At 72.8% G+C, this 57671-nt stretch carries 49 protein-coding genes (2 of these 49 cut by a window edge); 17 read left to right on the top strand and 32 right to left on the bottom strand.

All coding sequences use genetic code 11. From position 1 onward, the window contains the following. Together SJY07_RS14765 and SJY07_RS14760 are read left to right on the top strand one after the other, a co-directional pair. Positions 1-238, top strand: partial view of a sugar ABC transporter substrate-binding protein gene (locus SJY07_RS14765; RefSeq protein ID WP_380160117.1) — the final stretch only. 914 nt of this gene lie to the left of the window's left edge; 238 of the gene's 1152 nt are visible here — the last part of the coding sequence; its start codon lies off the left edge, out of view; its stop codon occupies positions 236-238. After that, complete coding sequence (locus SJY07_RS14760; protein ID WP_380160115.1) at positions 235-1545, top strand: NtaA/DmoA family FMN-dependent monooxygenase; 1311 nt, start codon at positions 235-237, stop codon at positions 1543-1545. Before SJY07_RS14765 ends, SJY07_RS14760 begins: the two co-directional genes overlap by 4 nt. A 49-nt stretch (positions 1546-1594) precedes the next feature. Here SJY07_RS14760 and SJY07_RS14755 read toward each other — a convergent pair whose 3' ends face one another. Together SJY07_RS14755 and SJY07_RS14750 are read right to left on the bottom strand one after the other, a co-directional pair. After that, positions 1595-2857, bottom strand: a complete 1263-nt coding sequence (locus SJY07_RS14755) for an LLM class flavin-dependent oxidoreductase (protein WP_380160113.1) — start codon at positions 2855-2857, stop codon at positions 1595-1597. An 8-nt stretch (positions 2858-2865) separates the two neighbouring features. Next, on the bottom strand, positions 2866-3807 hold the full coding sequence (locus tag SJY07_RS14750; RefSeq protein WP_380160111.1) for an LLM class flavin-dependent oxidoreductase: 942 nt from the start codon (positions 3805-3807) through the stop codon (positions 2866-2868). 274 nt (positions 3808-4081) lie between these two features. Here SJY07_RS14750 and SJY07_RS14745 point away from each other — a divergent pair, with 274 nt between their 5' ends. Together SJY07_RS14745 and SJY07_RS14740 are read left to right on the top strand one after the other, a co-directional pair. Continuing rightward, complete coding sequence (locus tag SJY07_RS14745) at positions 4082-4846, top strand: GntR family transcriptional regulator (RefSeq protein ID WP_380160109.1); 765 nt, start codon at positions 4082-4084, stop codon at positions 4844-4846. A gap of 369 nt (positions 4847-5215) precedes the next feature. Continuing rightward, positions 5216-5404, top strand: a complete 189-nt coding sequence (locus tag SJY07_RS14740; protein ID WP_380160107.1) for a hypothetical protein — start codon at positions 5216-5218, stop codon at positions 5402-5404. 158 nt (positions 5405-5562) lie between these two features. On the opposite strand, the gene SJY07_RS14735 is transcribed toward SJY07_RS14740, so the two are convergent. After that, entirely contained in the window at positions 5563-5814 is a 252-nt protein-coding gene (locus SJY07_RS14735) for a hypothetical protein (protein ID WP_380160105.1), read from the bottom strand. Between the two features lie 56 nt (positions 5815-5870). On the opposite strand from SJY07_RS14735, the gene SJY07_RS14730 reads away from it, so the two are divergent. Continuing rightward, entirely contained in the window at positions 5871-8390 is a 2520-nt protein-coding gene (locus tag SJY07_RS14730; RefSeq protein WP_328293493.1) for an ATP-dependent Clp protease ATP-binding subunit, read from the top strand. A gap of 51 nt (positions 8391-8441) precedes the next feature. Here the strand turns inward: SJY07_RS14730 and SJY07_RS14725 are convergent, their stop codons facing one another. From SJY07_RS14725 to SJY07_RS14695, 7 genes are all read right to left on the bottom strand, one after another. Further along, positions 8442-8990, bottom strand: a complete 549-nt coding sequence (locus SJY07_RS14725; RefSeq protein ID WP_380160102.1) for a DUF1062 domain-containing protein — start codon at positions 8988-8990, stop codon at positions 8442-8444. A 264-nt stretch (positions 8991-9254) separates the two neighbouring features. After that, complete coding sequence (gene rplI, locus SJY07_RS14720) at positions 9255-9707, bottom strand: 50S ribosomal protein L9 (RefSeq protein WP_328293495.1); 453 nt, start codon at positions 9705-9707, stop codon at positions 9255-9257. Between the two features lie 14 nt (positions 9708-9721). Next, positions 9722-9958: a 30S ribosomal protein S18 gene (rpsR, locus tag SJY07_RS14715; protein WP_012085900.1), complete on the bottom strand. Its 237-nt coding sequence runs from the start codon at positions 9956-9958 to the stop codon at positions 9722-9724. A gap of 167 nt (positions 9959-10125) precedes the next feature. Then, complete coding sequence (locus tag SJY07_RS14710; RefSeq protein ID WP_328293496.1) at positions 10126-10743, bottom strand: single-stranded DNA-binding protein; 618 nt, start codon at positions 10741-10743, stop codon at positions 10126-10128. After that, positions 10743-11039, bottom strand: coding sequence for a 30S ribosomal protein S6 (rpsF, locus tag SJY07_RS14705; RefSeq protein WP_328293497.1), 297 nt, complete (start codon positions 11037-11039; stop codon positions 10743-10745). Before rpsF ends, SJY07_RS14710 begins: the two co-directional genes overlap by 1 nt. A 235-nt stretch (positions 11040-11274) precedes the next feature. Then, positions 11275-12711 carry a glycosyltransferase 87 family protein gene (locus tag SJY07_RS14700; protein ID WP_328293498.1) on the bottom strand — a complete coding sequence of 479 codons (1437 nt, stop codon included), beginning with the start codon at positions 12709-12711 and terminating at the stop codon, positions 11275-11277. A 14-nt stretch (positions 12712-12725) separates the two neighbouring features. Then, complete coding sequence (locus tag SJY07_RS14695) at positions 12726-14999, bottom strand: transglycosylase domain-containing protein (protein WP_380160098.1); 2274 nt, start codon at positions 14997-14999, stop codon at positions 12726-12728. 260 nt (positions 15000-15259) lie between these two features. On the opposite strand from SJY07_RS14695, the gene SJY07_RS14690 reads away from it, so the two are divergent. Continuing rightward, complete coding sequence (locus SJY07_RS14690) at positions 15260-16564, top strand: MFS transporter (RefSeq protein WP_380160096.1); 1305 nt, start codon at positions 15260-15262, stop codon at positions 16562-16564. Between the two features lie 19 nt (positions 16565-16583). On the opposite strand, the gene SJY07_RS14685 is transcribed toward SJY07_RS14690, so the two are convergent. From SJY07_RS14685 to SJY07_RS14675, 3 genes are all read right to left on the bottom strand, one after another. Further along, positions 16584-18179 carry a hypothetical protein gene (locus SJY07_RS14685; protein ID WP_380160094.1) on the bottom strand — a complete coding sequence of 532 codons (1596 nt, stop codon included), beginning with the start codon at positions 18177-18179 and terminating at the stop codon, positions 16584-16586. A 287-nt stretch (positions 18180-18466) separates the two neighbouring features. Then, positions 18467-19132 (bottom strand): GNAT family N-acetyltransferase, encoded by a 666-nt coding sequence (locus SJY07_RS14680; RefSeq protein WP_380160093.1) that lies wholly within the window; start codon positions 19130-19132, stop codon positions 18467-18469. 49 nt (positions 19133-19181) lie between these two features. Further along, positions 19182-21461, bottom strand: a complete 2280-nt coding sequence (locus tag SJY07_RS14675) for a molybdopterin-dependent oxidoreductase (protein ID WP_380160091.1) — start codon at positions 21459-21461, stop codon at positions 19182-19184. 157 nt (positions 21462-21618) lie between these two features. Here SJY07_RS14675 and SJY07_RS14670 point away from each other — a divergent pair, with 157 nt between their 5' ends. Continuing rightward, complete coding sequence (locus SJY07_RS14670) at positions 21619-23493, top strand: diguanylate cyclase domain-containing protein (protein WP_380160089.1); 1875 nt, start codon at positions 21619-21621, stop codon at positions 23491-23493. 3 nt (positions 23494-23496) lie between these two features. Here SJY07_RS14670 and SJY07_RS14665 read toward each other — a convergent pair whose 3' ends face one another. Further along, positions 23497-24399 (bottom strand): P1 family peptidase, encoded by a 903-nt coding sequence (locus SJY07_RS14665; protein WP_380160087.1) that lies wholly within the window; start codon positions 24397-24399, stop codon positions 23497-23499. Between the two features lie 56 nt (positions 24400-24455). Here SJY07_RS14665 and SJY07_RS14660 point away from each other — a divergent pair, with 56 nt between their 5' ends. Then, a complete protein-coding gene (locus SJY07_RS14660; RefSeq protein ID WP_380160085.1) occupies positions 24456-24896 on the top strand; it encodes a VOC family protein in 441 nt (146 codons plus the stop codon). Position 24897: 1 nt separating this feature from the next. Here the strand turns inward: SJY07_RS14660 and SJY07_RS14655 are convergent, their stop codons facing one another. Then, complete coding sequence (locus SJY07_RS14655; protein ID WP_380160083.1) at positions 24898-26619, bottom strand: GAF domain-containing SpoIIE family protein phosphatase; 1722 nt, start codon at positions 26617-26619, stop codon at positions 24898-24900. 125 nt (positions 26620-26744) lie between these two features. Between SJY07_RS14655 and SJY07_RS14650 the strand changes: the two genes are divergently transcribed. Then, on the top strand, positions 26745-27113 hold the full coding sequence (locus SJY07_RS14650; RefSeq protein ID WP_328293508.1) for an ATP-binding protein: 369 nt from the start codon (positions 26745-26747) through the stop codon (positions 27111-27113). A gap of 13 nt (positions 27114-27126) precedes the next feature. Here the strand turns inward: SJY07_RS14650 and SJY07_RS14645 are convergent, their stop codons facing one another. The 4 genes from SJY07_RS14645 to SJY07_RS14630 all read right to left on the bottom strand — a co-directional run bounded on the left by SJY07_RS14645 (position 27127) and on the right by SJY07_RS14630 (position 32243). After that, positions 27127-27951: an aldo/keto reductase gene (locus SJY07_RS14645; RefSeq protein ID WP_328293509.1), complete on the bottom strand. Its 825-nt coding sequence runs from the start codon at positions 27949-27951 to the stop codon at positions 27127-27129. A gap of 9 nt (positions 27952-27960) precedes the next feature. Continuing rightward, a complete protein-coding gene (locus SJY07_RS14640; protein ID WP_380160080.1) occupies positions 27961-30270 on the bottom strand; it encodes a putative bifunctional diguanylate cyclase/phosphodiesterase in 2310 nt (769 codons plus the stop codon). A gap of 159 nt (positions 30271-30429) precedes the next feature. Continuing rightward, entirely contained in the window at positions 30430-31536 is a 1107-nt protein-coding gene (locus SJY07_RS14635; protein WP_380160078.1) for an alpha/beta hydrolase, read from the bottom strand. Next, the gene (locus SJY07_RS14630; protein ID WP_380160076.1) at positions 31536-32243 is read right to left on the bottom strand and encodes a GntR family transcriptional regulator; all 708 of its coding nucleotides are present in this window, start codon (positions 32241-32243) and stop codon (positions 31536-31538) included. Before SJY07_RS14630 ends, SJY07_RS14635 begins: the two co-directional genes overlap by 1 nt. Positions 32244-32461: 218 nt before the next feature. Here SJY07_RS14630 and add point away from each other — a divergent pair, with 218 nt between their 5' ends. Continuing rightward, on the top strand, positions 32462-33496 hold the full coding sequence (gene add / locus SJY07_RS14625) for an adenosine deaminase (RefSeq protein WP_328293513.1): 1035 nt from the start codon (positions 32462-32464) through the stop codon (positions 33494-33496). Positions 33497-33509: 13 nt separating this feature from the next. On the opposite strand, the gene SJY07_RS14620 is transcribed toward add, so the two are convergent. From SJY07_RS14620 to SJY07_RS14610, 3 genes are all read right to left on the bottom strand, one after another. After that, entirely contained in the window at positions 33510-34712 is a 1203-nt protein-coding gene (locus tag SJY07_RS14620) for a fumarylacetoacetate hydrolase family protein (RefSeq protein ID WP_380160074.1), read from the bottom strand. Positions 34713-34827: 115 nt separating this feature from the next. Beyond that, positions 34828-35514: an SDR family oxidoreductase gene (locus tag SJY07_RS14615; RefSeq protein WP_380160072.1), complete on the bottom strand. Its 687-nt coding sequence runs from the start codon at positions 35512-35514 to the stop codon at positions 34828-34830. Then, a complete protein-coding gene (locus SJY07_RS14610; RefSeq protein ID WP_380160070.1) occupies positions 35511-36911 on the bottom strand; it encodes an MFS transporter in 1401 nt (466 codons plus the stop codon). The genes SJY07_RS14615 and SJY07_RS14610 overlap by 4 nt, the downstream gene beginning before the upstream one ends. 77 nt (positions 36912-36988) lie before the next feature. Here SJY07_RS14610 and SJY07_RS14605 point away from each other — a divergent pair, with 77 nt between their 5' ends. The 4 genes from SJY07_RS14605 to SJY07_RS14590 are packed head-to-tail and all read left to right on the top strand — an operon-like array spanning position 36989 to position 41036. Further along, on the top strand, positions 36989-37600 hold the full coding sequence (locus SJY07_RS14605) for a TetR/AcrR family transcriptional regulator (RefSeq protein ID WP_380160068.1): 612 nt from the start codon (positions 36989-36991) through the stop codon (positions 37598-37600). Next, positions 37597-38772, top strand: coding sequence for a M20 family metallopeptidase (locus SJY07_RS14600; protein ID WP_380160066.1), 1176 nt, complete (start codon positions 37597-37599; stop codon positions 38770-38772). Before SJY07_RS14605 ends, SJY07_RS14600 begins: the two co-directional genes overlap by 4 nt. A 42-nt stretch (positions 38773-38814) precedes the next feature. After that, the gene (locus SJY07_RS14595; RefSeq protein WP_380160065.1) at positions 38815-40104 is read left to right on the top strand and encodes a glycoside hydrolase family 32 protein; all 1290 of its coding nucleotides are present in this window, start codon (positions 38815-38817) and stop codon (positions 40102-40104) included. Then, positions 40101-41036 (top strand): alpha/beta hydrolase, encoded by a 936-nt coding sequence (locus SJY07_RS14590; RefSeq protein WP_380160063.1) that lies wholly within the window; start codon positions 40101-40103, stop codon positions 41034-41036. Before SJY07_RS14595 ends, SJY07_RS14590 begins: the two co-directional genes overlap by 4 nt. Here the strand turns inward: SJY07_RS14590 and SJY07_RS14585 are convergent. Then, entirely contained in the window at positions 41008-41538 is a 531-nt protein-coding gene (locus SJY07_RS14585; protein WP_328293521.1) for a GNAT family N-acetyltransferase, read from the bottom strand. The genes SJY07_RS14590 and SJY07_RS14585 overlap by 29 nt on opposite strands. Before the next feature lie 178 nt (positions 41539-41716). Between SJY07_RS14585 and thrS the strand changes: the two genes are divergently transcribed. Next, complete coding sequence (gene thrS, locus SJY07_RS14580; protein ID WP_380160060.1) at positions 41717-42919, top strand: threonine--tRNA ligase; 1203 nt, start codon at positions 41717-41719, stop codon at positions 42917-42919. Here the strand turns inward: thrS and SJY07_RS14575 are convergent. Together SJY07_RS14575 and SJY07_RS14570 are read right to left on the bottom strand one after the other, a co-directional pair. Then, positions 42916-45207, bottom strand: a complete 2292-nt coding sequence (locus SJY07_RS14575; RefSeq protein WP_380160058.1) for a putative bifunctional diguanylate cyclase/phosphodiesterase — start codon at positions 45205-45207, stop codon at positions 42916-42918. The genes thrS and SJY07_RS14575 overlap by 4 nt on opposite strands. A gap of 93 nt (positions 45208-45300) precedes the next feature. Beyond that, complete coding sequence (locus tag SJY07_RS14570) at positions 45301-46599, bottom strand: MFS transporter (protein WP_380160057.1); 1299 nt, start codon at positions 46597-46599, stop codon at positions 45301-45303. Between the two features lie 142 nt (positions 46600-46741). Between SJY07_RS14570 and SJY07_RS14565 the strand changes: the two genes are divergently transcribed. After that, the gene (locus tag SJY07_RS14565; protein ID WP_328293525.1) at positions 46742-47635 is read left to right on the top strand and encodes a LysR family transcriptional regulator; all 894 of its coding nucleotides are present in this window, start codon (positions 46742-46744) and stop codon (positions 47633-47635) included. Between the two features lie 66 nt (positions 47636-47701). Further along, a complete protein-coding gene (locus tag SJY07_RS14560) occupies positions 47702-49795 on the top strand; it encodes a SpoIIE family protein phosphatase (protein ID WP_380160056.1) in 2094 nt (697 codons plus the stop codon). A gap of 16 nt (positions 49796-49811) precedes the next feature. Here the strand turns inward: SJY07_RS14560 and SJY07_RS14555 are convergent, their stop codons facing one another. From SJY07_RS14555 to SJY07_RS14525, 7 genes are all read right to left on the bottom strand, one after another. Continuing rightward, positions 49812-51032, bottom strand: a complete 1221-nt coding sequence (locus tag SJY07_RS14555) for a hypothetical protein (RefSeq protein WP_380160055.1) — start codon at positions 51030-51032, stop codon at positions 49812-49814. Positions 51033-51076: 44 nt separating this feature from the next. After that, positions 51077-52057, bottom strand: a complete 981-nt coding sequence (locus SJY07_RS14550; protein WP_380160054.1) for a hypothetical protein — start codon at positions 52055-52057, stop codon at positions 51077-51079. Between the two features lie 74 nt (positions 52058-52131). Beyond that, a complete protein-coding gene (locus SJY07_RS14545) occupies positions 52132-53574 on the bottom strand; it encodes an ABC transporter substrate-binding protein (RefSeq protein WP_328293529.1) in 1443 nt (480 codons plus the stop codon). Positions 53575-53614: 40 nt separating this feature from the next. Then, the gene (locus SJY07_RS14540; protein WP_328293530.1) at positions 53615-54481 is read right to left on the bottom strand and encodes a carbohydrate ABC transporter permease; all 867 of its coding nucleotides are present in this window, start codon (positions 54479-54481) and stop codon (positions 53615-53617) included. Further along, on the bottom strand, positions 54478-55434 hold the full coding sequence (locus SJY07_RS14535; RefSeq protein WP_380160051.1) for a carbohydrate ABC transporter permease: 957 nt from the start codon (positions 55432-55434) through the stop codon (positions 54478-54480). Before SJY07_RS14535 ends, SJY07_RS14540 begins: the two co-directional genes overlap by 4 nt. 32 nt (positions 55435-55466) lie before the next feature. Beyond that, complete coding sequence (locus SJY07_RS14530; protein WP_328293532.1) at positions 55467-56303, bottom strand: aldo/keto reductase; 837 nt, start codon at positions 56301-56303, stop codon at positions 55467-55469. Next, positions 56300-57671: the 3' portion of a glycoside hydrolase gene (locus tag SJY07_RS14525; protein ID WP_380160049.1), read on the bottom strand. It continues 353 nt past the right edge of the window; only the last 1372 of its 1725 coding nucleotides appear in the window; the start codon falls outside the window, past its right edge; it ends in the stop codon at positions 56300-56302. Before SJY07_RS14525 ends, SJY07_RS14530 begins: the two co-directional genes overlap by 4 nt.

Genomic DNA, 57671 nt, shown 5'->3' with positions numbered 1-57671 from the left:
GCAGATGGTCGCCGAGGGCGACCAGCAGCTCACCGTGGCCACCCCACCGCCGGGCTGGATCGGCTGGGCGGCGGCCGACGACGTCTTCCGCGCCATGCTGGGTGCGAAACCCAGCGGACTGACCATCCCGACCCGCCTGGTCGACCAGGAGAACGTCGGCAGCGGTAGCGATGCGGACGTCTCCCCGAACTACGCCGACTACCAGTCGGCCTTCACGAAGCTGTGGGGTGTCGCGTGAGTTCCGCCGACCCCTTCCGTCTCGGCTGGTTCGGCAACATCGCCAGTCCGGAGTGGAAGAACGCCTTCCCCGGCAACGACGCACGGCAGTGGACCGACGGTCGGTTCTACGTCGACATGGTCCGCAACATGGAGCGTGCCGGTTTCGACTTCATGATGCTCGAGGACTCCCTCATGGTCCCCGACGTCTACGCCGGGACCGCGGAGCTGGAGCTCAAGCACGCGCGCTACGCACCGAAGCTCGACCCGGTGCCGATCGTGTCCATGCTGGCCTACGCGACGGAGCACATCGGCATCGTCGCGACCGCTTCGACCACCTTCTACCACCCGTTCCACCTGGCCCGGCAGTTCTCCACCCTCGACCACGTCACCCGTGGCCGGGTGGGCTGGAACGTCGTCACCTCCTCCGAGGACCGTGCCGCGCAGAACTACGGTCTCGACGCGCTCCCCGAGCACGACCTCCGCTACGAGATGGCGGAGGAGTTCATGGAGGTGACCGATGCCCTGTGGAACTCCTGGGACGCCGACGCCGTCCTCGCCGACCGCGAGACGGGCTACTACGCCGACTTCCGCAAGGTCCACACCGTCGACCACGTCGGCAAGTTCTACCGGTCGCGGGGTCCGCTGAACACGCCCCGCTCACCGCAGGGCAGACCGGTGATCTGCCAGGCCGGTGGATCACCTCGCGGTCGTGACTTCGCGGCGAAGAACGCCGACATGCTGCTGAACATCCCGAACGGCATCGACGGCATGAAGGCCTACCGCGACGACATCCGCCGCCGGGCCGCAAGCTTCGGGCGCGACCCGGACGAGGTCAAGACGTTCTTCGTCATCTACCCGATCATCGCCGCGACCGACGAGGAGGCCCGCGCCAAGAACGAGGCGTGGTACGCCCGCGAGCAGCACAACTTCGAGGTCCAGCTCGCCCACTTCGCGGCGACCATGGAGATCGACTTCTCGAAGTTCGACCTCGACGCCCCCATCCCGGAGGACCTCTCGACCAACGGGCACCAGTCGCAGCTGGAGAACTGGCGCAAGCAGCTCGGCGGGAAGACGATCCGCGAGGGCATGTCCCGGATGCGGGTCCAGTCCCTCGAGCTCGTCGGCAGCCCCGACACCGTCGCGGCCCAGCTCGACGAGGCGATGCAGGAGGTCGGGGGTGACGGGTTCCTGGTCTACGGCCAGCCCATCAGCCGTGAGTACGTGGCCGAGATGACCGACGGGCTGTGCCCGGCGCTGCAGCGCAGAGGTCTGCTGCGCACGGAGTTCTCGCACCCGACGTTCCGGGAGAACCTGCGCTCATTCTGACCCGCCTCCCGCGGTGGTCGAGCCCCGTCGCTCGATCACCGCGGGGTCGTCAGCCGGGGACGGATGCCGCGAGCTTCTCCCGCAACGTCCCGGGGGCGTACTCGGTCTGGGCCAGTCCACGCCGCTGGAGCTCGGGCACGATCCCGTCCAGGACGTCGGTGAGGTAACGCCGGCTCAGCAGCCCGCCACCGCCGTGGAAGAACAGGAACCCGTCCCCGCCGACGACGTCCATGGCCTCCTCCATCTGGTCCACGACGGACTCGGGGGTCCCGACGAGGGGCAACGACTCCGCCAGGCCGTCCTCGGAGAACGCCTGGCGCAGTGAGGAACCACGGGTCTTCTCCTTCAACTGGTCGAGGAGGCTCTGTGCGCCGTTCGTCGTGGCGTCGGGCGGGACGGGCGAGTCGAGGTCGAAGGCGGCGAAGTCGATCTCGGCGGTGTTCGAGGCGAAGACCACCTTGCGCAGCAGGTTCCGGTCGGTGGGTGCCCACATCCGCGCGCGCCGCTCCCTGGCTTCGGCGTCGGTCTCACCGACGACGGGGGTGACCATGAAGAGGATCCGGCAGGAGTCGGGGTCACGACCGAACCGTTCCATGCGCTCACGCACGGCCCGCCGGTAGGCCGTCATGGCCTCGAGGCCGTGCGGCACGGCGACCACGACCTCTGCGTTGTCGGCGGCGAAGTCCAGTCCCCGGGGCGAGCCACCGGCCTGGCACAACACCGGTGAACCCTGCGGCGGGGCGGGTGCGTCGAACCGGCCGGAGGCGGAGAAGTAGCGTCCGGCGTGCTCGACGGGTGCACCGCTGCCGGCCGCACGCCACAGCTGCCGGACGAGGTCCATGAACTCCGCAGCACGGTCGTAGCGTTCGTCGTGCTCCCAGAGGGACTCCAGGCCGACGTTCTGCGCCGCCTGTTCCTCGAACGACGTGACCACGTTCCAGCCCGCCCGGCCCTGGGACAGGACGTCGAGCGTCGCCTGCAGGCGGGCCAGGTGCGCCGGCGGGTACAGGCTGGTGGACATCGTCGTGACGATGCCGAGGTCGCTCGTCGCTGCGGCGATCGCCCCCGCCAACGGGAGCGGATCGTTCTTGGGGGCCTTCGTCGTCACCATGAACTCCGTGCGGGCGCTCCCCCCGTGGTTCTCCGGGACGACCGAGGAGTCCTCGAGCATGATGAAGTCGAGGCGGGCCCGTTCCAGCGCCCGGGCCATCTCGACGTAGAACTCGCCGTCGGCCCAGCGGGCCACGTCCGGACCCGCCCAGGGGGTGTTCCACGCAGGCGGCATGAAGTTCACGAACCACCCGAGGGTCATCCGCCCGTTCACCGCGGACCGCCCACGACGGCCGGCAGTCGTCGCCGCAGGTGACCGGGTGGGCCGACGACCTCGCCCCACTCGGCCGAGAGGGCGCTCGCGGTTCCCACCACCGTGCGCAGGTCGAGCCTGCCCTGCAGGACGATCCCGTCAGCACCGGTCGCCTCGACCAGACGGGAGATCCCCCGCGCGACCTCGGCGGCACTGCCGTCGAGGCGCACCGACGCACCACCCTCCGCGGGTGGGGTTCCCGTGAGCGCGGCGGTCACCGCCACGAGCACCGGAGCCGGGCGTTCCGCGCGCAGCCGGGTCACGAGTTCCGTCGCCGCCAGGATGTCGGGGGCCCGCGCGAGCACGACGTCGACGGCGGCGGGGGGCGCGGTGGCGGCGGTCGCCGACCCCAGGAGGAGCGGACGACCCTGCGGCGGCGCCGGGTTGTTCAACGGCCCCCGGGAGGAGAAGAACCGTCCCCGCGCTCCGACGGTGTGGACCTTGGTGTGGTCGACGAACACGCCGGTGCGGCGGTCGATCACGACCGCGTCCGGTTCCCAGGAGTTCCACAACGCGCACGCCGTGTCGACGTGCTCGGTCACCGCTGCCGCCCACTCCTCCTCGGGCGCGGTGGCGGCGCACTGCCACCGGGGGGTGTCGTCACGGAGGTCCAGACCCGGTCGGGAGGTGTCCACCAGCCAGCCGGCCCGTCCGTCGGAGACCAGGTCGAGGGTTCCCAGTGCCCGGGCCAGCAGGTACGGCGGCTGGTCGGCGACGGGGAGTCCGGCGACGAGACCGAGGCGGTCGGTGACGCGGGCGATCGCGGTGAGCACGGGAACCGGATCCAGGCGTGCAGTGCCGGGAACCTGGTCGAGGATCAGCAGGTCCACGCCGCAGCGGTCGAGTTCGCGCGCCGCGTCCAGCGGGCCGGCACCGGCGACGGCCGCGTCGCTGGTCACGTTCCAGGCCACGATCCGGGGCCGGGGTGAGGTCGTCGCCACTGCGGTTGCCGCCTTCCACCACGAGCTCGGGACACGTGCAGACCGGCCGTCCGCACCGCCCCATGACGCCAGAGTCGTGTTTCCACGAGGAAACGTCCGCATGTCGTTCGTGTTGCGCGACAGGGGGAACGGAACCCGCGGGCTGTCGACATCGCGGCCCGGGACAGCGGAGGAGCATGATGTCCGCGGATCGTGCGACGGCCGCGTCGACGAGACCGAGGAGGAGGCCACCGTGCCCGAGTTCATCCGCAGTCAGCACCCGCGCTCGGCCGGCGGGACGGCCGGTCTGCGCCAGACCTCCGCCCGCCGCGTCAAGGACCTGCTCCGCTCCGAGGTCCGCTCCGGTCTCGCCGGGCGGGACGCGCAGTTCGTCGAGGACTACCTCGTCTCGGCGTTGGCCGCCTCGCGCACCGCGGTGCGCGAGGCGCTGCAGATGCTGGCCCAGGAGGGCCTGGTCTCCCGTGAGCGCCGCAACGGCACGACGGTGACCCGTGGGGTCGCGCAGTTCCCGCTGGACGACATCCTGGAGTCCGGCGGGGAACGGGTCGGCGTCGAACGCCTCGACCAGCGTTCCGTCCCCTCCACCCCGTTGCTGCGCGGCAAGCTGCAGACGACGGACGAAGAGTTGGGTGTCGTCGAGCACCTGTTCTCCACCCCGGACGGCCCGATCGGGGTTCGCGTGGCCTACTACAGACTCGCGTACAGCCAACCCGAGAGTTGGGCGGAGTGCCCCGACCTGCAGTGGGCGTTCGCCTCGGTCTTCGGCAGTCCGCTGGGCCGCATCGACTCCGTCATCGAGGCGGGTGCGAGCGAACCGAAGACGAGCCGACTGCTGGGCATCCCGGAAGGTTCGCCCGTCCTGGTCCGCGAGCAGCTGCTCGTCGACGCGGACGGGGTTCCGCAGGAGTTCACGTTCGCGCACTACCGCGCCGACCGTGTCTCGTTCTCCAGCAGTTCCGCACTGGCGGTGACCCAGGTCCGTCCGCAGCTCCCGTAGCGGAGGCGGTGACTCGGCACACCTCGATCCGCAGCTCGCCACCTGTTCCGGGCCCCGAGTCACCCCGGGAGCCCTGCTCGACGCCGTCCCGGGCACGTCGTCGCACTGAGCGACGCCGGCGCGATCGTCACCCGTGACCGTCCCGGGGGTCCGGGGCGGCGCAGGCGAGCATCGGGTGCACCGTCCAGGTCCTCGGCATCCGCGATGTCCACGACCTTCCCGTCCCGAGGTGGAGGGCTGACTCGCGCCGCTGCCCGTGCCGGACGACGACACCCTCGAGCAGCACCGCGGTGTGCCCCCTCGGTTCCTGGACCTCACCCGCGGGCAGGTCCTGTTCCACGACCCCGTCGCCGACGCCTTCGTCCCGCGGTGAGGGTCTTCGTGGCCTGGCGGCCGCACGCCGGGGCCGGCGTCCACGCCTCCCTCGTGGTGTTCCTCGTCGCGCTGCCGCTGTGCGGCGGCGTCGCCTCCGGGGTGCCCGTCGAGCTTCGGCCTCGTCAGCAGGACCGTCGGCGGGGACTGCGGGCGCCGGCGCCGTGGTCCTGCTCGCCGGTCTGATCCAGATCGCGCTGAGCCCGGCTCGGCTGCTGGTCGAGGGCCGTCTCGACCGCCGTCGTGCAGGGGGATGCTCGCCGAAACCGTGCTCACGCTGGCGCTGGGTCGGCTGCACCTGACCGCCCGTGACCGCCGTCATCGTCCGCAGCCTGTGGGCGAGGTCACGCAGCGAGGTGGCGATCGCGGTCGTCACCGTCGTCGCGGTGCTGAGCCTGCACCTGCACCTGCACCTGCAGGAACCGGAGCGACTCGACCGGGCGCGCCAGGAGGCAGTAGGCACCCTTGTGGCGCAGCGTCACGCCGGTGGCGGACGGGTCGAGGTGCGACTCCGACCCGACCGGCGACCCCGACGTGACGACGCCCTCAGCGAACGGGGCCCTCTCGGGCTTGCCACCCCCGCCAACGGCACGCATGCTCGGGACTGTGTCCTCGGGCTGAAGGCAGGGGACGGTGAGCCGAGGAGATCGTCGTGTTCGAGAGGTTCACCGACCGCGCCCGCCGGGTCGTCGTCCTGGCCCAAGAAGAAGCGCGGATGCTCAACCACAACTACATCGGGACCGAGCACGTGCTGCTCGGCCTGATCCACGAAGGCGAAGGCGTCGCCGCCAAGGCCCTCGAGTCGCTCGGGGTGTCGCAGGACGCCGTCCGGGCCCAGGTGCAGGAGATCATCGGTCAGGGCCAGCAGGCCCCGTCCGGTCACATCCCCTTCACCCCCCGCGCCAAGAAGGTCCTGGAGCTGTCGCTGCGCGAAGCGCTGCAGCTGGGCCACAACTACATCGGGACCGAGCACATCCTGCTCGGCCTCATCCGCGAGGGTGAGGGCGTCGCCGCCCAGGTGCTTGTGAAGCTCGGCGCTGACCTCAACCGGGTCCGCCAGCAGGTCATCCAGCTGCTGTCGGGCTCCGAGGGCAAGGAGCCCATGAGTGCCGGCGGCGGCGATCAGCAGCGCGAAGGGGTCCCCGCGGGCTCGCTCGTGCTCGACCAGTTCGGGCGCAACCTGACCCAGGCCGCCCGTGAGGGCAAGCTCGACCCGGTCATCGGTCGCGACCAGCAGACGGAACGCGTCATGCAGGTCCTGTCCCGACGGACCAAGAACAACCCGATGCTCATCGGCGAGGCCGGGGTCGGCAAGACCGCCGTCGTCGAAGGGCTCGCCCAGGAGATCGCCCGCGGACAGGTCCCCGAGACCCTGCGCGACAAGCAGATCTACACCCTCGACCTCGGGGCGCTCGTCGCCGGCTCGCGCTACCGCGGTGACTTCGAGGAGCGCCTCAAGAAGGTGCTCAAGGAGATCGGGACCCGCGGCGACATCATCCTGTTCATCGACGAGATCCACACCCTCGTCGGAGCCGGTGCCGCCGAGGGCGCGATCGACGCCGCCTCCATCCTCAAGCCGATGCTGGCTCGTGGTGAGCTCCAGACCGTCGGTGCCACCACGATGGACGAGTTCAAGAAGTACATCGAGAAGGACCCGGCCCTGGAACGTCGCTTCCAGCCGATCCAGGTCCCGGAGCCCACGCTGGCCCACGCCATCGAGATCCTCAAGGGGCTGCGTGACCGCTACGAGGCCCACCACCGGGTGACCATCACCGACGCGGCGCTCGTCGCCGCGGCCACCCTCTCCGACCGTTACGTCAACGACCGCTACCTGCCCGACAAGGCGATCGACCTGATCGACGAGGCCGGCGCCCGGTTGCGGATCCGCCGCATGACCGCACCGCCGGACCTGCGTGAGTTCGACGAGCGCATCGCCGACGTCCGCCGCGAGAAGGAGAGCGCGATCGACGCGCAGGACTTCGAGAAGGCGGCCTCGCTGCGGGACCGGGAGAAGACGGTCATCGCGCAGCGCAAGGAGCGCGAGAAGCAGTGGAAGGCCGGTGACATGGACGTCGTCGCCGAGGTCGACGAGGAACTGATCGCCGAGGTCCTCGCCACCGCGACCGGCATCCCCGTCGTGCGGCTCACGGAGGAGGAGTCGACCCGCCTGCTGAACATGGAGGCGGAGCTCCACCAGCGCGTCATCGGCCAGGACGACGCCATCAAGGCGCTGTCCCAGGCCATCCGACGCACCCGTGCGGGGTTGAAGGACCCCAAGCGTCCCGGTGGTTCCTTCATCTTCGCCGGTCCGACCGGGGTCGGGAAGACGGAGCTGGCGAAGGCGTTGGCGGAGTTCCTCTTCGGTGAGGAGGACGCCCTCATCCAGCTGGACATGTCGGAGTTCTCCGAGAAGCACACCGTCTCCCGCCTCTTCGGCTCCCCTCCCGGTTACGTCGGCTACGAGGAGGGCGGTCAGCTGACGGAGAAGGTGCGGCGCAAGCCGTTCTCGGTGGTCCTCTTCGACGAGGTCGAGAAGGCGCACCCGGACATCTTCAACTCGCTGCTGCAGATCCTGGAGGACGGTCGCCTGACCGACTCCCAGGGCCGCATGGTCGACTTCAAGAACACCGTGATCATCATGACGACGAACCTGGGGACGCGGGACATCTCCAAGGCCTCCGGGCTGGGGTTCGCCGCCGGGTCGCAGACGACGCAGACGAACTACGACCGGATGAAGTCGAAGGTCAACGAGGAGCTCAAGCAGCACTTCCGCCCCGAGTTCCTCAACCGCGTCGACGACATCGTCGTGTTCCCGCAGCTGACGCAGGAACAGATCGTCCAGATCGTGGACCTCATGCTGGCCGGCGTCGAGGACCGCCTGAAGGACCGCGACATGGGTCTCGAGCTCACGCCGTCGGCGAAGGTCCTGCTGGCGACGAAGGGCTACGACCCGGTCCTGGGTGCTCGTCCGTTGCGCCGCACCATCCAGCGCGACATCGAGGACGTCCTGTCCGAGAAGATCCTCTTCGGGGAGTTCCGGGCCGGGCACGTCGTCGCCGTCGACACCGAGGGTGAGGGCAAGGAACAGACCTTCACCTACGCCGCCCACGACCGCACGGTGGTCGAGGACCTGCCGGTGACGGTCCCGTTCGGTGAGGTTCCCGAGGACTGAGTCCCGGGACGACGGCCCGGTCCCCCGCGGGGGGCCGGGCCCGTCGTGCGTTCAGCGCTTGAGCAGGAAGGCGAAGTCGCCGGACACCCTGCCGCGCAGGTCCACCGACGCGACGATCGTCCCGCTCTCGCCCCACCGCTCGACCTGGGCCCGCGACAGTCCGAGGCCGGCGGCGAGGAGACGGACCGGTCGGACGGGGATCCGCGCCTCCACCCGCACCAACACCTCGAGCACCGCGTTCGGGTCCGACGGGACCGACGCTCCGCCGGTGTCCAGCCGCCAGGCGCCTGTCCAGTCCAGGACGACGTGGCGGAGGGCCGGCGCCCCGTGGAGCAGATCCGCGACGAGGTCGACGTCGTTGCGGTGGAGGCGGTTCAGCAGATCCGCCGGCACCCGGCGGACGTGCACCCGTCCCAGCACGGGGACCTTGAGGGTCTCGCCGCAGGTCGTGCAGAGCGCCAGGAGCCAGGCGTCGAGCAGCTTGCCGCTGGCGTTGACGCGGAACCTCCCGCTGGGCGCGAAGCGGTCGTGACCGCACCGGGGGCAACGACGGACGATGAGGGGCAGGCAGGTGGGCGTGACCGCCCAGGTCGTGGGCATGGAGGGGCACCGTTCGGTGAGTTTCCGCAAGCAGGAGGAGCACGCGGCACGGAGCCGGCGCGCGACACATCAGCTCTCGGGAGTTCTCACAGAACGGACAACGGCTCGCCCTCGGTCGACCGGCAGGAAGCGACGACGGTATCGACGCCGCGCGATCGGGGACCACCGCTTTTCGGGGACGGCGGACGGATCGGGCCCGCCGTGGGAACGACGAAGGCCGGCCGCGCAGCGCGCGACCGGCCTTCGTTCAGTGCTGAACCGCTCTCAGGCGGTGGCCTCGACGACGTCGATGGTCACCGTCGCGGAGACGTCCGCGTGCAGACGGACGAGAGCCTTGTGCTGACCGGTCGTCTTGATCGGCTGCAGGATCTCGACCTTGCGCTTGTCGATCGACGGCCCACCGGCGGCGCTCACAGCGTTCGCGACGTCGGACGGGGTCACCGCACCGAACAGGCGGCCACCGCGACCGGTACGAGCGGCGAACGCCACCGTACGAGCCTCGAGCGACTGCTTGACGGACTTGGCCTCGTCGAGGCTGGCGATCGCGCGGGCCTTGCGGGCCTTGCTGATCGTCTCGACCTGCTTCTCGCCACCCTTGGTCCACGGAGTGGCCAGGTTGCGGGGAAGCAGGAAGTTGCGGCCGTAGCCGTCCTTGACCTCGACGATGTCGCCGGGGGTCCCGAGGCCGGAGACCTCGTGGGTGAGGATGAGCTTCATCTCGTTCCCCCTTCTCAGCGCGCGGAGCTGCTGTAGGGCAGCAGCGCCATCTCACGAGCGTTCTTGATCGCCTTGGCGATCTGACGCTGCTCCTGGACGGACACACCGGTCACCCGACGAGCGCGGATCTTGCCGCGGTCGGAGATGAACTTGCGCAGCAGCGCAGTGTCCTTGTAGTCGACCGCCTCGATCTTGGCGGCCTTGAGCGGGTTCTGCTTCTTCTTGGGCTTGCGCACGGGCACCTTGGCCATCGTGGTGCTCCCCTCTCGTGAGAGCCCAGGGGTTCAGACCTGGGATGACGTCTTGTGTGCGACCTGGCGGACGGCGACGGGGTCGCTGTCGTGAGGTCGATGAGACGCGGGTCGCGGAGGACTGGCCTCCGGGTCACCGGTCTCTCTGAATGCCGCAGTCCAGTCGCTCAGAACGGCGGGTCGTCGTTGGACGCGCCGCCCCAGCCACCGCCGCCACCGGAAGCGTTTCCGCCGCCGGACGGGCCGGTCGCCCAGGGGTCGTCCTGCTGCTGCGGGGCGCTGCCGCCGGAACCGCCACCCCAGCCGCCGCCACCGCCGCCGGAGTTGCCCCCGCCGGAGTTGGCGCCGCCGGAGCCGGAGCCGCCGGAGAACCCTCCGCCACCGCCGCCACCGAAACCGCCGCCACCACCACTACCGCCGCGGGAGGTCTTGTTGACCTTCGCGGTGGCGTAGCGCAGCGAGGGGCCGACCTCGTCGACCTGCATCTCGATGACGGTCCGCTTCTCGCCTTCCTTCGTGTCGAAGGTCCGCGACTGCAACCGACCGGTCACCACGACCCGCGTGCCGCGCGTGAGCGACTCGGCGACGTTCTCCGCCGCTTCGCGCCAGATCGCGCAACGCATGAACAGCGTCTCGCCGTCCTTCCACTCGTTCGACTGACGGTCGAACGTGCGGGGCGTCGAGGCGACCGTGAAGTTGGCCACCGCGGCACCCGACGGGGTGAAGCGCAGTTCGGGGTCGTTCGTGAGGTTCCCGATCAGCGTGATGACGGTTTCACCCGCCATCAGGCAGCCTCGGCTCGCAGAAGCTTGGTGCGCAGCACACCCTCGTTGAGGTTCAGCTGGCGGTCGAGCTCCTGCGCGACGGCGGGCTCGGTGGTGAGCTCGACGACGGCGTAGATGCCCTCGGACTTCTTCTTGATGTCGTAAGCGAGCCGACGGCGGCCCCAGATGTCGACCTTGCCGACCTCGCCACCGCCCTGACGAACGACGTTGAGGAAGCGGTCGAGGGACGGGGCGACCGTCCGTTCTTCCAGTTCCGCGTCGAGGATCACCATGAGCTCGTACTGACGCGCGCTCATTCCCCACCTCCTTCGGTCTCATGCGGCCACGGTCTCTCCGTGGCAGGAGGGTCTCGGTGCGTGTCTTCCCCCACCCGCTCACAGGTGCGAACGGTCGGGGAACCACACGAGTCTACCGGCCCCAGGACGCCCACCCTGCCGCAGCGGCCGGACGGGCCCCTGCGGTCCTCCACAGGCGGGGGCCGCGGTCGGGCCTGTGCACGCACGGACGACGCGGACGGCGGCGGACGGCGCCTCAGGCGACGCGCACGACCAGCGCGTCGGGCGCCCCGTCGAAGTCGCCACCGGTCGGGTCGTCCAGTCCGCGGGTCGCGCGGACGGCGTCGGTCGACGGCGTCCGCACCTCGCGCACGACGCAGACCACCAGCCAGGCGATCGCGGCCAGCCGCACGAGGAGGACCATCGCGTACAACTCGGGCGGCAACGCCCGGTTGGTGTTGGTCTGCCCCGCGATGTAGAGCCAGACGGCCCCGAAGTAGGCCCCTTCGGCCACCCACCAGAGCACCTGGTCGCGCCAGCGGGGGACCGCCAGGGCGGCCAGCGGCAGCAGCCACAACGCGGCCTGCGGGGGGAAGGACACCCCGAGCGCGCAGTAGCCGGCGACCAGCAGGAACGCGACCTGCACCAGCCGGGGACGTCGCGGCGCCCACAGCACGAACACCCCGACGAGGACGGTCCAGACGACCCACGCACCGATGGTCAGGACCACGACGGCGGGGCCCGGCAGACCGGAGGTGTTCGTGGCGTCGACGGCCTGCTGGGCCAGTTGCGGCAGGACCCAGAGCGATCCGTACCCGGCGCGCTGGTCGAAGAACGCCCGCAGGTAGGCGCTCCAGGCGTCGACGTTCGTCACGGCGAACGGCAGGTCGACGGCGAGCCACGCCGCGAGCGCGGCGCCCACCGTCGTCGCCGCCCCGCGGAACCGGCCGGTGCGCACCGCGAGCAGCACGATCGCGAGCAGGATCAGCACCGGGTAGGTGCGGGTCGCGACGGCGAGACCCAGCAGGATCCCCGCCGGCACCGGACGGCGTCGGGCCCAGCAGGCCATCCCGGCGGTGGCCAGCGCGACGCCGGCGAGGTCGAAGGACAGCAGGGCCGAGAGCGCCAGCACGGGACTGACGGCCACGAGCAGCGCGTCCCAGCCGCGACGGCGACCGGCCATCGTCCAGACCGCGATCGTCACGACCAGGGCCGCCACGAGCAGCAGGACCGTCGAGAGGTCGAAGTAGACCCGCTGCGCGGTGACCGTCACCTCGTGCGGCGCGAACCGGGCGACGAGCCAGGCCAGCGCGGAGGTCACCGGCGGCTGGTTCAACGAGACACCGTCGGCGTAGGGGCCGAGGCCGTTCGCCAGTCCCGAGGACGTGTAGACGACCGGCAGGTCGGTGTAGCAGGCGTGGACGAACTGGTCCGGGGTGTTCCAGCCGAGGGTGCGGCAGTGGTGCTTGCCGACGGCGCCCAGCGCGACGGCGACCGCCGTCAGCGACACCGCGACGGGGAGCGCTCGCGCCCACCACGGGCCGTCACCGGCGAGGCGACGGCCGGCCGGACCGCCGAGGACCTCGCTGCCCGCACGGGCCAGGGCGTCCACCGCGGTCGGCGGGACCGAGGGGACCTGCGGAGGCTTCGCCGGGGTGGCAGGGCCGGTGTGACCGGGGGACTCGGTGCTCACCCCCTCAGCTTCCCCTACCCGGCGCTCGCGGCGCTCGCGGCACCGGTGGCGGCCGCGGCGTCCTGGGTCGCGGCGGCAGCGCCCTGGCCACCGGGGTTCCCGCCGTCACCGCTGCCCCCGGACGAGGACGAACTGCTGCTCGACGAGGACGAGGACGACGAGGAGGAAGAGCTCGAGGAGCTGCTGGGGGAACCGGACGGCGTCCCGGTCGGGCTGCCGGTGGGGTCACCCGTCGGGGAGTCCGTCGGGGTCTGCGTCGCGGTGTCCGTCGGGGAGTCCGTCGGGCTGTCCGTCGGGGACTGCGAGGTGGTCGAGGACGACGACCTCGAGGAGGACGAGCCGCTGGACGTCGACCCCTTCGAGACGCCGACGTTCGCGCGCGCCGGGAAGTCCTCCTCGTCGACGCCCTGGAGGGCGGCCTTCATGAAGGCCGTCCAGATGCGCACCGGGTAGGAACCACCGGTGACCTCACCGCCACCGAGGTCGAGGGAGACGTTCTTCGTGCCGTCGGGGCTGGTCTGGAACAACGCGACGGAGGCGGCGAGGTTCGGCGTGAACCCCGCGAACCAGGCCGCCAGGTTGTCGTTCGTGGTGCCCGTCTTCCCCGCGGCGGGACGGTTCAGCCGTTTGGCGTAGGAACCCGTCCCGGACTGCACGACCTGCTCCATGGCGTAGGTGGCGTCGGCGGCCACGTCGGCGGGGAACGCCTGCGTCGTCGTGGGCGACGCGGTGTAGGTCCGGGTGCCGGAGGTGTCGTCGATGCTGGCGATGGTGTGCCACTGGGTGCGGGTGCCCTGGGCCGCGAACGTCGCGTAGGACTGGGTCACGTCGATCGGGTGCGGCGACGCGGTGCCGAGGACGTTGGCGATGTACTGGTCCCCGGCCGTCCCCGTGGCGGAGTCCTCCGGGTACCCGGCTGCGACGGCGACGTCCCGGGTCTTCGCGGGAGTGACCTCTTCGTTGAGCTGGGCGTAGACGGTGTTGACCGAGTGCTCGGTGGCCGTGACGAGATCGATGGTGCCGAACTGCTCGCGACCGAAGTTCTTGAACGGGTTCCCGTCCACCGTCTGCGGGCTGGACCCGTTGAAGGTGGTCTTCAGCGAGTATCCCTGTTCCAACCCGGCCACGAGGGCGAACGGCTTGAACGTCGAACCGGCCTGCGCGCGGGCCTGCGTCACGTCGTTGAACTGCGTGGTGAGGTAGTCCGCACCGCCGTACATGGCCCTGACCCCACCGGTCTTGGGGTCGATCGCGGACAGCGCGACGTGGAAACCCTCCGGCCGCTTCGCCGGCAACTGGTCCGCGACGGCGGCCTCGGCCGCCTTCTGGGAGTTCACGTCGAACGTCGTGACGATCTTCAGCCCGCCGCGTTCGATGTCCTCCTCGGACAGCCCCACGGTCCCGGAGAGTTCGTTCTCGACGGTCTTCAGCAGGTACCCGTTCGTGCCGGACCACTGCGTGTTCGGCTGCTGCTCGATGGTGTCGGGCAGACCGGCGGTCGCGCGGTCGGCCGCCGACAACCAGCCCTCGGTGACCATCCCGTCGAGGACGTACTCGACGCGCGCCTTCGCGGCCGCGGCCTGCGTCTCGCCCTTGCGCGGGTCGTAGTTGCCGGGGCCCTTCAGGAGGGCGGCGAGCAGCGCGCCCTGCGACACGTTCAACTGCGCGGCGTCGACCCCGAAGTAGGCCTGCGACGCGGCCTGGATCCCCCACGCCCCACGACCGAAGTAGACGGTGTTCAGGTAGTTCTCGAGGGTCTCGTCCTTCGTCTGCTGCTGGTCGATCTTCAGCGAGATGAAGAACTCCTCGAACTTCCGCTTGTAGGACTGCTCGGCGGAGAGGTAGTAGTTCTTGACGTACTGCTGGGTGAGCGTCGAGCCGCCCTGGCTCGTCCCGTCGCTCACGTTGGTCCAGACCGCCCGCGCGATGCCCGTCGGCGACACGCCGCGGTTGTCGTAGAAGCTGCGGTCCTCGGCGGCGAGGACGGCCTTCTGGACGCTGTCCGGCACCTGGTCCAGCGACACGTTCTCGCGGTTGCGGGCCGCGAACGTGCCGATCACGGTGGTGCCGTCGGAGTAGTAGACGGTGCTGGTCTGGGCGTCGGCGAGCTTGTTCGGGTCGGGGACCTTCACCAGCGCGTAGGCGGCGGCGAACCCGCCGACGGCGAGCGCGATGCCGGTGAGGAAGAGCCCGAGGAGCCAGCCGAGGATCGTGCGACGGCGCGGACGACGCTTCGGAGCGCCCCGACGCGGGGTCGGCGAGCTGGGTGCGGGTCGTCGTGCGGCCACGTGTGTCTGGTCCTCCGGCGGTCGTGCGCGTCGGCGCGGGGACTCTCTCCCGCGCCGGTCGCGTCCTGGGTGCTGCCGATCCATCGGCTGCGCGCGGCGCGGCCTTCGGCACCACGCCCTGGGTGCTTGACCTTCCCAGTATGCGTCGAGCCGCGGGTGCCGCCCGCCGCCGGTGCTGGGCCGACCGGGTGTGCACCACACCTCCACAGCCCTCTCGGCAACCCTCCCGAGGTCGCCCGGTGATCGCTACGGTGTGGCGCGTGCCGACCGCGGAGACCACGTCGCAGAGCGGGGTGCTGCACGAGCTGGGCGGGCTGCTGCGCACCGGCCGCTACCGCCACCTCATGGGGGTGCGCCTCACGGGGCAGGCCTGTGACGGGATCTTCCAGGCCGGGTTGGCGTCGCTGTTCTTCTTCTCCCCCGAGCGGCAGGCGACGCCGGCGGGGGTCGCGTTCGCAGCGGCCGTGCTGCTGCTGCCGTTCACCGTCGTCGGTCCGTGGGCGGGGGTGCTGCTGGACCGCACGTCCCGCCGCTCGGTCCTGGGCCACGGGAACCTGCTGCGGGGCGGGTTGGCCCTCGTCGCGGCCGGGGCCCTGTTCACGGGGGCCGGCGACGTGGCGGTGGGGGTGCTGGCCTTGGCGGTGCTGTCGGTGAACCGCGCCCTGCTGGCGGGGTTGTCGGCGGCGTTGCCGCACGTGGTGGCGCCGGAGCGCTTCGTCCTGGCGAACTCGGTGACCCCGACGGCGGGGACCGTCGCGGCCGGGGCCGGCGCCGTCGCGGCGGTCGGGGTGACGGCCGTCGTCGGGCCGGGTGGTGGGGCGGACGTCGCGGCGCTGCTGGTCGCCGCGATCGGCTACGTCGTCGCCGGTGGCCTGGCGCTGCTCTTCCCCCGGGAGCTGCTGGGGCCGCCACCGGGTTCCGCGGGGACGTCCGCGCGGGGGTTCCGCGCCGGCGTCGCGGACGTCGTGGCGGGGGTGGCGCACCTGCGCGACCGGCTTCCCGCGGCGGGTGCCCTGGGGTTGATCGCGTGGCACCGCTGGTCCTTCGGGCTGACGACGGTGGCGATGGTCGTGCTGTGCCGCACCACGTTGGCCGACGTCGACGACCCGGCGGCCGGGTTGGCCGCGTTGGGGCTGCTGCTGGGGGCGGTCGCGGCGGGGTCGGGGGCCGCGGCGGTCCTGGCGCCGTGGGGGGCCAGGCGCGGACGGGTCCACGCCTGGATCCGGGTCTGCCTGCTCGTGGCGGGTGCGGCTCAGGTCGCGATCGGGCTGACGCAGTCGCCGGTCGCGCTGGCGGTGGCGGCCGGCTTCCTCGGGCTCGGGGGTCAGGGCGCGAAGATCGGCGTCGACACCGTCGTCCAGCGCACGGTCGACGACGCCTTCCGCGGGCGGGTCTTCACGGCCTACGACCTGGTGTTCAACGTGAGCTACTGCCTGGCGTGCGCCGCGGCCGTCGTGCTCGTACCCGCCGACGGCCGGCTCGGCGGGGTCGCCGTGGTCCTGGGCGTCGGCTACGGCGTCTGCGCGCTGACGCAGGGCCGCGGCCGGGCCCGGGTCGCGGACTGAGGGCCGACCGGGAGGTCGGCTAGGGGGTCGGCTCGCCGACGGGGGTCGGCAGGCCGCCCAAGGTCATCGTCGGTCTGCTCGACGGGGACGCCGACCCGCCCGGTGGGGTGCTGCTCGGCGGGAGGGACCCGGTGCCGCCGGGCGAGGTCGGGCCGGTCGTCGTGGGAGGGGTGGACGTCGGTGGGGTGGACGTCGGCGGGGTGGACGTCGGTGGAGTGCTGGAGGGTCCGCCCGGGGTGCGGGTCCCCTGCGGCAGCGGCGGGGCGCCGATCCCCCCGCCGACTCCACCCGAGGGCGGGATCACCGAGGTCGTCGGCGTCGCGGCCGGCGGGACGACGGGCGCGGTCGTCTGCGCGAGCGCGGGCGGTGCGGCCGCGGGGGGGAGCGAGGGCGGCGGCACGAGGGCGGGGTCGGTCGGTGGGACCGAGGCCCCCGTCGTGGCGGAGGTGGACGACGACGACCGCCGGGTCGAGGGGGCCTGCGCACCGGAGGACGTGCTCGAGGACCCGTCGGTGGCCGCGGGAGCGGCCGGCGCCGACGACGTCGGCAGGGAGTCCGCCGTCCGGGGCGGCTGGACGATCGCGACCGGGTTGGGGACGTCCTTCAACCGGCCCTGCTGCACGGCCGCGATCGCGACGGCCGTCCCCGCGGTGGCCAGGAGCAACGCGCCGACCACGACGACGACCGGCCGCTTGGGCAGCGACCGTGCCTCGCGCGCGACCGGGGCCGCGAGGACCGCGGGCGGGAAGTCGGTGCCGTCGTAGGGGTCCAGCGAAGGACGCGGTTCGACGAAGGCGCGCATCCCGTTCACCCACGCGGGCAGGCGGTCGGGGCGCTGGGCGGGGTCGGCGGACAGCGCCTGCAGCAGGAGGTGGCCGAGTCCCGGGTGCTGGGCCGTCAGCGTCGCCGCGGCGAGCTGCCGCTTCACCAGGGCGGGGTCGAGGACACCGTCCGGGGAGGTCGAGGGCGGCATGCCGGTGAGGATCAGGACGGCGGTCGCACCGAAGCCGAAGACGTCGCTGGCGGCCGAGGGCAGCGCCCCCTCGCGGACCTCCGGGGCGGTGTAGGCGCCGACGGAGCGCTGCGCGACGGGACCGCGGCGCAGGCCGCCGAGGCTGGCGCCGGAGAGCCGGACCCCGTCCGCGGGCCAGAACCCGCCGAGGCGGACCGAACGCGGGGTGATGTCGCCGTGCACGACGGGCGGGGCGTCCTCGGAACCGCGGTGCAGTTCCTGCAGGACGCCGGCGGCGGTCGCGAGGACGGTGAAGCGTTCCTCGACGCTGGCGCCCGGGTCGTCGCGCAGCCAGTCGGCGACGGAGCGCCCCGCGGCCTGCTCGAGGACGGCGTAGTTCCACTCCCGGGCGTCGGGGTCGGCCCGGCCCGGCCGGTGCGGGGCGGGGCCCGCGAACGTGGAGACGACCCCGGCCAGGCGGGCGTGGCGGACCCGGGCGAGACCGGCGGCGCGTTCGCGCCACAGCACCTCGGGCGGGGTCGTGACCACGTCGTCGCCGTTGTCGTCGCCCTCGTGCACGACCTCGAGGCCGTCGGTGACCGTCGGCCGCAACGCGGCCAGGGTGAACAGCGCCTCACCGGTCGCGGCACGGTGGTCGATCACGTGCCACGCCTCGTCGGCGCCTTCGGCCTCACCGAGCAGCTCGTACCGGTCCGGATCGTCAGCGGGTCCCGCGTGGTGACGGACGAGCGAAGGAGCGTCGGATGAGGTCAGCCTGTCGTCAGGCCAGCCCTCGGTCGTCACCTGCGGCACCTCCGCACCTCGGCGGTGCCGCGCCTCAGGACGAGGGCGCACCGTGTTCGGGGCTCCATGATGCCCCACGCGGAGCAGCGCTCGGACCCGAACGCAGCACTCACGGGACGAAACCTTGAAGTTCACCGGCCGGCGCGCTATGGGACACCCGGGACGAGCGCGGCGCGGGCGGGTTCCACGCCCTGCAGGCGCACCTCGCGGCGGGGTCCGGCCGCCCAGTCGGCGACGTCGAGGCGCAGGCGCTGCTGCACCGCGACACCTCCCCTGCGCACGCTCCGGTGCTGTCCGTCCTCCCGGTAGCCGAGCCGGCGCGAGACCGCGAGCGAACGCGGATTGTCGAGGTAGGCCTCGCTGCGGGCGCAGACCGCGCCGAACCCCTCGAACGCCAGGTGCAGGACGGCCGCCCGCATGAGCGGTCCGGTCCCGCGGCCCTGGTGCTCCAGGCCGAGCCAGGACCCGGTGACGACCTCGCGCAGCACGGGGAACCCGTTCGCCTCCAGGGACTGCGTCCCGACGACGACCCCGCCCCGGCGGACGACGAAGTCGAGGCGCCACGCCTGCGGTGACCAGCCGCTCCAGCCGCTGAGCTGCCAGCGCAGGGTCCGGCGGGCGCGTTCGGCCGGTTCGCCGTCGGTCCAGGGGTTCGCGAAGGGCATGGCGCCGGGGGCGTGGACGCCGCGGGCCGCGACCGCGGCGAGTTCCACGACCCCGTCGAGGTCCCCGGTGCGCAGTTCGACGTCACCCTCGGGGTCCGGCACGACGAGGCGGAGGTCGGCGAAGGGGTGCAGGTCGACGGGGAGCACGTCGCGAGCCTGCCGGGTTCCCCGACCCCGGGGCCAGCCGTTTCCGCCGCTACGGCTGGTCGAAGATCGTCACCCGCGGCGGAACTCCGTCGAAGGCGCTGACCTGGACCGTCGCGTGCTGACCGGTGCAGGCCTGCGCGAGCCGGGAGGAACCGACGTCGCGGGTGAGGACGTTGACGTTGCCGTACCCGCAGGTGACCCCGGCCGCGGCCCCCGCGACGGGGTCGAACCAGGAACCGGTGGACATCTGCACGACGCCCTCCCGGACGGCGTCGGAGACGACGAGTCCCCCCAGGCAACTGCCGCGGCGGCTGCGCAGCACGACGACCTGACCGTCGTGCAGTCCCCGGGCGGCGGCGTCGCGGGCGTGCATGCGGACGGGTTCGCGGCCGGCGACCTTGCCCGCCTGCGACGTCGCGCCGTGGTCGAGCTGGCTGTGCAGCCGCGTCGCGGGGTTGTTCGCCACCAACCGCAGCGGGAACTCCCCGTCGGGTTCCTCCTCGGGCGCCAGCCAGACGGGGTGGCCGGGGCAGTCGTCGTAGCCGAAACCCGCGATGGTGCTCGAGTGCAGTTCGATCCGGCCGCTGGGGGTGCGCAACGGGAACGTCTCCGGGTCCGCCCGGAAGGAGGCGAACATGACCTTCTCGCCGGGTTCGACGGGCAGCGCGAACTCCCCCGCGGCGACGAACTCGGCGTAGGTCGGGGCGAGGATCCCGGCCCGGGCCGCCGGGCCGGAACGCCACTCCTCGTAGAGGTGCTCGACCCACTCCTGCGCCGTGCGCCCCTCGGTGAACCGGTCACCGACGCCGAGGCGCCGCGCGAGGTCGGCGAGGACGGCGTGGTCGTCGCGGGCCTCGCCGAGGGGGGCGTGCACCCGGCCCATCGCGATGAGCCGGTCGTCGTAGCGGGCGGCGCCGATGTCGTCGCGTTCCAGGGTCGTCGTCGCGGCGAACACGACGTCGGCGTGGCGGGCGGTGGAGGTCCAGAACGGGTCGTGGACGATGACCGTCTCGGCCGCGCGGAACGCGCGCTGCAGGCGCTGCAGGTCCTGGTGGTGGTGGAAGGGGTTGCCCCCCGCCCAGTGCACGATCCGCAGGTGCGGGTAGTCCTCGTGCCGACCGTCGACCTCGTACGGTTCGCCGGGGTGCAGCAGGGCGTCGGAGATGCGGGCGACGGGGATGCGGACCCGCAACGGGTCGGCGAACTGCGGGAACGTCGGCAGCGGGTAGCTGCCGGCGCGTTTCCCGACACCACCGGTGGAGGCGTAGCCGTGCCCGAAACCGCCCCCGGGCAGGCCGATCTGGCCGATCATCGCGGCGAACGCGACGGCGGCCCACAGGGGTTGCTCCCCGAACCGGGCGCGGGCCACGGACCAGCTGACCATGACCATGGTCCGGCCGCGGACGGCACGGCGGGCGAGGTCGCGGATGCGCCCGGCGGGGATCCCGCAGATCTCCGCCGCCCACTCCGGGGTCTTCTCGATCCCGTCGTCGCCCCCGCGCAGGGAGTGCAGGAACTCCGGCGAACCCGCGGTGTGCGTCGCGAGGAAGTCCGCGTCGCAGGTGCCGTCGGTGAGCAGGACGTGGCACATCGCCAGCAGCAGCGCCGTGTCGGTCCCCGGGACGACGTCGAGCCAGTCGGCGTCGAGCTCGGTGGCGAGGTCGTCGCGCAGCGGGGACACCAGGACGAACTCGGCGCCGCGCGCCTTCGCCGACCGCAGCCGCCCGGCCACCTCGTGCCGGCTGATGCCGCCGCTGGCGACCTCGGAGTTCTTCGCAGGCAACCCGCCGAAGGCGATGACGAGGTCGCTGTGGGCCTCGACGCTGCTCCACGCGGTGGGCGAGATCAGCGGTTCCTGGCTGCCGACGATCCGCGGCATCAGCACCTCACCGACGCCGTGGCTGTACGTCCACGTGGAGCGGACGGCACCGCCCAGGACGTTGGAGAACCGGTGCAGCTGGCTCTGGGAGTGGTGGAAGCGGCCGGCGCTGGCCCAGCCGTAGGACCCGGCGTAGACGGCCCGCGGGCCGTGCTCCGCGAGCACCCGGGTGTAGTCGGCCGCGACCCGGTCGAGCAGTTCGTCCCACCCGACGGCGAGGAACTCGTCGCGGCCCCGGCGCTCGTCGGGTCCGGGTCCGTCCTCCCACCAGCCGCGGCGCACGTGCGGTCGCAGCACCCGCGCCGTGGGGGTGGCCGCGACCGGGACGTTGTGCAGCAACGACGACGGCGCCGGGTCGTCGGGGTGCGGGGTGACCCGCAGCCCCTCGCCGTCGGAGGTGGCGTGGAAGGCCCCCCAGTGGGAGGAGTGCGGGATCCCGGAGCTGCTCACCGCCCCAGGATCGCCGATGCGGCGGGTCGCTCGGGGCGCGCGTCGCTCCCCCGCCGCGGGAGCGGGTCGACGACGGTCCGGTACCGGCGTGGTCACGATTCGGATTCACCCGGACGGAGTACTCAAGTCCGCGGCCGGACCTGCCGAGGAGGGGGTCATGATCGCGAGAGTCCACGACCTCCGGACGGGTGGCCACACCGTCGACCGTTCGGACGAACGGACGGAGCAGCCGCAGCGCCTGCGTGGCGGCGGCGTCCGGCTCGGGGTCACGACCGCCGTCGTCGTGGCGGCCCTGTCGGTGGTGGCGCCGTTCCTGGCCGGGTCCGAGGGCCCGGCCGGCGTCGTCTGGTGGCCGGCCGCGGGGGCGGCGCTGGCCCTGGCGGTGCGCCGACCGGCCCGGCGGTGGTGGTGCGTCGCCGGGACGCTCGTCGGGGCCCTGGCCGCGAGCAAGCTCCCCGGCGGGGTCGGGGACGGGGCCACGGTGCTCGCGAGCGCGCAGGCGCTGCAGTGCGGGGTCGGCGCTGCCGTCGTCTCCGTGCTCGGCCGAGGGGAGTCTGCGAGCTCGCGCACCGGTCTGCGCCTGCGACGGGGTCGTGACGCGTGGCGCCTGACCGCCGGCGCACTGGCCGGGGTGTCCGCAGCCGCGCTGCTGCTGCAGACCTCGGAGTCCGGCAGCGCGGTGGCCTACGCCCTCAGCCAGCTGCTGGGCATCCTGCTCGTCGCACCGCTGATGCTGATGCCCCGCCCGCCGCGGGCCGGCACCGGGGACCACCGCGCCCGGGCCGCGATCTCGGAGTGGCTGCTCGTCCTGATCCTCTCCGCCGTCGTCTCCGCCGCGGTCCTCCACCGCGGTGCCGTGGGACCCTGGTCGTTCCTCGTCGTGCTGCCGATCCTCTGGGGCGCAGCCCGTCTCGGGGTCGGCCGCGCGCTCTCCTGCCAGCTCGTCGTCGCGGTGATCGCGACCGCCGGGGCCGGCGTGCACCCCGCCGGCGGGCAGGGGCCGGTGGCGCTGCAGGCGCTGCTCTTCACCTCCGGCGCCGTCGCGCTGGTCATGTCGCTGGTCGTGCGCTCCCGCGAACGGGCCGTCGTCACCGCCTCCCGCCGCGAGGAGGTGTTCCGCCGGACCTTCGACGACGCCCTCCTCGGGGTCGCGCTGCTGCGGCTGCGCCCGGACGGTTCGGCCGTCGTCGCCCGCGTCAACGACCGTCTGCAGTCGATGCTCGGGGTCGAGGTGGAGGTCGGTTCCGACTGGGCCGAGCAGGTCCACCCCGACCAGCGCGGGACCTTCGTCGCGGCCGTCGCCGAGATGGCCGACGAGGTCGTCGCCGGTCGCAACGCCCACTGGCACGCCGAGCTCCAGCACGGTGACGGGGAGGTCTGGCTGGAACTGGCGGCAGCGGCCTGGCCGACCCCGGGCGAGAACGGTCCGGGCGAGGTCGGCGCCGTCGTCCAGGTCGCCGACGTCACCCAGCGTCGCCTCGTCCAGCGCCGCCTGCGCGAGGCCGCGCTGCACGACCCGCTGACCGGCCTGCCCAACCGCACCCTCCTCGAGGACCGGCTGCGGCACGCGCTGTCCGCCGCCCACCGCAGCGGCAACCACGTCGCGCTGCTCTACTGCGACCTCGACGACTTCAAGCCCGTCAACGACACCGGTGGCCACGCCGCCGGCGACCACGTCCTCATCGGTGTCGCCGAGCGCCTCGCCGCGGCCGTCCGTCCCGGCGACACCGTGGCCCGCCTCGGGGGCGACGAGTTCGCCGTCGTCTGCCCCGACCTGCCCGACGAGGCCGCCGCGGCCGCCGTCGCCGAACGCGTCGTCGCCGCGATGACCGACCCCTTCCCCGTCGCCGGCTGGGAGTTCAAGGTCGGCATCAGCGTCGGGCTCGCGATGGCGGACCTCGACCAGGACGCCGCGCGCGTCCTGCAGCAGGCCGACGCCGCGATGTACGAGGCGAAGGGTTCCGGCAAGGGCCGGGTCCGCAGCGCCGGCCCCGTCGCCCGCACCATCGACCTGCGCCACGCGGGCGCCTGAACCTCAGCCCGGGTAGCGCGCGAACGGACCGACCGTCTCGGCGCTCGCGATGCCGTCCAGCACCGCGTCCCGCACGACGTCGGCGGTGACCCGCTGCAGGTCCACGAGTTCGTGGACCCGGGCGGCCCGCTCCGCCGCGAGCGGGACCGTCCCCGTCGCGAGCGCGAAGACGGTGTCGCCGTCGGCGAGGGTGTGCACGGGGTTCAGCGCCCGGGCCAGGCCGTCGTGGGCGACCGTCGCGGTCCGCGACGTCTCCGCCGGGTCGAGCAGCGCGTTCGTGGCGACCACGACGAGCGTGGTGTTCAGCGGCCCCGGTTCCACGGGTCCGGCAGCAGGCCCCGCCACGGGCAGCCCCACGGCGTTGACGACCGCGAGCGCCGCCACGACCACCTCGCCCGAACGCGCCGAGGCGGACCCCACCCCGCCCTTGAACCGGCCCCCGACGACCGCACCGGTCCCGGCGCCCACGACCCCGCGCTCGACGGGGCCGGGGTGGGCGGAAGCGGCTGCGTCGTAGCCCATCTGCTCGGTGGGGTGGTGGCCGAAGACCCCACCGCGACCGAGGTCGAAGACCGCCGCGGCGGGCACGATCGGGACGACCTCGCCCGGGCCGGGACCGACGGGGAACCCACGGCCCCGCTCGGCGAGCCACCGCTGCACGCCGTGGGCGGTGACGAGGCCGTAGGCGGAACCTCCGGCGAGCACGACGGCGTCGACCGTCGGCACGAGGGTCCGCGGGTCGAGGGCGTCGGTCTCGTGGGTCCCGGGCCCGCCGCCGCGCACGTCGACCCCGCCGACGGTGCCCGGGGGGACGAGGACGGCGGTGACCCCGGTGAGCCAGCCGTCGCCCCGGCGGGTGACGTGGCCGACCTCGAGGCCGGGGACGTCGGTGAGGGAACCGTTCACCGCGCCCACGCTAGTTCCGCCGCGCGGGAACGGACGCTGGGGGTGAACGTGGCGCCATGACGAACGCGCCCTCCGCCCGCCCGACGGGCATCCACCACGTCCGGCTCACCGTCACCGACATCGCCCGCTCGAAGTCGTTCTACGAGGACGTCTTCGGAGTCCACCCCGTCGTCGACTTCAGCGACCGCGTCGACGAGACCGGAGTTCGCGAGGACCCGGAGAAGATGTTCGGCGGGTGCGCCTTCGCGGTAGGCGACCAGATCCTCGGCCTGCGCCCGGTCGCCCCGGCCGGCGACACCTTCGCCTCCACCCGGGTGGGCCTCGACCACCTCAGCCTCGCCGTGGCCACGACGGCGGACCTCGCCGCGGCGGCCGAACGGTTGGCCGAACGCGGTGTCGCGCACGGCGAGATCGTCGAACTCACCGACATGGGCATCGCGATCCTGTCCCTGCAGGACCCCGACGACATCAACCTGGAACTGACCGCGCCCCTCTGAGTCAGGGGAAACGCACGGCGAGGAGCGCGCAGTCGTCCTCGCCGCGCGTCCCGACGAGTTCGGCGAGCAGTTCGTCGAGGAGCACGTCCAGGCCCGCGCCGACGTGGCGGGTCAGGGAGGACCGGACGCGTTCGATCCCGCCGGTGAGGCTGTGCCCGCGGTGCTCGATGAGCCCGTCGCTGTAGAGCAGGAGCGTCGCGCCCCGCGGGACGTCGACGACGTGCTCGTGGCGCTCGACCTCGGGCAGCAACCCGACGAGCAGGTCGGCGGGGCGGTGGAGCAGTTCGGTCGTCCCGTCGGGGTGCAGCAGCACCGGCGGCGGGTGTCCCGCGTTCGTCCACCGCAACCGGTACCCCGCACCGGAGGCCTCGACCCGGGCGAGGACCAGCGTCGCCAACCCGTCCACCCCGAGACCGGACATCCCCCGGTCCAGGCGCGACACCAGCTCCGGGGGCGTTCCCTCCCGGTCCCACACGAAGGCCCGCAGCAGTCCCCGGACCTGCCCCATCGTGGCTGCGGCCACCATGTCGTGGCCCGTCACGTCGCCCAGGACGAGGGTCGTGTCCCCCGTGGGCCCGACGACGACGTCGTACCAGTCGCCGCCGATCTCCTCCTCGCGGCTGGCCGGGACGTAACGCCCCCGCACCGCGAGCTCACCCGTGGACGCCGGCAACCGCGGCAGCAACGACCGCTGCAGCACCTCCGCCCGGGAACGCCGTTCGGCGTCCAGGGTCGCGCGGTCCAGGGCCTGGGCGGTGAACCGGGCCAACGCGCTCCACACGTCGGCCTCGTCCGCGAGCGTGAGGCGCTCGGAGTCCCAGACCAGGCACAGCACGCCGATCAGCCGGTCCTGCACCAGCAGCGGCAGGTACGCCGACGCCGCGAAGACGGGCAGCGCCGCCTGCGCCTCGACGTCGGGGAAGGCGGCCCGCAACTGCCCGACGTCGGCGAAGAGCAGCGGGCGGCGCTCGCGGGCCGCACAGGCGGCGGGCACCGGCGCGTCGAGGTCGATGTGCTCCCACCCGGCCCCGGTGCCGGGGGGGAGGGTCGTGAGGTCGGCGAAGCGCAGCCGCCGGTTGCCCGCCTCGGGCAGCAGCAGCCCGCTCCAGGCCCCGCCCAGCCAGGACCGGGTGACGTTGGCGACGGTCGCGCTGACCTCCGCGACGGTCCGGGCTCCCACGAGGGCGTCGGCGAGGTTGAGCAGCAGCCGGTTGCGTTCCTCGAGGACGCGCAGGCCCAGTTCGGCGGAACAGGCGGCGGCGAGGTCCTCGAGCACCTCGATCTGCTCGGCGGTCCAGCGCCGCGGTGCCCCGTCGATGGCGCAGAGGACACCCACGACGGGTGAGGTCGGGTCCGCGAGCCCGGTCCGGGGGTCGGGCAGGCGCAGCGGCGCGCCCGCGTAGGCCACGACGCCGAGGTCGGGGATGGCGAGGGAGTCGGCGGTCAGCGGGTCGAGCCGGGCGTCCTCGACGGCGAAGACCTTGCCGGAGGTGACGACGTGCTGGCACAACGAGTGGGTCAGCGGGGTCTGGCGCCGGGTCTGCCACGGTTCGGGCAGTCCGACCGCCCCGGGGAAGACCTGACCATCGCGGCTGACCATCGACACCAGCGCCACGGGCGTGCCGAGGGCGAGGGTCCCCAGCCGGGCGAACCGGTCGAAGTCCGCGTCCGGGTGCGCGGGAAGCAGGGTGGTGCTGCTCAGTCCGCGAACCCGTTCCTCCACCGGAGCATCATGCCCGGTGCGTGCGCTCCCCAGCACCGGTCGGGCGATCGGGGGGCGTCCCGGTTGCCGACGTGGGACCGGGTGCCAGAGTTGACTCCACACGAGTGGGGACGAACGGGAGTGGCATGACGCGTCTGGAGCTGCGGGCTGACCCGTCGGCTGCTCGGCGCGCCCGGTCCTGGCTGCGCGAGGAGTTCGCCGCCGTGGACCTCCCGACCCGCGTCCGGCAGACGCTGGAGCTGCTCACCACGGAGCTGGTCACCAACGCCGTGCGCTACGGCGGGGAGCCCATCGAGCTGCGCCTGCGCCGCGCGGTCGGGTCCGTGCGGGTCTCGGTCAGCGACGGCGGGCCGGGGACGCCGGAGGTGCACCACGTCCCCCCGACCGCCACCGGAGGGCGGGGCGTCGCGCTCGTCGACACCCTCGCCCTGCGGTGGGGTTCGGACGCTGCGGGGGCGGGCAAGACCGTCTGGTTCGAGCTCGCCCTGCAGTGACCGGGAGCGGTCCTCAGCCGAAGACGTCCGGGTCCGGCCCGGTCCGCTCGGCGCGTTCGAGCCCGCTGATCGCCGCGACCTGGTCACCGCTCAGCTCGAAGCCGACGACGTCGAAGTTCGAGACGATGCGTTCCGGCGTCACGGACTTGGGGATGACGATGTTGCCCTGCTGCAGGTGCCAGCGGATGACGACCTGGGCCGGGGTGCGGCCGAGTTCCGCCGCGATGCCGGTGACGACCGGGTCGGCGACGAGGTCGAGGCGCTGGGCCAGCGGGCTCCACGCCTCGGTCGCGATGCCGTGCTCGGCGTGGAAGGCCCGCAGGTCGTCCTGGACGAGGTAGGGGTGGACCTCGACCTGGTTGACCGTGGGGACGGTGCCGGTCTCGTCGAGGAGCTTGCGCAGGTGGGTCTTCTGGAAGTTCGAGACGCCGATGGTGCGCACGCGTCCCGACGCCTTGATCTCCTCGAACGCCTTCCAGGTCTCGACGTAGTCGTCGGCCTGCGTCGGCCAGTGGATGAGGTAGAGGTCGAGGTAGTCCAGCGCCAGCTTGGACATCGAGGCGTCGAAGGCCGCGAGGGTCTTGTCCCGGCCGTGCTCCTCGTTGGTGAGCTTGGTGGTGATGAACACGTCCTCGCGGGGGATCCCGCTGGCGTGCAGGGCGTCACCGACACCGGCCTCGTTGCCGTACCCGGCGGCGGTGTCGATGTGGCGGTAGCCGGCCTGCAGGGCCTGCAGCACGACCTCCGCGGTCTGCTCCGGCGGAACCTGCCAGACGCCGAACCCCAGCTGGGGGATCTCGACGCCGTCGTGCAACTTCACGAGAGGTACCTGGTTCATGCCGAAACCCTATGGCGCACTCCCCACCCCGGCGAGGCGGACCGTCAGCCAGTCGCGGAACGCCGCGGCCGACAGGGGTTCGGCGTGCAGGAAACCCTGCGTCGTGTCGCAGCCCATCTCGCGCAGGACCTCCAGCGTCGCCAGGTCCTCGACCCCCTCCCCCACGATCCGCACCCCGAGTTCGTGACCGAGCCAGATGGTGGAGGCGACGATCGCGGCCGAGCGCGGGTCGCGGGCGATGTCGGCGACGAAACCCCGGTCGAGCTTCACCTCGGCCACCGGGAGTTCCTTGAGGTAGGCCAGTGAGGAGTACCCCGTCCCGAAGTCGTCGATCGACAACGCGACCCCGAGTTCCCGCAGGCCGTCGAGGACGGAGCGGGTCCGGGGGGACCGGCTCATGAGGACCGTCTCGGTGATCTCCAGGCCGAGTCCGGCGGGTTCCACCGCGTGCCGGCCCAGGAGTTCCGCGACCCGGGTGGGCAGGTCGACGTCGAGCAGGTTCGTCGCCGAGAGGTTCACCGCCAGCCGCAACCGCGACCCGGGGAACTCGACGCGCCAGGACGCCGCCGCGGCGAGCGCGTCGTCGAGGACCCGGTGGGTGAGGTGGCCCATCAGCCCGTGCCGTTCGGCCTCGTCGAGGAACTCCACGGGGCTGAGCAGGCCCAGGTCGGGGTGGTCCCAGCGGACCAGGGCCTCGGCTCCGACGACGGCGCCGTCGGCGACGTCGAGCTGCGGCTGGAAGAGCACGCGCAGGTGCCCGCAGGCCCCGGGCACCTCACCGGGGTCGGCGAGGCCCAGGGCGGAGCGCAGCTGGGTCATGAGGGTCAGGCTGCCCCGGCCGCGGGCGGTCCCCCCGGGTTCACCCGACCCGAACGCGCACACCCGACCGCCCAGCGTCTTCGCCTCGTACATGGCGATGTCCGCGCACCGCAGCAGGTCGGACGGGCGCTGGGCGTCGTGCGGGTAGCCCGCGACCCCGATGCTCGCGGCGACGTGGACGCGGTGCCCGAGCAGGTCGTAGGAACGGACCATCGCGGTGTGCAGGGCGACGGCGTCGGCGACGGCGCTCGCCTGGTCGGCGTCGGGGATCAGCAGGGCGATCTCGTCCCCGCCCAACCGGGCGACCAGGACGGCTGCCGGGGCCGCCTGGACGAGCTGACGGACCACCTGGCGCAGGAGCTCGTCACCGGCGGCGTGCCCGAGGCCGTCGTTGACCTCCTTGAAGCGGTCGAGGTCGACGAGCGCGAGACCGAAGGGCTGCTCGCTCGCGCACCGCCGTTCCAGGTCGGCGAGCAGCGCCCGGCGGTTCGCGATGCCCGTCAGGTCGTCGGTGAGGGCCTCGCGGCGCAGCGTCGCGAGCTCCAGGAGCTCCTGCTGGGAGAGCACCATCCGCACGACGGCGGCGGCCGCGGCCCCCGCGGCCAGCCAGATCGCCGAGTCCGTCAACGGGTGCACGTGGTCCACGACGAGCAGCGCGAAGCAGGCGGGCAGGACGACCGCGGGCGTGATCACGATGGAGATCCGGGAACGGGTGCGCGGGCCGACGGCCGTCCGCACCTGCAGGGCGGAGACCCCGAGCAGGGCGATCCCGACGACGGCGATCCCGTCGACGCCGCTGCCCGGGGCGTAGCGGCCGGCGATCGAGACGACGGCGAACGTGGTGTCCGCCGCGACCAACGCGGCGAAGCCCGCGGCGGGCAACCACCACCGCCCGCCCGTGCGCAGGGCGGTGAGGACGCTGCCCACCAGCAGGAGCGCGTCGACCACGACGAGCATCACCCAGGTCGTGACCGCTGCGGACGGCAGCCCGCTGGCGCCGACGAGGGGCCGCACCAGGAACTCCTGGGCGAGGGCCGCGACGAGCAGGACGATCCCGAGGGCCTCGGCGACGTACCCGACGCGCCAGCGCTTCGCCCCCACCCAGACCAGCCGCACGATCGCGACGAGCATCGCCCCGTAGCCCACCAAGTAGCCGACGTCCAGGCCGGTGATCCCGCGCACCCCGCGACCGAGGACCGCCTCGGCGACGTCGAAGGCGATCTCGGAGGCGCAGTACGCCCCCACCCCGAGCGCCAGCACGGCCCAGAACGGGCTGATCCGCCGGCAGTGCCAGGCCCGCCACCCCAGGGCCACGAGGGCCGCGACCTCGACGCCGTTGCCCAGGGTCGTGTCCGCGAAGCGGCCACTGCCCGAGGGCAGGAGTCCGAGGGCCACGCCGAGGCACACCACCCCGTAGGCCAGGGCCGCGAAGACCAGGACCCAGCTCGCCCGGTTGGCCCGTCGCAGGGTCACGGCGTCGACCGGGAACTCCTGCGCCACGCGTCAGCCCTCCCCGGTGACCGGGTGCCGGACGTCCGCAGCGCGCGGCTGCGGGACCCGCAGCACGGCACCTGACGAGACGACGCTCACGAAGAGAGATGTTGCCCTACTCTGCGTCGCCGCGGGGCCGTTCCGCCGGTCGGTCGACCTCCGCCCGGTTCACCTGCCCGCCGCGAGCCCCCCACCTGCGGGGACGCCCGTCGTGGGCAGGGTGACGGCCCGGTCGCGCAGGTCGACGACCCGTGGTCCCGCGGGCGGACGGCGGTCGAGGGTGGTGACCAGGTGGTCCGTCGCCGCCCGCACCGCACCGGCGGCGCTCACCAGGCCCGGCACCGCGACGAAACCGTGCGGCACCCCCTCGACGAGCACGCGGCGGACGTCCACCCCCGCCGCGAGCAGCCGCTCGGCGTACTCGCACGCCTCGTCGCGCAACGGGTCCGCACCCGCGACGACGACCGTCGCCGGGGCCAGACCGCTCGCGTCGGGGATCCGCAGCGGCGAGACGTCCGGACGGCGACGCGTCGCGCGGTCCGGCACGTACATCCGCCAGAACCACGCCAGGTCCTCCAGGGAGAGTCCCAGGCCCGCTCCGAACTCCCGGTGGGACGGCCGGTCGAGGTCGCAGTCCAGGACGGGGCAGAACAACGACTGGTGGACGATCGGCGGGACGAACCCCGACCGCGAGCGCAACGCCAGGACGGCCGCGAGCTGGCCTCCCGCACCGAGACCCGCCACGACGAGCGGCCCCCCGAACCCTTCGACGTCCCCGTCGGCCAGCGCACCCAGCAGGGTCGCGGAGTCCTCGAGCGCCGCCGGGTAGGGGTGCTCCGGCGCGAGCCGGTACCCCAGGCTCAGCACCGCCACCCCGGCGCCCGTCGCGATCGCGCGGCAGAGCGAGTCGTCGACGTCGCGCTCCCCCAGCGCCCACCCCCCGCCGTGCAGGTAGAGGACGCTGGCCCGGCTCCCGGTGCGCGGCAGGTAGGTGCGCGCCGGCAGCGGACCGGCCGCCCCGCGGACGGTGACGTCGCGCACCACGAGCGCGGCGTCCTCCACCGGTCCCGGCGCGTCCTGCCGGGCCCGGGCCCGGGCCACCGCGATGCCGGCCAGGTGGCGCGGCACCAGCCGGCCCGTCTCCCGCTCGCGGCGGGCGACCAGCCGGGCCGCCTGGGGATCGCTCAGCCGGGGGTCGAGCTCGACGTCCGGGGGATCTCCCGGGGTCGGGTGGGACGTCGCCGAGCGCACACCCCGGGACGAGGGGCCCGCCATCAGGAACGCCCCGGGAGCGCGCGGTCCTGCGCCCGTCGACGGACGACGGCCTCGACGGCGTCCCACGCGGGACGCCGGTGGGCCAGGCAGGCGCTCGCGAGCGCCGCGGCGTCGTGCGCCGCGAGGGCCGCCAGGACGGGGCGGTGCTCGGCGACGGCCTCGGCGACGCGGTGCGGGACGGCGTCGAGGGCCGCGGCGACGGCCAGGTGCCAGGACCCGTTGAGCGACTCCACCAGCGCCTGCAGCCGCGGGGAGCGGGTCGCCGCCGTGAGGAGGTCGTGGAAGGCGGCGTCCAGGGGGGCGTGCTCCTCGGGCGTCCGGACCTGCTCCAGGCGCTCCTGCACCGAGCGCATCCGGGCGAGTTCCTCGGCCGTGACGCGTTCCGCGGCCAACCGGGCCACCAGCGGTTCCACCGCCTCGAGGAGCATCCGGATCTCGAGGAGCTCCGTGAGGTCCACCAGCCGCACCGTGGCGCCGCGACGCGGGTCGAAGCGGACGTAGCCCTCCGCCGCGAGGTCGCGCAGCGCCTCCCGCACGGGGGCGACGCTCACCTGGAGGTCGGCGGCGAGGGCGCTCTGGCGCAGGTGCTCCCCCGGTTTCCGGACGCCGGAGAGGATGTCGTCGCGCAGCGAGCGGCGGACGCGTTCGTGGACCGTCGTCCGCGGGGGCCCGGTCTCGGTCTCGGTCTCGACGAGTGCCCCGCTCATGCGGGGTGACCGCCGGCAGGACCCGGCAGGACGCCGCGGCGGGGGCGGGGCTGGGTCATCGGAGGCCTCTCGGTCGCGGCGTGGGAGGACGGACGCCGGGTGCTCCGATCCTCGGTGCCGCGATCGCCCCGCGCGTTGCCGTCGTGTTGCGTTCGTGTTGCGCGGAGCCGGGACCGGCAGGCGCGCCGGGGGTCGGGCGAGCGGGCAGGATGACGGCCATGAACGACGTCGCGGACCACGCCGCCTTCACCGCCCGACTCCCCAAGGTCGAGCTGCACCTGCACCTCGAGGGGACGCTGGAACCCGACCTCAAGCTCGAACTCGCCCGCCGCAACGGGATCGACATCGGGCAGCAGAGCGTGGAGGAGGTCCGCGCGACCTACGTCTTCGACTCCCTCGCCTCGTTCCTCGGCGTGTACTACCCGGCGATGGACGTCCTGGTGACCCGGGCCGACTTCCGCGACCTGGCGATGGCGTACTTCCGCAAGGCGGCCTCGCAGAACGTCCGGCACGCTGAGGTGTTCTTCGACCCGCAGGTGCACGTGGCCCGCGGGGTGGCCTTCGAGGACGTCGTCCTCGGCTACCACGACGCCGTGCTCGAGGCGGAGCGCGAGTTCGGGCTCAGTGCCGGCCTGATCCTCTGCATCGTGCGCGACCTGCCGCTGGAGAGCGCGGAGGCCACGATCGAGGCGGCGATGGGTTTCCGCGACCAGATCGTCGGGATCGGCCTGGACTCCGACGAACGCGGCAACCCGCCCGCGAAGTTCGCGGACCTCTTCGCGAAGGCCCGCGCGGCCGGGTTCAGGCTCACCGCGCACTGCGACATCGACCAGGAGAACACCACCGAGCACCTGCGCCAGGTGATCGAGGACATCGGGGTCGACCGCATCGACCACGGCACGAACGTCGTCGAGGACCCGCGTCTGCTCGCCCTGGTGACCGAGCGCGGGATCGGGTTGACCTGCTGTCCGATCTCGAACTCGTTCGTCACCGACGACTCCAAGGCCCCCGTCATCGCCGACCTGCTGCGCCGCGGGGTGAAGGTGACGGTGAACTCCGACGACCCCGCCTACTTCGGCGGCTACGTCACCGAGAACCTCATCGCCCTCACCCGCGCGGCGGCCCTCGACTTCGACGACCTCATCCAGCTGCAGCGCAACGCGATCGAGGTCTCCTGGGCGAGCGACGAGGTCCGCGAGGGGTTCCTGGCGGAACTCGACGCGTACGAGGTCCTCGCCGCCCCCGACCTCTGAGCGCGCGCGCCGTTCAGCCCGCGGTCCCGGGGGCGCCCAGGAGGCCGCGGGCGGCCAGGTTGTGCATGAGCTCACGGATGCCGAAGGTCCAGTCGGGGGCGTTCTCCGCGGTGTCCACCGTGTTGACCAGGGTGCCGAGGGCGGGCGAGCTGATCGTCACGACGTCGCCCGGGGCGTGCGTGAACCCCTGGCCCGGTGCGTCCCGGTCCTCGGTGGGGGCGAACATCGTCCCGGTGAAGAGGACGAACCCATCGGGGTAGCGGTGGTGGGGGCCCCAGGCGTGGGCGAGCAGTTCCTCCGGTGCCCGGCTGATCTCGCTCACGGAGTTGACGCCGTTCAGGGTGTAGCCGTCCCGCCCGCGCACGGTGAGTTGCACGTCCTGGGCGACGGCGTCGGCCAGGGTGAAGTCCTCGTCGAAGAGCCGCAGGAACGGTCCGATCGCGCACGAGGCGTTGTTGTCCTTGGCCTCGGTCAGGAGCAGGGCGCTGCGGCCCTCGAAGTCCCGGAGGTTGACGTCGTTGCCGAGGGTGGCGGCGACGGCCCGCCCCCGCGAGGACGCGACCAGGACGAGTTCCGGCTCCGGGTTGTTCCAGGTCGACCGGGCCAGCACGCCGATCGTCGCCCCGCTGCCGACGGCCGAGAGGACCGGGGCCTTGGTGAAGATCTCCGGGTCCGGCCCGATGCCGACCTCCAGGTACTGCGACCAGAGGCCTTCCGCGCGGAGCACCTGCTTGACCCGCTCGGCTTCGGGGGATCCCGGCCGCACCGAGGAGATCGCCCCGCCGATGACCTCGGCGAGGCGGTCACGCACCTCGCGGGCCAGGGTGGCGTCGCCGGCCGCCCGCTCCTCGACGACCCGTTCGAGCATGCTCGAGACGAAGGTCACCCCGGCCGCCTTGAGGACCTGGAGGTCCACCGGGGCCAGCAGGTGCGGTCGGTCGCGGTGGCCGGCCGTGGTCGCGGCCAGCAGGTCGTCGATCGGCCAACTCCGTCCCGCCGGTGCCGCCCGGACGAGCTCGACGACGTCCTCGCGGTCGAGCAGTTCGCTCACCGTGCTCGCGACCGCGGTGATGTCGTGGGCCCGTCCCCCGCGCACGACGACCACGCACGGGCCGGCGACGTCCGGGTCGTGGAGGCGTCCGACGAGGACGGCGCGGTCGGCGTCGGCGGGCAGGACGGCTCCGGCGGCCGGGAGGTCGGGGGTGGGACGTGACACGGGGACAGCTCCTCGTCGGGCGACGGTGCGGGAACGCGGCGGGCCCCAGGGTCGCGTGCCGACTCCGGGGCGCGTCCAGCGGGCCTGCCCGGGGCACCCGACGAGGAGGTCCCGCTCAGAGCACCAGGGCGGCCGGATCGCCGGACAGCAGGGACTTGACCTGCCGCGACACCTCGTCGGCCAGGACCTCGGTCGCGTCGCGCCCGATCCCGTCGAGCGCGGCGCGGGCGACGTCGCGCGGGTCGTTCTTGGGGACGTCGAGGTGGGCGATCATGTCCGTGTCGGTGTAGCCGAGGTGCAACCCGGTCACCAGGGTCCCCTGCGGAGCGAGCAGTGCCCGCAGCCCGTTGGTCACCCCCCAGGCGGCGGCCTTGCTGGCCTCGTAACCCGAACCGGTCGTCGCCCAGGAGAGCACCGAGTGCACGTCGAGCAGGGCGCCGCCACCGTTCGCGGCGAGGACGGGCGCGAAGGCACGGGCCACGTGGAGCACCCCGAAGACGTTCGTCTCGAACTCGCGCCGGACGTCGTCGAGCGGTGAGGTGAGCAGGTTCGAGCCGGTCGCGAGCCCCGCGTTGTTCACCACCAGGTCGACGTCGGTGGCGGTCCGGGCGAAGGCGGCCACCGCGGCGGCGTCGTCCACGTCCAGCGCGACGGTCTCGACCCGGGGGTCGTCGTGCGAGGCGGTGCCGCGCGAGGTGGCGTACACCTTCTTCGCGCCGCGGGCGAGGAGTTCGGCCGTGAACGCGGCGCCGAGGCCACGCAGTCCGCCGGTGACGAGTGCGGTGGTTCCGTCGATCTTCATGCTGGGATCCCTTCGGGGGTTTCGATCGCTGTGGTGGTCGAGGCCCGCGGTGCGCGCAACAGCACCGCGGTGGCGAGGAGGGTCAGGAGGAGGACACCGGCGGCGACGAGCAACCCGTCGTGCACGGCGGCGGTGAGGGCGAGCGGCGCGGCGTCACCGTCGGCGAGGTGGCCGGCGAGGCGGTTCGTGACGACGGTCCCGAGGACGCTCCCCCCGAGGGCGCCGCCGACCTGGCGGACGGTGGTCACGGCGGACCCGGCCATCCCGGTCCGCTCGGCCGGGACGCTGCCGACGACGAGGGCCGTGGTCGGGGCGATGAGCAGGCCGAGGCCGGAACCGACGAGGACGAACCCGACGGCGGTCGACGCGTAGTCACTCCCCAGGCCGGTCTGGTGCAGGACGAGGGTCCCGACGGCCGTGGCGAACAGTCCGAGGAGGAGCACCGGCCGGATCCCGGCGCGCCGGACGGCGAGCGCCGCCAGCGAGCTGGCCAGGACGTAGGCAGCCATCAGCGGGAGCAGCCGGACCCCGGAGGCGAGGGCGGACAGCCCCTGCGCCCGTTGCATCTCGAGCGTGGTCAGCAACCCCAGCCCGGTGAAGGTGAAGAGGGCCACGGCCGAGACGAGCAGGGCCCCGACGGTGCGCGGGGCGGCGAAGGCCGCCAGGTCCACGACCGGTCGGGCGACGACCCGTTCCACGAGGACGAAGCCCGCCCCGGCCGCGACGGCCAGGACGAACCCGAGGACGGGCACCGGGGACCCGAACCCCGAGCGGCCGCCTTCGACGACGCCGACGACGAGGGCCGCCACGGCGAGGGTCGCGAGCGCGGTCCCCGGGAGGTCGATCCCGCGACCGGCCACCCGGGTGTTCGGGACGACGAAGGGGGCGGCGGCGAGGACGAGCACCGCCACGACGACGTCGACGAGGAACACGGCGTGCCAGCTGAACGCGGACAGCAGGAGGCCGGCGGCGATCGGCCCGACGGCCAGGCCGATCCCGGAGCAGGCGGCCCAGACCCCCACGGCCGAGGCGCGGCGGCGCGGGTCGGTGAAGGCGCCGGAGACGATGGCGAGGCTGTTGGGCACGATGAGTGCGGCCCCCGCCCCCATGACCACCTCGCCGACGATGAGCACCGCGGCGCTGCCGGCCGAGGCGGTGAGGACGGCACCCGCGCCGAGCACCGCGGTCCCGGCGAGGAGGACGGTCCGGCGCCCGAGGAGGTCGCCGAGCGCGCCCGAGGACAGCACGAACGCGGCGAGGGCCAGGGCGTAGGCGCTGCTGGTCCACACGAGTTCGACGGGCCCGAGCCCCAGGTCGGAGGTGATCGAGGACAGCGCGGTGAGGGTGGCCGTGATGGTCAGGAAGCTCATCGTCATGCCGAGGCAGGCGACCGCCACCGTCCACCACGGGCTGCGGCTCCTCGCGCTATGACGACTGTCATATCTCATGGGGACGTTGTAGCATGACGACTGTCATGGACACAACGACGGAGACCCCCACGGCGCGGGAGCGGATGGTCGCCAGCGCCCGCGAACTCATCCAGGAACGCGGCGTGCACGGCGTCGGACTGCGCGACGTCGTCGCCCACGCCGGCGCCCCCCGCGGTTCCCTGCAGCACTACTTCCCCGGCGGCAAGGACCAGCTGGTCGCCGAGGCGCTGACCCAGGCCGACTCCGCGAGCCGGCGCACCGTCCGCGCCGCCCGCGCGGAAGGAGCCGACCCGGTCACGACGGTGCGCAGGATCCTCGCGAGCTGGCGCGACCTGCTGGTGGCGGAGGACTTCCGGCGCGGCTGCCCGTTCGCCGCGACGACGGTCGACACCTCGGCCGCGAACCCCACGCTCCGGGCGGTCGTGTCGGACTACGCGGGCGCCTGGCACGACGACCTCGCCGCCGTCCTCGAGAACGGGGGCCTGGCCACCACCCGCGCCGCCACCCTCGCCACCCTCGTCCAGGCCTCCCTGCAGGGGGCGCTGATCCTGGCCCGCGGCCACCGCTCGACGGCTCCGCTCGACGAGGTGGAGACCGAACTCACGAGCCTGCTGGAGGCGCTGCTCCCCGACCGAGCGGCAGGATGGGCCGGGTGACGTCCTCCGCGACCTGGCCGCTGACCGTCCCCGCCGCCGACCTGACCGCCTGGGTGCACGGGCACCGCGACGAGATGCTCGAAGAACTCCGCGCCTACGTGGAGATCGAGACCCCCTCCGACGACCGGGCTGCCCTCGAGCGCGGGCTCGCCTTCGTCGAGGCGTGGATCACCGGCCACCTCGGTGAACCCTCCGCCCGGACCGTGACGGACGGCGGGGAACACGGCGACACCGTCGCGCTGGACCTGCCCGGCGACCTGCCCGGCGCGCCCGTCGCGGTGCTGGCCCACTACGACACGGTCTGGCCGGTCGGAACCCTGGCGGGGATGCCGTTCTCGCTCGAGGACGACGTCCTGCGCGGCCCCGGGGTGTTCGACATGAAGTCCGGTCTCGTGCAGCTGGTCTGGGGACTGAAGGCGTTGCAGCACTTCGGGGTTCCGCGACGCACGGTGCGCCTGCTGCTCAACGGCGACGAGGAGGTCGGTTCACCGGTGGCCCGCACGGTCATCGAGGACGTAGCCCGTTCCGCCGCCGAGGTCCTGGTCCTCGAGGCCAGCGGGCCGGGGGGTGCGGTGAAGACGGCCCGCAAGGGCGTCGGCCTCTTCCAGGTCCACCTCACCGGCGTCGAGGCGCACGCCGGCCTCGACCCGACCGCCGGGGCGAGCGCGGTCCTGGCGCTGGCCCGGATCGTCCCGCAGGTCCACGCCGCGACCGACCTCGACGCCGGGACCTCGCTCAACGTCGGGGTCGTCACCGGGGGCAGCCGCCCCAACGTCACCCCCGGCACGGCCTGGGCGAGCCTCGACGTCCGGGTCACCGACCCGGCGGAACAGACGCGCATCGACAGCGTCCTCGCGAACCTCGACACCGGCGACGAGCGGGTGACCTGTGAACTGACCGGGAGGTGGAACCGACCCGTCATGGTCCGCACGGAGGGGACCGCCGCGCTCTACGAACGCGCCCGTGACGTGGCGGCGGGTCTCGGGATCGACCTGGCCGAGATCGCCGTCGGTGGGGCCAGCGACGGCAACTTCGCCTCCGCCGCAGGGGCTGCCGTGCTCGACGGCCTCGGCGCGGTCGGCGGTGGTGCGCACGCCCGGTCCGAGCACGCCACGGTGTCGGGGTTGCTGGAACGCACGGCGCTGCTCGCCGCCGTCGTCGCCACCGCCTGACCGCTGGTTCCTCGCTCCGACGCGACGGGTAGCTTTCGCGGCGTGGACTTCCGCCCGCACGCGCACTTCACCGCCGAGGACACGTGGCTGAACGACCCGAACGGGCTGCTCTTCCACGACGGCCGCTGGCACCTGTTCTTCCAGAACAACCCCGAGGGGCCGGACTGGGGGAACATGTCCTGGGGTCACGCCTCCTCCGCGGACCTCGTGCACTGGGACCGGCTGCCGCTGGCGATCCCGCACGAGGGCCCCGAGGCGATCTTCTCGGGCAGCGCAGTGGTCGACGGGTCACGGATCGCGGCGATCTACACCAGCGCCTACGACGACGGGAGGCAGGCGCAGTCGCTCGCCTGGAGCAGCGACGGCGTGACGTTCACGAAGGAGGCGTCGAACCCCGTCCTGGACCGCGCGTCGACGGGTTTCCGCGACCCCAAGGTGTTCCGGTACGACGACCACTGGGTGATGGTCGCCGTCGAGGCGGACGAACGCCTCGTCGTGCTGTACCGCTCCGAGGACCTCCTCGACTGGGAGTTCCTGAGCAGTTTCGACGACGGCACGACCACCGGGATCTGGGAGTGCCCCGACCTGTTCCCGCTCCCCCTGGACGGTGACGACTCCGGGGACCCGGACGACGTCCGCTGGGTGCTCCTGCTCAGCGTCAACGGCCCCGACGGGTCGGACGTCGTGTACCGCGTCGGTTCCTTCGACGGGGTCCACCTCGACGTCGGCCCACCGCGGAGCCTGGACGCCGGCCCGGACGTCTACGCCGCCGCGACCTGGACCGACGCGCCCGACGGCCGCCGGGTCCTGCTGGGCTGGATGGCCGATCCCGACTACGCGGGCTCGACCCCCACCGCCCCGTGGCGGGGTGCGATGACGCTGCCCCGTGAACTGTCGCTGTGCACCGTCGACGGATCGCCGACCCTGCGGCAACGGGTTCCGGAGGAGGTCACCGGACGACTCGTCCACGAGGTCGGGGATCTCCCCGGCACCGACTGCGTCGTGGTCTGCCGGTTCGCGGGCGACGCCTCCTGGGAGTTCAGCGCGGGCGAGGCGGTCCTCCGCGTCGCCGTCGAGGGCCACGAGCTCGTGGTGGACCGGCGAACCTCCGGGCTCGTCGACTTCCACCCGTCCTTCCCCCGCGTGACCCGCTCCCCGCTGCCGCCGGGCACCGCAGAACTCACGGTCCACCTCGACCGCTGTTCGGTCGAGGTGTTCGCCGGCGGCACCTCGAGCACCCACCTGGTCTTCCCGACCGAGCCCTACCGCGAGATCACGGGCACCGCCGGGTTCCGCGTCCTCGTCCCCACCCCTCAGGAGGAAACACCGTGAGCACGCTCCACCTGGTCGATCCCGAACTCCGCGACATCCTCGACCTGCTGCCGGCCCGGAACTTCACCGTCGAGGAACTCCCCGCGGTGCGCGCCGCGGCGGCGCAGCTGCCCCTGCCGGAGCTCCCGCCGGGACTCACCGTCGACGAGGTCCGGGTTCCGCGTGACGCCGCCCCCGACGTCCGGGTCCTGGTGACCCGCCCCACCGCACTGCCCGCGGGCGCCCCGGCGTTGGTGTGGATCCACGGCGGTGGCTACGTCGTCGGCAGCGCCGACAGCGACCAGTTGAACGCCGCCCAGCTCGCCCTGGGCGTCGGGATGGTCGTCGTCTCGGTCGACTACGGACTGGCCCCGGAGAACCCGCACCCCGGGCCGGTCGAGGACTGCTACGCCGCGCTGCGCTGGCTGCACGGGAACGCCGACGACCTCGGGGTCGACCGCAGCCGGATCGCCATCGGGGGTGGCAGCGCCGGTGGCGGACTGGCCGCCGCGCTCGGCCTGCTCGCGCGCGACCGGGGCGAGGTTCCCGTCGCGTTCCAGTACCTCGTCTTCCCCATGATCGACGACCGGACGGTCACCCGGGAGGCCAACCCGACCACGGGGGAGTTCGTCTGGACCCGGGCCTCGAACGCCTTCGGCTGGCGCGCGTTGCTGGGCGCGGAACCCGGCAGCGACGGGGTCTCCCCGTACGCGGCGGCCGCCCGCGCCGAGGACCTGACCGGGCTCCCACCCACGTTCCTCGAGGTCGGCAGCCTCGACCTCTTCCTCGACGAGGACGTCGAGTTCGCGCTGCGCCTCGTCCGGGCCGGGGTTCCGACGGAACTCCACGTCTACCCCGGCGCGTTCCACGGCTACCAGATGGTGGCGACCTCGACCGTCGCCCGGACCTCCGGAGAACTCGGCGTCAGCGCCCTGCGCCGGGCCCTGGGCTGAGTTCCCGGTCGACGTAGGCGATCCGCACCACCCCGTCGCTGGCGTCCACGCGGGGTCCCTCCGGGCGCAACCCGAGGCGGCGCGCGACCCGCCGCGAGGGTTCGTTGGTCGCCAGGACCCAGGCCACGACGACGGTCTCGGGTTCGGCGGCGTGGGCGGCGTCCAGCCCGGCCCGGCCCAGCGCCACGGCGAAACCCCTCCGCTGGTGGGGGACGGCGATGCGGTACGACAGGTTCCACATCCCGGTCCGGTGCTTCTGGACCCCGCCGACACCGACGAGTTCCCCCGTGGCGTCCAGGCGCACCGACCAGTAGCTCAACCCGTCGCTCGACCACCGGGCCGCCGCCCGCTCCAGCCAGGAGCGGGTCGTCGCGGGTTCGACGTGGCGACCCGACGGGTCGAACCACCACCCCTCGGGGTCGGACATGATCGGGAACAGCTCGTCCGCGTCGGCGGGGTCCGCCGGGTCGAAGCGCAGCACCGGAAACCCCTCGACGTCCACCACCACATCGTGGCACGCTCGGTCTCGTGAAGTTCAGTCCGTCCGACACGACGACGCCGGTGCACCTCCGGCGTCGCGGACAGCGCTGAGCTGATCCGACTTTCCGAGCCCCGGGGGACCTTCCCCGGGGCTCTCCTCGTGCCACCGGCAGGTTCCCCTCCACCCTGAGGAGAACCCCTTGTCCCGTGACCACTCGGCCCTCGGCCGCGAACTCGACCTCTTCGACACCTCCCCCCTCGTCGGGCCCGGTCTGCCGCTGTGGCTGCCCGACGGCGGTGTCGTCCGCGGGGAACTCGAACGCTTCGCCCTGGAACTCTCGCTGCGCAGCGGCTGCCGGCGGGTCCACACCCCCGTCCTCGCGAAGCGCGGGCTCTTCGAACGCTCAGGGCACTGGCAGAAGTTCGCCGCCGACATGTTCCCGCCCGTGCGGGTCGGCGACGAGGACTTCGTCCTGCGACCGGCGAACTGCCCGCACCACACCCAGGTCTACGCCGCCCGCCCGCACAGCTACCGCGACCTGCCGGTCCGCTACGCCGAGCTCGGGTCGATGTTCCGCAGCGAACTCTCCGGCGTCCTCGTCGGGCTGCGCCGCGTGCGCCAGATCAGCCTCGACGACGCCCACGTCTTCTGCCGACCCGACCAGGTCGTCACCGAGGTGCGGACCGCCCTGGACGCGATCCGGGAGGCCTACGCCGTGCTGGGGCTGGAGATCCGCCGGCTGCGCCTGTCCGTGCGCGGGCCTGGCGGCGGCCACCTCGGCGACGACGGCCTGTGGCGGCGGGCCGAGGAGCAGCTGCGCGAGGCCCTCGGCGACGACGAGCACGAGATCGGCGTCGGCGAGGCCGCGTTCTACGGCCCGAAGATCGACGTGCAGGTCGCCGACGCGGCGGGTCGGGAGGAGACCCTCTCGACCGTCCAGGTCGACCACGTCCAGCCGGAGCGGTTCGACCTGCACTACGTCGGTGAGGACGGCCGCAGGCACCGTCCCGTGATGGTCCACCGCGCTCTGCTGAGCTCGATGGAGCGCCTCGTGGCGATGCTGCTCGAACGCGACGAGGGCCGGCTCCCGTTCTGGCTCGCGCCGGTCCAGCTCCGGTTGCTGCCCGTCAGCGGCGACCGGCACGGCGAGCACGCCCGCGCCCTGGCCGCCCGGTTCGCGGGGGTGCGCGTCGACGTGGTCGAGGACGGTCCGCTACCCCGCCGGATCCGGGACGCCCGCGCCTGGCGCGTGCCCGTCGTCGCCGTCGTCGGCGACGACGAGGTCGCGGCGGACGCCCTCGCCATCGGCCGTCCGGCGGTCCGGGTGCCGCTCGCGCAGGTGCAGGCCCGGCTGGCGGAGGCGGTGCGGCACCGGGAGGCGGGGCGGATCCGGTTCGACTAGGGCCGTGGGTCGAGGGTGACCTGCGCGCGGCGCTCGTCGCACCACCGCTCGAACTGGGCGGCCGGGACGGCGGGACTGTGCAGGTAGCCCTGCACGAGGTCGCAGCCGAGGCGCGTGAGTTCGCGGAGGGTGTCGATGTCCTCCACGCCCTCCGCGACGACCCGCGCCCCGAGCCGGTGCGCGAGCTCGATGGTCGAGACGATCACGGCCTCGGCGCGCGGGTCGGTGCCGATCCCCGTCACGAAGCTGCGGTCGAGCTTGACCTCGTCGAACTCGCGCTGGCGGAAGTACCCGAGCGAGGAGTAGCCCGTCCCGAAGTCGTCGATGCTCAGCGACAACCCCATCTCGGAGAACTCCCGCAGCACCGCGAGGCTCACCCCGGAACCCTCCATCGCGACCGTCTCGGTGATCTCGAGCGCCAGGGCCGTGGTCGGCGCGCCGTGGGCCTGCAGGACCCGGGCGACCCGGGCGGGCAGGTTGACGTCCCCGAGGTTCGTGGCGGAGAGGTTGACGGCGACCCGCACCGCGCGGCCGTCGCGGTGCCAGGTCGCCGCGACGCGGACGGCCTCGTCGATGACCCAGGCGGTGAGGGCGTGCATCAGCCCGTGCCGTTCCACCAGACCGAGGAACGTCAGCGGGGGCAGGAGTCCGTGGTCGGGGTGCTGCCAGCGCACGAGGGCCTCGGCCCCCTCGACCTCACCGTCGTCGGTGCGCACCTGCGGCTGGAAGTGCAGCAGCAGCGCCCCGGCCCGCAGCCGGTCGTCCGCGTCGGCCTCGGTGTCGAGGTCGAGGCAGGTCCGCAGCTGCTCGACGAGGAGCAGTTCTCCGGGGAGTCCGCCGGAGGTCGCGGCGGAGTGGACCTCCACCCGGTCACCGTGCCGCTTGGCGGCGATGAGCGCGAGGTCGGCGACGTGCAGGAGTTCCGCCGCGGTCCCCGCGTGACCGGGGTGGGCGGCGACCCCCACGCTGCACCCGACGTGGATGCGCTGACCGTCGAAGGAGTACGTGCCGCTGACGCGGGCGTGCGCGGCCCGGACCGATTCCGCGGCCGCCTCGAGGTCGCGGGGCAGCAGGACGGCGAGCTCGTCGCCCCCGAGCCGGGCGACGACCGCTTCCGAGGGCAGCGCGGCACGCAACCGGGCGACGACCTGGCACAGCAGGTCGTCGCCGGCCGCGTGACCCAGCGACTCGTTGACGGCCTTGAACCGGTCGAGGTCGAAGAGGGCGAGGACCAGGTCCCCGCCCTCCCCGACCCGCCGGTCGGCCTCCTCCAGCAGCGCCCGCCGGTTCGGGGCGCCGGTGAGGTCGTCGACGAGCGCGGCGCGCCGGAACCGCTCCAGGTCCAGCAGGTCCCGCTGTCCGGCGACGAACAACCCGATGCCGCCGGCGAGCGCCACGAGGGCGAGGCCGGCGGTGAGGGGGTCGGGACGGCCGACCGCGACCGCGAACAGCAGCAGTGCGGCCCCGGGGACCGTGACGAGCGGGACGACCTGCAGGGTCCGGCCGTCGCGGTGGGTGGTGCGGACGGGTCGAGCCGGCATCCAGGCGGTGATCGCGACGGCGAGGAGACCACCGACCCAGGCGACGTCGAACCCGATCCCGAAGGTCGGGGCGGTCCCGCCGCTGGCCAGCAGCACGGCGGAGTAGCCGATGTCGCCGGCGTCGAAGACGGCGAGCCCGCCGGCCAGGACCCACCACCGGCGGTCGCTGCCGCTGGTGGCGGCGACGACGACGGCGCAGACGGCGAGGATCAGGTCCCCCGACGGCAGGTACAGCCACCACCCGGCGTCGAAGGCGGGGATCCCGGTGAGGGCGGCGAGCGGGGCGGCGACGAAACGGGTCACCAGACCGGCGAGCAGGACGAGCACGGTCACGACTTCGAGGGCGTACCCGCGACGCTGCACCCGGTGCGGCCAGAGCAGTCGCCCGACGGCCCGCAGCCAGAACACGTACCCGACGACGTAGCCGGCCTCGAGGGCGGTGAGGGCGACGTCGCTGCCGTTGACGGTGTCGAGGACGTCGACGGCGATCTCGGTGGCCGTGTAGATCGACCAGCCGACGGCGAACTCCCGCCAGGCCCGTGCTTCGCCGTCGGCGATCCGGGTCCGCATCCACAGCCCGGCGACGGCGAGGAGCTCGACCGTGGAACCGAGCCAGGTGTCCAGCGTCCGTCCGGCGTCGTGGGCGAAGAGGGTCAGCAGCGCGTAGGCGACCCAGCCGAGCACCGCGACGGTGAGGACGCACCGGGGCGCACTCCACCTCGAGGTCGGCGTGGAGCGGAGCGGCACCCTGGGTGTATCGGGATCTTCGTGGCCGCCTTGAGCGCGGAGAGCGTCTTCCGCTGCACTCGCACAACCATCACGGCGGAAGGCCCGCCAAGGTCACCCGGCGAGCGCCGCCGCGGTCTCCCGACGACGGGCGAGGACGGGCTGCGCGGCCAGGACACCGGCCATCGCGACGGCGACGGCCAGCGGGACGATTCCGCAGACGGCCATCCCGGCGCGGACCCCGACGTGCTCGGTGATCCAGCCGACGATCGGTCCGCCGATGGGGGTGCCGCCCATGAAGACGAGGACGTAGAGACCCATGACGCGGCCGCGGTACTCCTGGTCGACCCAGAGCTGGACGGAGGAGTTCGCGATGGCCTGGAAGGCGAGGTTGGTGACGCCCATGACGACGAGCACCACCATGAACGTCGCGAGGTTCGGGGCGAACGCGGCGAGGGTCTGGGCGGCGCCGAACGCCGCGCCGAGGAGGAGGATCAACCGCAGCCGGGAGTGGCTGCGTCCGCCCGCGATCAGCGCTCCGGCGATGGATCCCACGGCCAGGACGATGTTGAAGGTGCCGTAGAGCCCGGCGCCGGCGTGGAACGTCTCCGAGGCCATCGCGGTGAGGACGACCGGGAAGTTCAGGCCGAAGGTGCCGAAGACGCCGACGAGGGCGATGGTCCAGCCGACGTGCGGGCGGTCGGCGACGTAGCGCAGGGCCGAGCGCAGCTGCCCCTTGGCCCGCGGCAGCGCGGTGACCGGGCGCAGTTCGGCGGTGTTCATGCTGGCGAGGGTGATCGTCGGGCCGACGTAGAGCAGGGCGTTGACGGCGAACGCCCAGCCGGAGCCGACGGTGCCGATGAGGACGCTCGACACGGCGGGGCCGACGAGGCGGGTCGTCTGGAAGACCGCCGCGTTGAGTGCGACCGCGTTGCGGATGTGCTCCGCGGGAACGACTTCGCCGACGAAGGCCTGCCGGGTGGGGTTGTCGAGGGCGATGACGAACCCGGTGACGACGGCCAGGGCGTAGATGGTCCCGACGGTGATGTTCCCGCTGATCGTGAGCACGGCCAGCGTGGTGGCGATGCTCGCGCTGCACAGCTGGGTGACGAGCAGGATGTTCCGCTTGGGGTAGCGGTCGGCGATCATCCCGCCGTACATCCCGAAGACGAGGATGGGCAGGAAGGTCAGCGCCATCGTGATGCCGACGGCGGCCGGGGAGTGCGTGAGTTCCAGCGTCAGCCAGTCGAGGGCGATGTTCTGGACCCAGACGCCGGTGTTGGCGAAGGCCTGCCCCGTGGCGTAGATCCGGAAGTTGCGGACGCGCAGGGCGGCGAACGTCGCTCGGCCCCTGGACTCTCGCGCGGTGGTTCCGGTGGGATCTGCAGTTGCCTCGGCGGCTGCCGGTGTCACGACCTGAGTACCTCTCGAGCTGACCATCTGGTTCCGACCACTGTGCGTCACCATCATCGGCCGATGCAGCGCTATGCTGCAGCCCGGTTGACGGCTTATCAGTCATCACGTGTCGTGATGACCCGCGACGGGGCGGAGGACCATGACCGCAGGCCAGGTGCCCACGGGGACGTTCGAGCCGGTTCAGCTGCGCACGTTCCTCGCTGTGGCGCAGACGCACTCGTTCACCCAGGCCGCGGCCCGGCTGGGGGTCCGCCAGTCGACGGTCAGCCAGCACGTCCGCAAGCTGGAGGACTCCGTCGGCCGTCACCTCGTCCACCGCGACACCCATTCCGTCACGCTGACCCCGGACGGTGAGGCGATGATCGGGTTCGCCCGCTCCATCCTGGCCTCCCACGAACAGGCCGCGGCGTACTTCACGGGGGCCCGGCCGGTGGGTCGGCTGCGGATCGGGATGTCCGACGACCTCGCGCTGACCCGGTTGCCGCACATCCTGCGCGACTTCCGGACGGAGAACCCGCGCGTCGACCTGGAACTCACCGTCGACCAGTCCGGAACCCTGCACCGCCGCCTCGAGAACGACCGGCTCGACATCTTCATCGGCAAGCGGCCACCCCGTTCCGGGGAGGGGAAGCTCGTCCGGCGCGAGCGGCTGGTGTGGGTCGGCAACCCCCAGACCCGCCTCGACCTGAGCCAGCCGGTGCCCCTGGCGGTCTACCCCTCCCCCTCGCTGAGCGGGACCGCGATGCACGAGGCGCTGGACCGCGTCGGCATCGGCTACCGCTCGGCCTGCGTCTGCCGCGGGGTCAACGGCCTCATCGCGGCCGTGGCCGCCGGCATCGGGGTCTCCTGCCTGGCCAGTTCGCTGGTGCCCGTGCAGCTGGTGCCCCTCGGCCCCCAGCACAAGCTGCCGGAACTGGGCCAGATCGACCTCGTGCTGCTCACGAACCCCAAGACCCAGGACCGTCCCGCCTCACGGGCGCTGGCGGCCGCCGTCCTCTCCGGCGGACCCTCCAGCCTCGCTCCTCCCGCCTGACCCCCCGCCACCACGATCGCCACCGACCGACGAGAGAAGCACAGCCGGGGTGGGTACGGTGCCGAGGTGCTCCACGGCCTGCACGTCTACCTCCGGGCGATCAACGCCCCCGAGACGGCGGGCGATCTCCGCGGCCTGCTGCGCACCGCGTCGCGGGCGGGGCGCCAGGCCCTGAGCGCCGACCACTGCGTCGTCTGGTTCGCGGGCGCGTCATCGCACCCTCCGCTCTACCTGGTCGACGGTGACGCCTTCCTCGACGTCGCCGACCCGCCCTTCGCGGCCGAGGCGGCGGCTGCGTCCGTCGCCCGGTGCGACGGCACCACGCTGCCGGGCATCGCCGAGGTTCCCGCGCACGTCGTCGTCGCGCCGCTCTCGACGTCCTCGACCCGGGGCGCGGTCGTCCTCACCCGCACCGATCCGTTCACCGCGGACGAGGAAGCGGCCGCGGGCATCGTCGCGTCTGCACTGGGGATGGCGCTGGAGGCGACGCTGCTCCGCGCCGCGGAGCGGTTCGCCGCCGCCACCGCCTCCCGTTCGACCCTGCTGGAACGCGTCACCGGGTTGCTGCAGACGAGCGCGACGGCCGTGGAGATCACCCAGCGCATCCCGGCCGCGGTCATCGAGGTCCTCGACTGCCGCTCCTCCTGGGTCTACGTGCTCGAGGGCGAGGAACTGCGCGGTGACGGGCTGCCGCCGCTGCCGCCGGAGCACGACCACCTGCGCCGGGTGCACCGGTCAGCGGACAACCCGATCTCCGAGGCCGTCCGCACGGGCGCACCGGTCGTCGTGAGCGGGGACGACATCGCCCGCTACCGGGACCTGACGGGGGTCGAACCGGAGCAGATCGGCGTCACGCTCGTCGTCCCGCTGGCGGGGCGGGAGAAGGTCCTGGGCGCGTTGAGCGTCGGCTGGGGCGACCGCTCCCCCCTCGAGCACGCCGACCTGGAGCTGTTCGCCGCCGTCGCCTCCCAGGTGGCGGTGGCCCTGGAGCGGGCCCAGCTGCTCGACGCGGAACGGTCCTCACGCGCGGAGTTGGCGACGTCGCACGAGGCGCTCGCCACCCTGGCCCGTGACCTGCAACGCGGTCTGCTGCCGACGTGGCTGCCCCAGCAGGAGGGCCTGCAGGTCGCGGCGCGCTACGCCCCGGCGCTGGCCGGCTCCGAGATCGGCGGCGACTGGTACGACGCCGTGCAGACCGGCCACGACATCGCCCTCATCATCGGCGACGTGCAGGGGCACAGCACCCGCGCGGCCGGGCTCATGGGTCAGGTGCGGACGGCGGTGCGCGCCTACGTCAGCGAGGGCCACGACCCCTCGACGGTCCTGCGGCGCACGAACCGGCTGCTGCTGGAACTCGGTGCGGAACTGTTCGCGACGTGCTGCCTAGCGCGCCTGGACACCTCGACGGGCCTCCTCTCCGTCGCGACGGCGGGCCACCCACCGCCCCTCGTGGTCGACGAGTCCGGGTACCGGGAGATCGACGTCGACCCCGGTCCCCCGTTGGGGGTCCTGGCGGAGGCGGAGTACCCGACGAACCGGTACCGCCTGCTGGGTCGCAGCGCGCTGGTGATGCACACCGACGGAGTGGTGGAGGTCCTCGGCGAGGGTTCCGAGGTCGGTGAGGCGACCTTGCGGGACACGCTGCGCGCGACGTTGCGGGAGGAGCCCGACCAGCCCGCGGAACGGCTCGCCTCCACCATCATGGCCGCGATCCCGCACGCCCTGACGGACGACGCCGCCATGCTCGTCGCGACGTTCACGGGCACGGACTCGGGCCGCCTCGACGCCTCCCTCTGGTTGCCCCCGGACATCCGCGCGGTCGCCTCGGCGCGGGAGTTCCTCCGCGACCGGCTCCTCGCCTGGTCCACCGACGAACTCCTCGACGAGGCGGAGCTCGTGCTGTCCGAACTCGTCACCAACGCCCTCGTGCACACCGGCGGCGGCGCCGGTCTCTCGTTGCGCTTCGACGGTGCCGCACGCCGGCTCACGATCTCGGTGCACGACTCCTCGCCTCGCCACCCCCAGGAACGCACGGCCGGGCCGGACGCCCTGGGCGGCAGGGGGCTCGGGATCGTGGAAGCCGTCGCCGACGCCTGGGGAGTTCTCGTCGGGGACGACGGGAAGACCGTCTGGGCCGAACTCGCCGTCGAGGCGGACTGAACCACGGCCCCGGCGACTACCGTCCGCCGAGGATGTTCCGGATCTGTTGTACCTGGTCGTCGCCGACCCCGAGCTGACCCATGACGTTCTCGAGCCAGTGCGGTTCCCCGTCGCCGAACAGGTCGCCGAGCGGGTCCTCGTCGCCGTCCTCCTCGGCGGCGGCCGCGAGGGCCGGCCAGTACCCGCGGGCGACGGTCCAGGGGGCGGACTCGCTGAGGACGCCGAACACGGCGAGGTCGGAGAGGCGTTCCCGCAGTTCCTCCACCGCGACCCCCGCGGCGGGCCCCAGCACGTCGGCGTTGACGACGAGCTCGTCGAGGGCCGCGTCGTCGAAGGGGTTCCCGGCCACGGCCGAGGCGAGCACCGTCGGCATCACGGCCTCGGTGATCGAGAACCCACCGTCGAGGGTTCCGGGGTCGTCCAGGACGAACCGGCCCACCAGCAGGCGGCGGAGTTCGCGCGGTTCCGGCGTCGGGTCGAGCCACCCCTGCGCCTCCGCCCCGGGGACGAGCAGCGTCTCGTCGTCGCCGTCGAGCAGGTCGAGGTCGATCATCGTGAGGACGACCTGGCGCAACCACGGGACGTCCTCGAGGTCCTGCGGTGCACCGTCCTGGTCGGCGGTGATCGGGATGGGGTTCTCGAAGAGGGCCAGGACCGCCGTGACGGAGTCCGGCGCGAGTTCCGCGTCGTCGGGCACGACGAGGCCCTTACCGACGTGGGCCAGGACGGCCTGCGCCGCGCGGACCGGGAAGGAGGCCAGGACCGTCGCGTCCTCCTCGCCCTCGTCGACGCCTTCCGCCGCCGCCGCGAACACCTCCGCCAGCTCCGGCGGTTCACCGGCCAGCAGGGTCAGGCTGGTCTCGAGGTCGCCCTGGGACCCGGTCCAGCGCCCGGTCTCGCCGAGGAAGGCGAGGAACTGGTACCAGATGGCCTCCAGGTCCTCCTGCATCTCCGCGGGTTCCGGGGTGCCGCTGTCGGAGACCATCGCGGGGATCACCTGGGCGGTGAGGGCCTCGACGTCGACGGGGGTGAGCCGGGAGACCACGGCTCCGGACCGGACGGTCAGCAGACCACCCGCCCCGACGGTCAGCGCCTCGGCGACGGCCGCGGCGCCCACCTCCTCGTCGACCTCGACGTTCTCCTCGAGCCACGCGACGAAGTCGCCGCGCAGGTCGCCCAGCGCGCGCTGGCCGAGCTCGTAGGACTCACTGACGGGGGGCCGGTCTGCAGCTGCCACCGGACCAGGGTGTCATCCCGCGCGGGTGGGGACCACCACCGAGGTCACCCCGCCACCGCCAGCACGGGCCGCCGCAGCTCCCCGTCGAGCACTCCCTCGTCCACGAGCCGGGACAGCGCGACGTGCACGGAGTGCTGCAGCCCGCGGGCGATGCGCCACGGCCGGGCGACGGGCACGACGCCGGCCCGCACGAGCCCGGCCAGGGCTCCCGCCGACACGGCGGCCTCCAGCCGTCGGCCGCCCTCGGCGACGTCGGCCGGGCTCTCCGACGTCGCCAGGGCGAGCGTCCGCGCGTGGTCGTCGTCGTCGCCGTGGTGCAGGGTCCGCACCACGCGCACCACCTCGGCCACGACGAGTCGCCGCCGCGCGCAGGCGGCGTCCGCCTCCTGCGGGGAGTCCCAGGACGGCCACCGCGGACCGCGCCGACCGTCCTCCTGGCCGAAGCCCAGGTCCTCGAGCTGGGCCCGCAGCCGGGGTGTGCCCGGTGTGCGTCCCCGCAGGACGTCCTCGGCCTCCCGGACCAGTCGGGTCCGCTGCAGCTGCGCCAGTTCCACCGGGAACGAGCTCCGCACCGTGTGGCCTCCGCTCGCGAGCAGCTCACCCCGTTCCGTGCGCAGCCGGCGCAGCAGTGCGTCGCGGACCGCCGCCGCCGTCCCCCGATCTCCCTCCCACCGCCCGGACTCGACGAGGAACCGCAGGTAGTCCAGCCACGACCGGCACGTCGCCCGCACCTCGGCCACCGACTCCAGCCCCCACCACTCGGCCGCACGACGGGACTGCGCGACGAGCAGTTCGACGTCGTCCGGGACGAGCGTCGTCAGCACCCGGTCCGGATGCCGGTCGCCCCGTCGGCGCGCCAGGTCGCGGCGGGAGGTGCGCAGCACCTGCAGACGCAGCGCGAGGTCCCCGACCCCGACGTGCTGTGACGGCTCGTGCGTCGTCAGCCACTCCGCGAACGCCCGCTCCACCCGGCGGACCGCGTGGTCCCCGGACGGGCTCGGGGTCGGCCCCGGGTGTCTGCTCACGGTGCTCCTCCGTTCGACGGAGACCCACGCTAGGCGAACACCGGGACCGACCCCGAGAGTTGTCCACAGGCCGCTCAGGCCGGGCGGACCCAGTCCTGACCGGGTACCCAGTCGGAGAACGCGTAGTCGGCCCGCGACACCTGCGCCCCGCCCGCCGTGGCGGTGGCGATGGCGGCGTCGAGGTCGGTGTTGAACGCGTCGTTCAGGCCGCGCAACGCACCCTTGAGGTCCTTGACGTCCCCGCCCAGGTAGCCCTGGACGATGTCGCCGAGGTGCGGGCTGATCGGCTTCTGCGCGGACTGGACGGCGCTGACCGCCGGGTTGCGGACGATGGGTTCCGGGGCCCGCTTCACCGACGCGGCGAACCACGTCGCGAGTTCCTTGTACGGGGCGATGACGTCGGCCGACTCGACGACGCTCAGGTCCGTCGGGGGCTGGTCCATCCCGCTGGCCAGTCCCTTCTGGTACTCCGTGGTGGTCATCGACTCGATGACGGCGATCGCCTGCTCGGGGTTCTTGGTGTTGCCGGCCACGAAGAACTGCGCGGCCGGCGTGCCGCGGTAGGTCGTCACCGGTCCCCCGCTGGGGGTGAGCATCGGACCGACCCCCATCTTGTCCACGAACTCGGGGACGACGTTCTTCGCACCGCCCGCGCACCACGGCCCGTCCGGGAAGTACCCGGCGATGCCCGAGGCCCAGCGGGTGCGGGCGTCGGCCACCGTGAGGCTGCCGCTGCCGGCCAGGATGAGGCCGGAGTCGTTGAGCTCCTTCCAGAACTCGATCGCGTCGACGTAGCTGTCGTCGTCGTACCTGAACTCCCCGGTCGTGTAGGTCATCCCCTGGAACCCGGGGAAACCACCAGCCTGGGCGAGGTCGTCGATCTGCTCCCGCATGCGCGCGACCCCACCGAGAGCCAGGACCATGGGGGCCGCGTCGCCCCCCTTGGCCTTGATGGCCTGAAGGTTCTTGCGGAAGTCGTCGTAGGAGGTGGGCGGGTCGTCCGGGTCGAGTCCGGCGCCGGAGATGATGTCGACGTTGAACCACTGCGCCGCGGCGTACTGCTGGTAGCTGAACAGCGGGAGACCGTAGAGCTTGCCGTCGATCGTCGTGATGCCCTCGGTGTAGGCACCCTCGGGCAGCGACGCCTTGGCCTCGTCCGACAACGTGATCTCGTGCAACCACCCCTCGGCGACGAGCGCCGGCAACGGCAGGCCCACGACGTTGCTGTAGATGTCGGGCAGCTGCTTGGACTGGTTCGCGAGCTGCAGCGCCTCGGTGGACTTGCTGACGTCGTTGTAGGTGTACTCGATCGAGGCGTTGAGGGCCTTGGACTCCGTGGCCGCCCACCCCTTGTGGAACTTCTGCAGGGCGCTGAAGTGGTCCCACCACTGCAGGGTGACGGGGGCACCTGGACCCCCGCTGCCGCCACTGCTGCCGCCACCGCAGGCGGCGAGGAGCGCGGTTCCGGTGAGTGCGCCGCCGCCGGCGAGCAGCGAGCGGCGGGAGATCTGGGGCATGACGGTTCTCCTCATCGAGAGTGGTCGTGCGGGAGGGTCTTCAGGACTTGACTGCGCCGGCGATGCCTTCGACGAAGTACCGCTGGAGGAAGAGGAACAGCGCCACGATGGGCACGATGGAGATGACGCCGGCTGCCGCCATCCCGGACCAGTCGGTGGCGTTCTCCCCGACGAAGGCCTGCATGCCGACCGACAGGGTCCGCAGGTCCGGATCGCTGAACGAGAACACGAGGGGCAGGAAGAACGCGTTCCAGGTGGCCAGGAAGGTCAGCAGGGCGACGGTCGCCGTCACGGGCATCGACAACGGCAGCATGACCTGGAAGAAGGTCCGCAGGAAGCCCGCCCCGTCGACGGTGGCGGCCTCCTCGAGCTCCTTCGGCAGCTGCCGGAAGTACCCGGCGTAGATGAGGATGGCGGACACGTTCGCCGCCCCGGACAGGGCCAGGACCATCCCGGTGAGGGAGTTCAGCAGACCCAGTTCCATCGACAGCTTGACGATGGGGATGATCGTGTACCCGGTCGGCACGAACAGGGTCGCCACCAGGATGCCGATGATGACCTTCTGCCCGCGGAACCGGTAGCGACCCAGGACGTAGCCCGCCAACGCGCAGCGCACCACGACGATGACGACGGTCGACACGGTCAGGATGACCGTGTTCAGCATGTACCGCCCGAAGTGCGCGTCGCTCCAGGCCCGGGCGTAGTTCTCCCAGGCGAAGTCCTGCGGGACGATCTTCAGACCGGCGGTGAAGACCTCGAGCGAGCTCTTCAGCGAGGCCGACACCATCCACACGAACGGGTAGATCCAGACCACGGCGAGGACGGTCAGCAGCAGGACGACCCCCCACCACGGAGCCCGCTGGGCGATGCGCCGTCCTCGCGAGAGGGGCGGGGTCAGGGTGCTCACGACAACTCCTTCCGGGCCCGACGGGAGACGACGAGGGCCCAGGCCTGCAACGCACCGACGGCCATGACGAACAACCCGAAGAGGACGGCTGCGGCCGACGCGAACCCCAGTTGCGGGATCGAGGCGCTGAAGGCCCAGCGGTAGATGTAGATCTCGATGATCTCGGTGGAGAAGAACGGTCCCCCGCCGGTCATCGTCTGCATGAGGTCGAAGGCGTGGAACGTGTCCTCGACGGTCAGCACCGTGATGATGAGCAGGAACGGGGTGAGCAGCGGCAGGGTGATGTATCGGAACAGCTTCACCGCGCCGGCGCCGTCGATGCGCGCCGCCTCGTACAGCTCGGTCGGGACGGTCTGCAGCGCGGCGAGCCAGTAGACCATCGTGATCCCGAAGAACTTCCACACGTACACCGCGGCCGCCGTGACCAGCGCGGTCCCGGAGTCGCCCAGGAAGTCGATCCCGCTCTCGGCCCCCATGGCCTTGAGGAACGCGGTGAACGGCCCGCTGGCCGGGTCGAACACGAACTGCATGACGACCCCGACGATGGCCGTCGTGGTGACGACGGGCAGGAAGTACACGGTCCGGAACAGGTTGCGCAGCGGCAGCTTCGGTGAGTTGAGGACCATGGCCAGCAGCAGGCTCAGCAGGATCCGGGCCGGGGCCACCAGCAGCATGAACACCAGGGTGATCTTGACCGAGGACCAGAAGGCGGGGTCGGCCAGCACGGCGCGGTAGTTCTGGACGCCGACGAACCTCTGGTCGGAGCTGAACCCGTTCCACTCCACCAGCGAGTACCAGTAGCTGGCAACGATCGGGTACAGCGTGTAGAGCCCGTACAGGACGATCGTCGGCGTGAGGAACGCCCACACCCAGATCGTCTGTCGTCGGGTGTCGACGCCGCGTCTGCGCGGGCGTCCCGGACGGGGCGCCAGGGTCGTGACGGGCGTGTCCACCGGGGTGATCGTCCTCGCCATCGAAGGACCTCCTACCGGATCTGGCTGAGCGAGAAGGTGGTCGGGTCGCCACCGATGCGGTGCCCGCGTTCCAGGGCCGTGATCGACGCGACCTGCGCGTCGGTGAGTTCGAGCCGGGCCGCGTCGAGGTTCTCCTGCATGCGGTCCCGGCGCGAGGACTTCGGGATGACGACGTGCCCCCGGTGCAGGTGCCAGGCCAGCACCACCTGCGCGGGGCTCGCGCCGTGCGCCCGGGCCACGTCCTGCACCGCGGGGTCGTCCAGGTCGGCTCCCTGCCCGAGCGGGGAGTACGCCTCCACGACGATCCCCCGTTCCGTGCAGGTGCGGACGAGGTCCCGCTGCTGGAAGGTCGGGTGCAGTTCGATCTGGTTCACGGCGGGCGGTGGCCCGTCGAGGGCGTCGAGGTGCTCGACGAGGAAGTTCGACACCCCCACCGCCCGCACCCTGCCCTCGGCGTGGAGGCGCTGCAGCGCGGCCCAGCTGTCCCGGTAGCGACCTGCCGCGGGGTTGGGCCAGTGGACGAGGTAGAGGTCGAGGAACTCGACCCCGAGCCGCTCGCAGGAGTCGTCGTAGGCGCGCAGGGTCTGCTCGAACCCCTGGTCGCCGTTGCGCAGCTTGGAGGTGAGGAACACCTGGTCGCGGGCGACCCCGGAGGACCGCAGGGCGGCCCCCACTCCCGCCTCGTTCGCGTAGGCCGCGGCGGTGTCGACGTGCCGGTACCCGAGGGCGAGGGCATCCTCGACGACCCGCTGCGCCTCCGCCGCCGGGACCTGGAACACCCCGAGTCCCAGCTGCGGCATCACGACGTCGTCGGCGAGTCGCACCGCCGCCAGCGACGGGGTGCTCACCTCGGCTCCAGCACGAACATGGAGACCGAGGGCAGCGGGAGCGCGACGGTCGTCGAGAACGTGCCGCCCTCGACGGTGACCGACCGGGTGGGTTCGAGTTCCTCGAGCCCCTGCTTCGCCCTGATCGCGGCGATCTCCTGCTCGCTCGGGTTCTGCGGGCTCCCCAACCCCGTCCACGCGGTGTGGGAGTTGCTGTGGACGGCATCGATGCGGTGGTGGCTCACCGAGTAGTCCCGACCGGACAGGCCCTCGACCCGCAGGTCCACGGGCACCGGTCCGTCGTCGCTGCGGTACTGGTCGTCGGTGTGCCGCCACACGAGGACGGTCACCCGGCCCGCGGCGTCGCTGGAGGCCAGCACGTCGACCTCCTCGCGCATGCTGCAGCCGTCACCGGAGTCGAGGTCCTCGGCCGGGCTCATGGCGTCCGAGGTCGCCGCCAACCGCCGGCCGCCGAGGCGGGCCATCATCCGGTAGGCGTTGAGGAAGGGCTTCTCGACGCCTCCCGCGGTGAGGAAGCTGCGGGTGCCCTCGAAGAACCGCTCGCCCTCGAAGTAGAAGCTCCAGGACGTGGCCTGCTCGACCTTCACCTCCTCGGACTCGTTGAGGTCGAGGATCTTCTTGAACAGCTTGACCTGGAACACCGGGTAGTACTCGGTGTTCTGGAACTGGAAGTTCGCGTTGTCGTAGACGCTGAAGTGCGCAGGAACCCCCGCGTCGCACTCGTCGACGATGGCCGGCAGCGACCGGTACTGCGGGAACTCGGCGATGACCTGCTGCATGCGGCGGATCTCGTACAGCATCTTGTGGGCCGACGGGCTCTGCTGCTCCGGCGCGGGCGCACCCGTCGGGCCGTAGACGCGCCACGGCGTGAACGCCGATCCCTTGGTGTGGAAGGAGACGAAGTCGAGAGGGGTCTCGTGCTCGGAGGTGTGGTGCAGGAACGTCCGCAGGAACTCCACCCCACCGCCGGTGACGGCCGGCCCGCCGACCTTGGCGTCCGGCAGGACGCTGCGGACGGCTTCGGCAGTCACGGTGTAGAGCTCGCAGAACTGTTCCGGCGTTCCCTTCCAGTAGAAGATGTCCGGTTCGTTCCACAGTTCCCAGAGCCACTCGCGGACCTCGTCGGCCCCGTAGCGCTCCAGGCAGTGCCGGGCGTGCTCGGCGACCAGACCCCGCCACTTCTCGAAGTCCCTGGGCGGGTAGGCCCAGGCCCCCGCCTCGTAGTTGCTGTAGACGGTGGGGCTCGAGACGACCTTCAGCTCGTCGGCCTCCGGCGGCAGCAGGTCGCGCGGGGTGAACGCGAGTTCCACCAGGACGTGGTGACCGGCCTCGACGATGGAGTCGTAGGTCTGGTCGACGATGGTGAAG

Source organism: Kineococcus sp. R86509, from assembly GCF_042466365.1.
In the GTDB taxonomy this organism is placed as follows: Bacteria; Actinomycetota; Actinomycetes; order Actinomycetales; family Kineococcaceae; genus Kineococcus.
Note: the sequence above shows the minus strand (reverse complement) of the source record. Positions and strands in the feature narration are given on the sequence as shown.

Bases quoted from the DNA above. Each gene is read 5' to 3' on its own strand.
- SJY07_RS14645 (WP_328293509.1), bottom strand. From the start codon at position 27,951: ATGAACCAGGTACCTCTCGTGAAGTTGCACGACGGCGTCGAGATCCCC.
- rpsF (WP_328293497.1), bottom strand. From the start codon at position 11,039: ATGAGCGCGCGTCAGTACGAGCTCATGGTGATCCTCGACGCGGAACTG.
- SJY07_RS14605 (WP_380160068.1), top strand. From the start codon at position 36,989: ATGGACACAACGACGGAGACCCCCACGGCGCGGGAGCGGATGGTCGCC.
- SJY07_RS14635 (WP_380160078.1), bottom strand. From the start codon at position 31,536: ATGGCGGGCCCCTCGTCCCGGGGTGTGCGCTCGGCGACGTCCCACCCG.
- SJY07_RS14565 (WP_328293525.1), top strand. From the start codon at position 46,742: ATGACCGCAGGCCAGGTGCCCACGGGGACGTTCGAGCCGGTTCAGCTG.
- SJY07_RS14735 (WP_380160105.1), bottom strand. From the start codon at position 5,814: ATGCGTGCCGTTGGCGGGGGTGGCAAGCCCGAGAGGGCCCCGTTCGCT.
- SJY07_RS14615 (WP_380160072.1), bottom strand. From the start codon at position 35,514: ATGAAGATCGACGGAACCACCGCACTCGTCACCGGCGGACTGCGTGGC.
- add (WP_328293513.1), top strand. From the start codon at position 32,462: ATGAACGACGTCGCGGACCACGCCGCCTTCACCGCCCGACTCCCCAAG.
- SJY07_RS14660 (WP_380160085.1), top strand. From the start codon at position 24,456: ATGACGAACGCGCCCTCCGCCCGCCCGACGGGCATCCACCACGTCCGG.
- SJY07_RS14650 (WP_328293508.1), top strand. From the start codon at position 26,745: ATGACGCGTCTGGAGCTGCGGGCTGACCCGTCGGCTGCTCGGCGCGCC.
- SJY07_RS14545 (WP_328293529.1), bottom strand. From the start codon at position 53,574: ATGCCCCAGATCTCCCGCCGCTCGCTGCTCGCCGGCGGCGGCGCACTC.
- rplI (WP_328293495.1), bottom strand. From the start codon at position 9,707: ATGAAGCTCATCCTCACCCACGAGGTCTCCGGCCTCGGGACCCCCGGC.
- rpsR (WP_012085900.1), bottom strand. From the start codon at position 9,958: ATGGCCAAGGTGCCCGTGCGCAAGCCCAAGAAGAAGCAGAACCCGCTC.
- SJY07_RS14670 (WP_380160089.1), top strand. From the start codon at position 21,619: ATGATCGCGAGAGTCCACGACCTCCGGACGGGTGGCCACACCGTCGAC.
- SJY07_RS14630 (WP_380160076.1), bottom strand. From the start codon at position 32,243: ATGAGCGGGGCACTCGTCGAGACCGAGACCGAGACCGGGCCCCCGCGG.
- SJY07_RS14755 (WP_380160113.1), bottom strand. From the start codon at position 2,857: ATGACCCTCGGGTGGTTCGTGAACTTCATGCCGCCTGCGTGGAACACC.
- SJY07_RS14710 (WP_328293496.1), bottom strand. From the start codon at position 10,743: ATGGCGGGTGAAACCGTCATCACGCTGATCGGGAACCTCACGAACGAC.
- SJY07_RS14725 (WP_380160102.1), bottom strand. From the start codon at position 8,990: ATGCCCACGACCTGGGCGGTCACGCCCACCTGCCTGCCCCTCATCGTC.